Raw genomic sequence first — 53,739 nt, 5'->3', positions numbered from 1 at the left:
GGGGGTGGGGGGGGTGAGCCGCGTGGGGGGGTGGAAGCTGAGCCGCGTGGGGGGTGGGAGCTGAGCCGAGTGGGGGTGGGGGCAGGGACCGCGCGGCGGGCGGCCCCGTGCGGGCGGGTCAGCCCACGGCCTTGGCCGCCGCCCGGCCCGCGGTGCGGCCGGAGAACAGGCAGCCGCCGAGGAAGGTGCCCTCCAGCGAGCGGTATCCGTGCATGCCGCCGCCGCCGAAGCCGGCTGCCTCACCCGCCGCGTAGACGCCCGGCAGCGGGGTGCCGTCCTCGGACAGGACGCGGGAGGACAGGTCGGTCTCCAGCCCGCCGAGCGACTTGCGGGTGAGGATGTTCAGCCGCACGGCCACCAGCGGCCCGGCGGCGGGGTCGAGCAGGCGGTGCGGGGCGGCGACCCGGATGAGCCGGTCCCCGAGGTAGGCGCGGGCTCCGCGCAGCGCCGTCACCTGGAGGTCCTTGGTGAAGGGGTTGGTGATCTCCCGGTCGCGGGCCTCGATCTCGCGGCGCAGCGCCACCGGGTCGATGAGGCCGTCCCCGGTGAGGTCGTTCATCCGGGCGGCCAGCGTGTCGAGGTCGCGCTCGACGATGAAGTCCTTGCCGCGTTCCATGAACGCCCGTACCGGGGCGGGCGCTCCGGAGCGGGCGCGGCCCAGCACCTGGCGGATGCTGCGCCCGGTCAGGTCGGGGTTCTGCTCGGAGCCGGAGAGTGCGAACTCCTTCTCGATGATCTTCTGCGTCAGCACGAACCAGGTGTAGTCGTGGCCGCTGTGCATGATGTGCCGGAGCGTACCGAGCGTGTCGAAGCCGGGGAACAGCGGCACCGGCAGGCGCTTGCCGGTGGCGTCCAGCCACAGTGAGGACGGTCCCGGCAGGATGCGGATGGCGTGGTTGGGCCAGATCGGGTCCCAGTTCTCCACGCCCTCGGTGTAGTGCCACATCCGGTCCCGGTTGATGTGCCGGGCGCCGGCCTGCTCGGCGACGCCGAGCATCGCGCCGTCCACGTGCTCGGGCACGCCGGTGATCATCCGGCGCGGTGGCCTGCCGAGGCTTGCGGGCCAGTTGGCCCGCACCAGTTCGTGGTTGCCGCCGATGCCGCCGGTGGTGACGATCACCGCCTGCGCGCGGAGTTCGAAGCTGCCGGCGGTCTCCCGCGAGGTGGCGGTGCCGCGCGGCGCGGCGGTGGGCACCAGGACGTCGCCGGTGACGGTGTCGACGGAGCCGGCCGAGCGGGAGAGCCCGGTGACGCGGTGCCGGAACCGCAGCTCGACCCGGCCGCGGGCCACGCCCTCGCGCACCCGGCGGGCGAAGGGCTCGACGACACCCGGGCCGGTGCCCCAGGTGATGTGGAAGCGCGGGACGGAGTTTCCGTGGCCGGTCGCGTGGTAGCCGCCCCGTTCGGCCCAGCCGACCACGGGGAACAGGCGCAGCCCCTGCTGGCGCAGCCAGGCGCGCTTCTCGCCCGCTGCGAAGTCGACGTACGCCTCGGCCCAGCGGCGCGGCCAGTGGTCCTCCTCGCGGTCGAACCCGGCGGCGCCCTGCCAGTCCTGCCAGGCGAGGGCGAAGCTGTCGCGGATGCGCAGCCGGCGCTGCTCCGGGGAGCCGACGAAGAACAGGCCGCCGAACGACCAGTGGGCCTGCCCGCCCAGGGACTGCTCCGGTTCCTGGTCGAGCAGGATGACCCTGCGCCCGGCCTCGGCCAGTTCGGCGGTGGCGGCCAGTCCCGCCAGGCCCGCCCCGATCACCACTACGTCCGCGTCATACGCCATGCCCGCAAGGCTTACTCGGCGGTAGTACGCCCGTCAACAGTCGTGCACGCCATTGATCACGGTGTCGCTCGGGAGTCCGCGCAGGGCACCGGGCGGGGTTGTTGAATGGGGGTGTGGACGAGGACGAACTGCTGGACATCGTGGACGCGGACGACCGGGTGGTCGGCCGGGGCAGGCGGGGCGAGGTCACCGCGCGGCGGCTGGCCCACCGGACCGCAGCCGTCCGGGTGCGGGACCGGCACGGCCGGATCTTCGTGCACCGGCGGACGGCGGGGAAGCTGGTCTTCCCCGCCCGTTACGACGTGGTGGTCGGCGGCGTGGTCGGGGCGGGCGAGAGCTACGACGCCGCGGCGCTGCGGGAAGCGCGGGAGGAGCTGGGGGTGAGCGGGCTGCCCCGGCCGGAGCGGCGGCTGAAGTTCCTCTACTCCTCACCGGAGCACCTTTGGTTCGTCCAGGTGTACGAGGTGGTGTGCGGATCGCCGGTGAACCCGCAGGCCTCCGAGGTCGGCTGGTGGGACTTCCTGCCGGAGGAGGAGCTGGAGCGGCGGCTGCCGGAGTGGGACGTGGTGCCGGACGGCCTGGAGTGCCATCGGCGGCTGCGGGAACTGCGGCCCACCCGGCCGGGCGGGCGCGGAGCCCCGGGGCCGTGCCGTGAAGGCCGACCGGCAAGCGCTTAGGGTCGGAGCATGATCGGAAGGGTTGGGGCCCTGGCGGCCACGGTACGGCTGTGGTTCTCCCCGCGGCGGTTGCAGGAGGAGGGCAGTACTCCGGACTACCGCTTCTCGCTCGCCAACGAGCGCACCTTTCTGGCGTGGATCCGCACCGCGCTGGCGCTGGTGGCCGGCGGCATCGCGGTGGACCAGTTCCTCACCGGCCTCGACTGGGCGGTGCGGACCACCATCGCGGTGGCGCTGCTGCTGGGCGGCGCGGTGTGCGCGGTGCGGGCGGTCAACCACTGGACGCGCTGCGAACGGGCGATGCGCAGGGGCGAGGACCTGCCCGTGACCCGCTTCCCCGCCCTGCTCGCCCTGGGCGCGACCGCCGCCGCGGTGCTGGTCGCGGCGGCGGTGCTGCTGGGGCGGACCAGCGGGTGAGCGCCGGGCGCGACCCGGGGGTGCAGCCGGAGCGGACCCGCCTGGCGTGGCGCCGCACCACGCTGGCCGCGTCGGTGGCGGTGCTGCTGTTCGTCCGGCAGGCGCTGGTCTCCGGCAGCGGACCCGAGGGGTGGCTGGCGATCGCCGCGGCCGGCGTGGTGTGGGCGGCGCTGCTGCTGACGGCCCACCGCCGCCTGCGCGGGCTGGCGACGGCACGTCCCGCGCCGGTGGCGCCGGGCACCGTCTGGCTGGTGACCGGGGGCACGCTGGCCCTGGCGGCGCTGGGCTTCGTGCTGCTTCGTTGACCGTTGGCCCGGCACGACCGGCGGGCGGGCGTGACACATCCCGCGCGCCCAGCTCTGGACTCCATACCGACTAGTCGGCATGATCTGTGCTGGCCGGCTGTTCGGTCGTTCCCGTCCCACTCGGTTGGAAGGAGCACGATGACCCAAGGCAACCCGCCGGGGCTCGACCTGTCGCGGCTGCGGGCCCACCTGGACCGGGAGCGGCCCGGCATGGCGGGCGGGCCGCTCAGCGCCGAACTCATCGAGGGCGGGCGGTCGAACCTCACCTACCGGGTGACCGACGGCAGCTCCTCATGGGTGGTGCGCCGCCCGCCGCTGGGCCACGTCCTGGCCACCGCGCACGACATGGCGCGCGAGTACCGGGTGATCAGGGCCCTGGGACCGACCGACGTACCCGTGCCGCGCGCCGACCTGCTGTGCGAGGACCCCGAGGTGATCGGCGCCCCGTTCTACGTGATGGAGCTGGTCGAGGGCACGCCCTACCGCTCGGCCGAGCAGCTCGTGGCGCTCGGACCGCAGCGCACGCGCGAGGTGGTGCTGGGACTGCCCGACACCCTCGTGGCGCTGCACGCCGTCGACCCGCAGGCCGTGGGGCTGGGTGACTTCGGGCGGCCCGAGGGCTTCCTCGAACGCCAGCTGCGCCGCTGGGGCAAGCAGCTCGACGCCTCCCGCAGCCGGGACCTGCCGGGCGTGGACGAGCTGCACGCCGCACTCGGGCAGCAACTGCCCGACTCCCTCGCGGCCACCGTCGTACACGGCGACTTCCGGCTGGACAACGTGCTGGTCACCGGGGACGACCGCATCTCGGCGGTCCTGGACTGGGAGATGTCCACCCTGGGCGACCCGCTCACCGACGTCGGGCTGCTGGTGATGTACAGCGAGCAGCGCCGGGTGGCGGGCGCCCCGATCAGCACCACCCGCGACGCCCCCGGCCACCCCGACCCGGTGGAGCTGGTCGAGCGGTACGCGGCCGGCTCGGGCCGCGACGTGTCCCGTATCGCCTGGTACACCGCCTTCGCCTACTTCAAGCTCGCCGTGATCTGCGAAGGCATCCACTACCGCTTCACCCTCGGGCAGACGGTCGGCGCGGGTTTCGACCGCATCGGCGCGCTCGTCCCGGTACTCACCGACCACGGCCTCACGACCCTGCGGAAAGGCTGACCGCCATGGACTTCTCCCTTGACGACCGGACCGAGGAGCTGCGCAAGCGGCTGCTGGCCTTCATGGACGAGCACGTGCTGCCCGCGGAGGCGGTCGCCGCCGAGCAGCGAGCCGCCCTGGACTCGCCGTGGGACACACCCGCGGTGGTGGAGGAGCTGAAGCAGCGCGCCCGCTCGCTGGGCCTGTGGAACCTCTTCCTGCCGGACGCCGAGCACGGCGCGGGGCTGACCAATCTGCAGTACGCGCCGCTGGCGGAGATCACCGGCCGCAGTCCGCAGCTGGCGCCGACCGCCCTGAACTGCGCCGCGCCGGACACCGGCAACATGGAGGTGCTGGCCGACTTCGGCACCGCGGCCCAGCAGGAGCAGTGGCTCAAGCCGCTGCTGGCCGGGGAGATCCGGTCGGCATTCGCCATGACCGAGCCGGACGTGGCGTCCTCCGACGCGCGCAACATCGAGACGCGCATCGAGCGGGACGGCGACGAGTGGGTGGTCAGCGGCCGCAAGTGGTACATCTCCGGAGCGATGAACCCCGACTGCCGCATCTTCATCGTGATTGGCAAGTCCTCACCCGACGCGGAGGACCCACGCCGCCAGCAGTCGATGGTGCTGGTGCCGCGGGACGCGCCAGGAGTGGAGGTCCGCCGGGCGATGCAGGTCTACGGCTACGAGGACCACTCCCACGGCGGCCACGCCGAGGTCGTCTTCGACCGGGTGCGGGTGCCGGCCGACCACCTCGTCGGGGAGGAGGGCGGCGGCTTCGCCATCGCCCAGGCCAGGTTGGGCCCGGGCCGCATCCACCACTGCATGCGGCTGATCGGCATGGCGGAGCGCGGTGTCGAGCTGATGTGCCGGCGTGCGGTGTCGCGTACCGCCTTCGGCCGGCCACTGGCCGACCAGGGTGTGGTGCAGGAGTGGATCGCCGACGCGCGGGTGGCGATCGAGCAGCTGCGGCTGCTGGTACTGAAGACCGCCTGGCTGATGGACACCGTCGGCAACCGGGGCGCGCACACCGAGATCCAGGCGATCAAGATCGCGGTGCCGCGCACGGTCGTGTCGATCCTGGACCGCGCGGTGCAGCTGCACGGCGCGGGCGGCGTCAGCCAGGACTTCCCGCTGGCCGAGCTGTGGGCGTCCGCGCGCACCCTGCAACTGGCGGACGGCCCGGACGAGGTGCACCAACGCTCGCTGGCCCGCCGCGAACTGGCCCGCTACCGGGCCTGACACGGACGTTCGTCCGCGGACGGCTTCGGCCCCGTCCGCGGACGGCTTCGGCCCGGACCGTGCGGTCCGGGCCGAAGTGCTGTGCCGCGTCGAGGCTCAGGCCGGCAGGACCACCACACGGCCCGTGGTGGTGCCCTCGTACACGCGCTGCACGGCGTCACCCGCGGCGTCCATCGGCACCCGCTCGCTGACCAGCGGGCGGACGGCGCCCCGTTCGGCGAGCGCGGTCAGCTCGGTGTGGCAGTCCCGCACGGCCGCCGGGTCGTGTCTCTGGTAGAGGCCCCAGTGCAGGCCCAGCACCGAGTAGTTCTTCACCAGGGCGTGGTTCAGGCCGGGGGTGGGCACGGCGCCGCTGGCGAAACCGACCACCACCACCCGTCCCTCGAAGGCGATGCACTTGACCGACTTGGCGTAGGCGTCGCCGCCCACCGGGTCGTAGACCACGTCCGCGCCCCGGCCGCCGGTCGCCTCCTTCACAGCTGCCACCAGGTCCTCGGTGCGCCGGTCGATCACCAGGTCGCAGCCCAGCTCGCGGGCCACCCGCGCCTTCTCCGGGCCGCCGACGACACCGATGACGGTGGCGCCGGCCGCCTTGCCGAGCTGCACCGCGGCGCTGCCCACGCCGCCGGCCGCGGCGTGCACCAGCAGCGTCTCGCCCGCCTGGAGTCGGGCCCTGCGGTGCAGGCCGAACCAGCCCGTCTGGTAGCCGATGTGCAGGGCGGCGGCTTCGGCGTCGTCCAGCGCGGCGGGCGCCGGGAGCGCGGTGGCGGCGCTCACCACGGCGCGCTCGGCGAAGCCGCCGCCGGGCAGCACCGGCTGGGCGATGACCCGGCTGCCCGCCTCGGCGCCTTCACCGGCGAGCACCTCGCCGCACACTTCGACGCCGGGAGTGAAGGGCAGCGGCGGCTGCACCTGGTAGCGGCCCATGCAGAGCAGCGCGTCGGGGAAGTTGACGTTGGCCGCCGTGACGCGCACCAGGAGTTCACCCGGCCCGGGTACGGGTTCGGGCACGTCCTCCAGCCGCATCACCTTGCCCGGTTCGCCGTTCTCGTGGACCCGCCATGCCTTCATGTTCTTCCCATCCGGTCGGTCGTCGGTCGTGTCTCTCGTCCGTGCGGTCGGTGCGGCGCTTCAGGGGCGCAGTGCGCGCAGCAGCAGGTCGGCGAGGTGGTCGGCGACCTGCCGCGCGGTCAGCGGCCCGTCGGGCCGGTACCAGGTGCCGAGGTGGTGGATCGAACCGAAGTGGTAGTCCACCACCAGGTCGGCGGGGGTGTCGGAGCGGAACACGCCGCTGCGCTGGCCCTCCTCGATGAGGGCGCGGAAGCGCTCGTGGTAGCGGCGGCGTTCGGCCCGCACCTGCTTCTGCTTCTCGGGGCTGAGCTGGTGCATGGAGCGGAAGAAGATCATCGCGTCGTCGAGGTTCTCGACGGTGGTGACCACCACGTCGGCCGCCGCGTCCCTCAGCCGCTCCTCGACGGGCGCGTCCGCGTCGGCACTGGCGTCGAGCCGCTCCTGCTGGAGCCGCAGCAGCCGGGAGTAGATCTCGTGCAGCAGGTCGTCCTTGGAGCCGAAGTAGTGGTAGAGCGCGCCTTTGGTGACGCCGGCCGCCTCGACGATGTCCTGCACGGACGTCCGGTCGAAGCCGCGGTCGGCGAACAGCCGGGTGGCGGCGGCGAGCAGCCGCTGCGGGACTGGCCCGGGTGCCGCCGGGGTGCCGTCCCCGGTCACGGCGGGGCCGCCGGCGGCGGGGGGCGGGGCGGCTGCGGATGTGTTCACTGTTCCTCCTGCGCCGTCTCCAGCTTCTGCTGGAGTTGGTTCATGCCGAGCAGCCACCGGTCGGGGTCGCCGGCTCGGGCTCGGGCGTACCGGGCGACCTCCGGGTGCGGCAGCACCAGGAAGCGCTCCTCGTCGATGGCGGTGTGTACCGCCTCGGCGACCTCTTCGGGCTCGATGGCGTGCGGGGCGAGCACCAGCGCCCCGGCGCCGCCGGAGCGGCGCAGCATGTCGGTGCGCACGCCCTGCGGACAGACGGCGTGCACGGCGATTCCGCGGTGCCGGTAGGTGACGGAGAGCCACTCCGCGAAGGCGAGTGCGGCGTGCTTGGAGACGCTGTAGGGCGCGGAGCCGACCATGGTGAGCAGCCCGGCGGCGGAGACGGTGGACACGAAGCGGCCCCGTCCGCGGTCGAGCCAGTGCGGCAGCAGGGCCCGGGCGGCCCGCACGTGCGCCATGGTGTTGACGTCCCAGGCCGCCTCCCAGACGGCGTCCTCCGTCTCGGGGCCGCCGGTGGGCGCGATGCCCGCGTTGGCGCAGAACACGTCGACGCGCCCGAGCGCGTCCAGGGCGGCGGGCACCACGTCGGAGGCGTCGCCGGGCAGGGCGGTGCCGCCGATCTCGGCGGCCACCGCACGGGCCCGGTCGGCGTCGAGGTCGTTGACCGCGACGTGCGCGCCCCGGGCCGCGAAGCTGCGCGCCAGCGCGGCGCCGATGCCGCCGCCGGCGCCGGTCACGACGGCGGTCGTACCCTGGTGGTCCACGTGCTGCCTCCTGACGGTGCCCACTGGCGCCCGGACGCAGACTAACCGGTCGGTATGCGGTGCGGAAAGCCTCTGACAAGGGCGGATCCAACCGGCTCCCGGTTACGTCCCATACCCGACGACTCCGGTCGACTCAGTCGGAGGTGGGTTACCTTGGCCGGTTTCAGAGCGCTCGCCGCTCAAGTACGCGACATCAGCCGCACGCCCGCGGAGCGGCGCCAGGCCCTGCGCAAGTGCCTGGAGCGCTTCGCTCCCTACGGGCACCGCGCGACCTGGCACCACCTGTGCGCCCGCGCGGGTCTCAGCCCCGAGGACCGCGAGCCGGACCCGGCGCGGCTGGTCGCGGCGCTGGAGGAGCTGGAGGAGGCCCGGGCGGTGTGGCTTGCGTACGAGGAGGAGTTCGCCCGACGCCGCAAGCGGCAGAAGCACTTCGGCATCCGCCAGCCGACAGCGCCCGACGACTGGCACCGGCGGACCTGGGGCGGCCGGGCGCTGCTGCCCGTGGACACACCCGACGCCGCCCCGCGCAGTCCGCTCGCCGCGGTGCTGCGCCGCCTGATATCGGCGCACCAGGGCATGGAGGGTGAAGCGTTCCGCAGGGTGGTGGTTACTCAGGGGTAGTGCGACGATGCTGCCTGGCACCGCCCCGGGCCGCGGGCGGTGCACGCACCGGACGGAAGGCGGACGGCGATGGCGGAGCTGCACGATCTCAGCGCGACCGAGCAGGCCCGGGAGGTGCGGGAGGGCAGGCTGTCACCGGTCGACCTGACCGAGCACTACCTGTCCCGGATGGACACCCTCGACGGCGAGCTGGGCGCGTTCCTCACGCCGACGCCGGAACTGGCCCGCAAGCAGGCCGCGGAAGCGGAGAGCGAGGCCGCCGCGGCCCGCAGGGAGGGCCGGGCGCTGCCGCCGCTGTTCGGCGTGCCGGTGCCGGTGAAGGACCTGAACATGGTGGCGGGGGTGCGCTGCACGTTCGGTTCCCGCGCCTACGCCGACCACGTGCCGGACGTCGACGACCACCTGGTGACGCGGCTGCGGGCGGGCGGCACGATCATGACGGGCAAGACCAACACGCCCGAGTTCGGTTTGCCCTGCTACACCGAGAACGCGGTGGGCCCGCCCGCCCGCACCCCGTGGGACACCAGCCGCTCGGCGGGCGGTTCGAGCGGCGGCGCCGCGGCGGCCGTGGCCGCCGGCCTGGCGCCCGTCGCGCACGCCAGTGACGGCGGCGGCTCGATCCGCATCCCGGCTTCGGTGTGCGGCCTGTTCGGGATCAAGCCGAGCCGGGGCCGGGTCAGCGGCGGGCCGGTGCTGCACGACATCAGCGGGCTGTCCACGTCGGGGCCGCTGGCCAGGACGGTCGCCGACGCGGCCACGCTGCTGGACGTGCTCGCCGGGCCGATGCCCGGCGACCCGTACGGCGCGCCGTCCCTGCCGCCCGGTGAGACGTTCGCCGGGTACGCCGGGCGGGAGCCGGGCCGGCTGCGGGTGGTGGCGGTCGCCGATCCCCCGGTTCCGGGCGCCGAACTGCACCCGGACTGCCGCGCGGCGCTGGACGGCTCGGTCGCGCTGCTGCGCGAACTGGGCCACGAGGTCGACGAGGTGGCGCTGCCGGCCGACGAGGCGCTGATGGACTCCTTCACCGCGGTGTGGGCGGTGATGGCCAACGCGCATCCGGTGGCCGAGCAGGACGAGGAACTGCTGATGCCGCTGACCCGGCACCTGCGGGAGCTGGGCCGGCAGGTGTCGGGGGTGGCCCTGCAACAGGCGCTGTACGCGTTCCGGGCGCTGGGGCAGATGGTGGCCGACGCGCTGCTCGCCGAGGGCGCCTACGACCTGGTCCTCAGCCCGACGCTCGCCCGCCCGCCGGCCCCGGTGGGCGGGCTGCGCAACGACGCGGACCCGGCGGCGGAGTTCGCCGCGCTGGCCCACTTCACCCCGTTCACGCCGCTGTTCAACGCCACCGGGCAGCCCGCGGTGAACGTGCCGCTGCACTGGAACGCCCAGGGGCTGCCGATCGGTGTGATGCTGGCCGGCCGCTACGGGGAGGACGCCACGCTGGTGTCGCTCTCGGCGCAGCTGGAGGCCGCCCGGCCGTGGGCCCACCGCAGGCCGCCGATGTGGTGAGCCGCTCCCGGGGGCCGAGCGGTGCACGGCCCCCGGGAGCGCTGCGGGTGTTGACGGCGGCCGCCGGGGGGCGTTGACACCGTTCGGGGCGGGCAGCATGCTGAGCAAGCGCTTGGTTACGGATCTCCTGGAGGGCAGTGAAGCATGGCGGAGCCGCGAGTCTTTCCCTCGATCGACGCACTGCGTGCCGCGGTCGGCGAGGTGCTCGGTCCCAGCGACTGGCTGGAGGTGGACCAGAAGCGCATCGACCTGTTCGCCGACGCGACGGGCGACCACCAGTGGATCCACGTCGACCCCGAGCGGGCTGCCGACGGCCCGTTCGGCACCACCATCGCCCACGGCTACCTGACGCTGTCCCTGCTGCCCGTCCTGGTGCCGCAGGTGCTGCGGGTGGAGGGGGTGAGCATGGGCGTCAACTACGGCGTCAACAAGGTGCGTTTCCCCGCCCCCGTACCGGTCGGGTCGCGGCTGCGGGCCACCGTGCGGATCGCGGACGTCACCGAGGCCGGCGGCGGTGTGCAGCTGGCCGCGGAGGTGACGGTGGAACGTGAGGGCGGCGACAAGCCGGTCTGCGTCGCCGAGAGCCTCAGCCGCTTCTACCTCTGAGCCCGCGTGCCCCGGCCCCCGGGACTGTCGCGGCAGCCGGGCCCTCCGGCCCGGCCCGCCTCCCGGCGGCCGGGCCGGTTGCGCGTGCGGCGCCGGGGGCGCATGCCGCTCCCGGCGCGCGGTCCTACTCCCCCACGCCGGGGCGGGCGCCCACCATGCGCAGCACCAGGTCGGCGTAGAACGCGCCGATCTCGTCCGGCGTGCGGCGCCCGCCGGGGCTGTACCAGCGGGCCACGTCGATGCACAGCGACAGCACCGCGAGCGCCGTTCCCCGGCTGTCGGCCACCTCGAAGTCGCCTGCGGCGGCCCCGTCCTCCAGCAGCGTGCGCATGACGTCCTCGGTGCGCCTGCGCATACGGACGATCTCGGCGAGGTGCTCCTCCCCCAGCGCGCTCAGCTCGTACTGCACCACCCGGGCCGTCGTGTGGTGCTCGGCGTGCCAGCGCACGAAGGTGCGCACCGCCGCTGCGAGGCGCTCGGCGTGTGTGCCGCCGCTCTCGGCCGCCTCACTGAGGATGCGCAGCGAACGCTCGTGGCCGACGCGGCTGATCTGGTGGAGGAGTTCCTCCTTGGTCCGGTAGTGGATGTAGAGGGCGGCCGGGCTCATGCCGGCCCGGCCGGCGATGTCGCGGGTGGTCGTCGCGTGGAAGCCGCGTTCGGAGAACGCGGTGATCGCGGCGAGCAGCAGCCGGCGTGCGGCGTCCGGTGCGACGCCGCCCCACGGCTCGCCCGTGGCGGTGCCCTCAGCCCGTGTTCCTGTGCCGGATGCCTCCGCTGCCATGTGGCCGCCCCGCTTCTCCTCGGTGGGGCGAACACCATACAACGAGGGCTGAGCAGCCGCTTAGGGCCATGGGGGCGGGCGCACCGCCGCAGGCGGACTCAGAACGCGGCGACGCCGGTGAGAGCCCGGCCGATCAGCAGCTTGTGGATCTGGCTGGTGCCCTCGTAGAGCGTCATGACCCGGGCGTCCCGCAGCAGCTTGCCGACCGGGAACTCGTCCACGTAGCCGTACCCGCCGAACACCTGGAGCGCGTTGTTGGCAGCGCGGACCGCGGCCTCGGAGGCGAACAGCTTCGCCACCGACGACTCGGTGGCGAACGGCAGCCCGCGGTCGACGTGGTCGGCGACCTGCCAGGTGAGCAGTCGGGCCGCGGAGACGTCGACGGCGATGTCGGACAGCAGCTCCTGGACCAGCTGGTGGCGGGCGATCGGCCCGCCGAACTGCTCCCGCCGGCCCGCGTAGCCGACGGCGGCTTCCAGGCAGGCCTGGGCGATGCCGACGCACCCGGCCGCCACCGACATCCGCCCCTTGGCCAGGGCCGACATGGCGACCTTGAAGCCCTTGCCCTCGGGACCCAGCCGGGCCGAGTCGGGCACCCGTACGCCGTCCAGGGCCAGTTCGGCGGTCGCCTGGCCGCGCAGGCCGAGCTTGCCGTGGATCTCGCGGCGCTCCAGCCCGGGGGTGTCGGCGGGGACGAGGAAGGCGCTGATGCCGCGGTGGCCGGGCTCGTCGCCACTGCGTGCGAAGAGCAGCACCACGTCGGCCCAGGTGCCGTTGGTGATGAAGGTCTTGGCGCCGTCGATGACCCAGTCGCCGCCGTCCCGGCGGGCACGGGTGGCGAGGTTGGCGGCGTCCGAGCCCGTCCCCGGCTCGGTGAGCCCGAAGCAGCCCAGCGCCTCGCCCGCGCACAGCCGCGGCAGCCACTCCTGCCGCTGCTGCTCGCTGCCCCAGGCGGCAATGCTCTTGGCGACCAGGCCCAGCGAGACCGAGAGCACGCCGCGCACGGCCGAGTCGCCGCGCCCCAGCTCCTCGGTGACCAGGCAGTACGCGAGGTGGTCGCCGCCGGAACCGCCGTCAACCTCGTCGATCGTCAGCCCGAGGAAGCCCAGCTTGCCGAGCTGCCGGACCACCGCGAGGTCGATGGACCCCTCCCGGTCCCAGCGGCCCGCGTTGGGGACGATCTCGCGGTCGACGAATTCCCTGGCCACCTGGCGTACGGCAGCCTGCTCCTCGGAGAGTTCCAGATCCACGGCGCACCTCGGCGGGTCCAAGCAGAAATTACCACTGCTAGTTTTATGGGTACGGGGCCTACTATGGGGCGCATGGCCCGTCCCCGCAAGCCCCTGCTGAGTCGAGAACGCATCGTGGTGGCGGCTCTCGCCCTGGTGGACGCCGAGGGGCTGGAGGCCGTCTCGACCCGCCGGCTGGCCGCCGAACTGGGCGTGAGCGGGCCCTCGCTCTACAACCACTTCAGGACCAAGGACGCGATTCTCGACGCGGTGGCCGACCGGGTCTGCGCCGATGTCGACCTTTCGATGTTCGAGGACGCCACCGACTGGCGGACCGCCCTGCTGACCTGGGCGCGCTCCTACCGGGCGGCCCTCGCCGCGCATCCGCACATCGTGCCGCACCTGGCCCGCGGGCCAGGGCGGCGTCCCAGCCAGTTGCGCATGGCGGACGCGGTGTTCGGCGCGATGACGGCCGCGGGCTGGTCCCGGGCCCAGGCCACCCGCATCGGCGCGCTCATGCGCTACTTCGTGGCCGGCTCCGCGCTGGGCTCGTTCGCCCGCGGATTCGTCGACGACGCCGCCGTCTACGCCGGGGACTACCCGCACCTGGATCAGGCCCACCTGCTCGCCGAACACCAGCAGCAGGTGGACGAGGGCGCGTTCGAGACCGGCCTGCGCGCCCTCGTGGACGGCCTCGCCCTCACCTTCCCCGCCGACGGCGCCCGCCCCGAGCAGGCCCCCGCCGCCGGCCGCCCGGCCTGAGCGGACCGGCTGGCGGGCGACGGGTGGCGGGCGACGGGCGACGGGGCTAGAAGACGACCAGGGTCCGGCCTCCCCGGCCCGCCCGCATCGCGTCGAAGGCGTCCGCGATGCCGTCCAGGCCGACCCGCTCGGTGACCAGCGCCCCCAGGTCGAGGCGGCCCTCCCGTACGTGGGCGGCGACGACCGGCAGGTCCCGCGCCGGGTCGCAGTTGCCGTAGACGCAGCCGGACAGCGTGCGGGCGAAGTGGAAGACCTCCAGCGCGGAGAAGCTCACCATGTCCTCCTTGCCGCCGATGCCCACCACCGCCACCCGGCCGCCCCTGCGGGTCGAGGACCAGGCGGCCCGGATGGTCGACGAGCGGCCGACGCACTCCACCGCCACGTCCGCGCCCCAGCCGCCGGTGAGCGCGCGGATCTCCTTCGCGGTCGTCTCCGAGGAGAGCACGAAGTCGGTGGCTCCGGCCGCCGCGGCCAGCTCCGCCTTGTCCTCCGACACGTCGACCGCGACGATGCGCTCCGCGCCCGCGATCCGCGCCGACTGCAGCACCGCCAGCCCGATGCCGCCGACACCGAAGACGGCGACCGACTCCCCGGGCGCCACCCGGGCGCAGTGGTGGACGGCGCCGTACCCGGTGAGCACCGCGCAACCGAGCAGCGCCGCGTCCGTGAGCGGGATGCCGTCCGGCAGCGGCAGCACCGCGCGCTCGGGCACCACGGTCTCCTCCGCGAACGCGGCCGTGCTCAGACCCGGGTACAGCTCGGTGCCGTCGGCACCCCGCGCGTACGGCACGGTGGTGGCGGCGTTGGCGTGCAGGCACAGCCAGGGCTCGCCCAGCTTCGCGCAGAAGTGGCAGGTGCCGCAGGACGGCGCCCAGTTGAGCACCACCCGGTCCCCGGGGGCCACGGCCGTGACGCCCTCCCCGACGGCGGTCACCGTGCCGGCGCCCTCGTGGCCGAGTACCGCGGGGACGGGCTGGCGCAGGACGCCGCGGGACAGCGACAGGTCGGAGTGGCAGACCCCGGCGGCGGCCAGCCGCACCCCCACCTGGCCGGGACCGGGGTCGGGCAGCGAGATCTCGGTGATCTCCAGGGGTGCGTTGACGGCGGACAGGACGGCGGCACGGACCACGTCGGTGGCCTCCTTCAGAACTGCAGGGACTTGGTCTGGAGGTACTCGGCCAGGCCGTGGCGGCCCAGCTCCCGGCCCACGCCGGAGTGCTTGTAACCGCCGAAGGGCGCCAGCGGGTTGAAACGGCCGCCGTTGATGTCGACCTGGCCGGTGTCGAGCCGCCGGGCGAAGGCCACCGCCTCGTCCTCGTCCTGCGACCACACCGCGCCGGCCAGGCCGTACACGGTGCCGTTGGCGATGCGCACGGCGTCGTCGACGTCGCGGTACTCAAGGACCGTCAGCACCGGCCCGAAGATCTCCTCCTGGGCGATGGCCATGTCCGGCGTGACCCCGGCGAAGACCGTGGGGCGGACGAAGTAGCCCCGCTCGCAGCCCTCGGGAGCCGTGGGGCCGCCCGCCACCAGGGTGGCGCCCTCCTTCACGCCCTGCTCGATGTAGCCGGTGACGCGCTCGCGCTGCGCGGCGCTCACCACCGGGCCGATCCGGGTGTCCTCCGCCCGGGGGTCCCCGGGCACGTACCGGGCGACGGCCTCGGCGGCCAGCCGGACCGCCTCCTCGTACTGGTCGGAGTGGACCAGCATGCGGGTCCAGGCGCTGCACGTCTGGCCGGAGTTGGACATGACGTTGGCGACACCGACCTTGACCGCCTTGGCCAGGTCGGCGCCGGGCAGGATGACGTTCGCGGACTTGCCGCCCAGTTCGAGCGCCACCGGCTTGACGGCCTCGCCGGCGAGCGCGCCGATCTTCCGGCCGACCGCGGTGGAGCCGGTGAAGGAGACGAGGTCCACCTCGGGGTGTGCGGCCAGCGCCGCCCCGGCCTCGACCCCCAGGCCGGTGACGAGGTTGAACACGCCGGGCGGGAAGCCGGCCTCGTCCACGGCCTCCGCGAACAGCTGGGCGACCAGCGGGGTGTCCTCCGCCGGCTTGAGCACCACCGTGCAGCCGGCCGCCAGGGCGGGTGCCGCCTTGGCGACCACCTGGTGCAGCGGGTAGTTCCAGGGGGTGATGGCCCCGACCACGCCGACGGGCTCCTGGAAGACGCGGGAGTTGCCGACCCGTTCCTCGAAGTCGTACTCGGCGGCGATGACGGCGTACGAGCCGGCGACCGCGGTCGGCAGGTCGGCGTGCACCGTGCGGGCGAGTTTCAGCGGGGCGCCCAGCTCCACGGTGACGGTCTCGGCGATCTCCTCCCGGCGAGCGGCGAGCCGGTCGCGGAGCGCGCCGAGCCGGGCGGCCCGTTCGGCCGGCGCGGTCGCCGCCCAGCCGGGCAGCGCGGCCCGCGCGGCGTGGACGGCCGCGTCGACGTCGGCGGCGTCGCCGGCCGGTACCCGGCCCACCACGCTCTCGTCGGCGGGATTGCGGACCTCGATGGACGCGGTGCCCCGGGCGGGGCGCCAGGCGCCGTCGATGTACATAGCGTCGTGTGCCTGCATCCCCCCAAACTAGCGCCGCTAGTTTCCGGTGTCAGCACCCTGCCGCGTGCCGTGGCTCACGTGGCCCGCGGGTACCGGGTCCCCGGCCGCCGCCACCGGCTCGACCCGGACCGGGAACCCGTTGAGCACGGCGGTGCCGGAGAGCGGGTCCAGCAGCGAACCGTCCAGCAACTGGTTGACGTTGACACCCGGTTCGACCGCGGCCACCGACATGCGGGTGCCCGGCCGGGTGTGGCCCCAGCCGTGCGGCAGGCTCACCACCCCGGGCGGCATGGTGTCGCTGCACTCCACCACCGCCTCGACGCTGCCGCCTGCCGAGCTGATCCGCGCCGGCTCGCCGTCGGCCAGGCCGTACCGGGCGGCGTCACCGGGGTGGACCTGGAGCGTGCAGCGGTTGCTGCCGCCGCGCAGCGCCGGGACGTTGTGCAGCCAGCTGTTGTTCGACCTCAGGTGCCGGCGGCCGACCAGCACCACGGCCTCATCCCGGTCCGCCAGGGAGGCGCGCAGCCGGGGCACGTCGGCGGCGATCGCCGACGGGCACAGCTCGACCGTGCCGGAGGGCGTGCTCAGCACGCCGGGCAGCCGGGGGCGCAGCGGACCCAGGTCGATGCCGTGCGGGTGGTCCAGCAGGCGTTCCAGCGACAGCCCGCCGGGGTCGGCGCCGAAGCCGTCGCCGTAGGGGCCGAGGCGGAGCATCATGTCGAGGCGGCGCTCGGGGCCGTCGGCACCGGTGAGCGCCCGGGCGAGTGCGTCCGGGTCGCGCCCGTGCACCGGGGAGAGCGGGTCCGCGACGGCCCGGCCCAGTCGGCGCGCGATGACCGCGGTGTCCACCGACTCCGGCGGCGCGTCCGGCTGCCCGGCGGCGCACAGCGCCAGCCGCGCCAGGATCTCCGTCTCCGGCACGCTCTGCTCGCCGCCGTCGCGCGGCTCGACCACCGGCCGGCTGTAGCGGACCTGGTTGCGGACGGCGAGCGTGTTGAACGCGAAGTCGAAGTGCGGGCTGCGGCTCGGGCGGGGCGGCGGCAGCACCACGTGGGCGTGCCGGGACGTCTCGTTGAGATAGGGGTCGACGCTGACCATGAAGTCGAGTCCGGCCAGCGCCCGGTCCAGCCGGTCGCCGTCGGGCGCGGACAGCACCGGGTTGGCGCCCACCGTCAGCACCGCCCGGGTGCGCCCCTCACCCGGGGTGTCGATCTCCTCGGCGAGCGCGGCCATCGGGTACTCGGACTTGACCTCCGGATGCCCGCTGACCCGGCTGCGGCGCCGCCCGGTGCGGAAGCCGCGGCCCGGGCCGGAGGGGCGCGGTGCGCGCTCGGTGGCGGACAGCGGGAACATCAGGCCGCCGGGCCGGTCGAGGTTGCCGGTGAGCGCGGTGAGCACGTCCACCAGCCAGCTGGTCAGGGTGCCGAACTCCACGGTGGTGCTGCCGACCCTGCCGTACACGGCGGCGCGTTCGGCGGCGGCCAGTTCCCTGGCCAGCTCCCGGACGGTGGCGGCGGGCACACCGCAGCGGGCCGCCACCGCCTCCGGCGGGAAGTCGGCGGCCAGCCGCCCGACCTCGGCGATCCCGCTGAGGGACGGGCCCGCGGGGCCGGTGTCCACCAGGTCCTCGTCGAACAGCGTGTGCACCATGGCCATCAGCAGCAGCGCGTCGCCGCCGGGCCGGACGGTGACGTGCCGGTCGGCGAGCGCGGCGGTCCTGGTGCGGCGCGGGTCCACGACGGTGAGTGTGCCGCCGCGCCTGCGCAGCGCCTTCAGCCGGCCGGGAAAGTCGGGCGCGGTGCACAGGCTTCCGTTGGACTCCACCGGGTTGGCGCCGACGACCAGGAGGTGGTCGGCGCGGTCCAGGTCGGGCACCGGGATGGCGTCGGGGTCGCCGTACAGCAGCCCGCTGGAGACGTGCTTGGGCATCTGGTCCAAGGTGCTGGCGGTGTACAGGGCCGCCCCCGGCAGCGAGCCCATGAGCACGCCCGGGTACAGCGCGCCGGCCACGGTGTGCACGTTGGGATTGCCGAGCACCACGGCGACGGACTCCGGTCCGCCGCCGGCCAGCACCGCCCCGAGGCCGGTGGCGACGGCGGCGAACGCCTCGTCCCAGTCCGTCTCACGCAGCACGCCGCCCGACCGCACGAGCGGCCGGGTCAACCGGTCGGGGTCGCCGTCCAACTGCCCGAAGGACGCGCCCTTGGGGCAGATGAAGCCCCGGCTGAAGACGTCGTCGCGGTCGCCGCGCGCCGCGGTGATCCGCCCTTCCTCGACGGTGACGCGCAGGCCGCACGTCGCCTCGCAGAGCGGACAGATCCGCAACGCTCCGGTGTTCTCCCCCATGGGGTCTCCTCGCGGACAGCAGTGGCAGCGGGCTCGGCACTCGGTGCGCCCGACTGTACCGAGGAAGTTCCCCGAGGCAACCATGCATGCGTCAACGAGTTGGTGCGGGAGCCGGTCCGCCGGTGGGCGGTCCGGAAGGAAGTCCGAAAAGCGCCGGTCGCGCAGCCTGGGCGGGAGGCGCCGGCACCGGACACGTGACCGGGAACACATCCCCCGACGAGGAGAAAACGCTGGAAGACGCCACATCGGCATATGCAAAAGGATCATTCATGCCCCGACCGTCCCGCACGACCCGCATCCGCGCCAGCGACAGGCGGCAGTGCGTCCGGATACTCCCCCGTTCGCATGACACCGAGGCAGCGGCGCCGCGCGGCGTGCATCCGTACGCCCTGCCGACCGGCCGCACGGTGTGAGAACAAGGGGGCATGTCCCCTCAGCGCACGCCGAACACCCGGCTCCGGGCGCTGCTCGGCGAGGCGGAGTGGACCCAGGAGGCACTGGCCCGGGCGGTGAACTCCCTGGCCGCCGAGATCGGCACCCGGTTGCGGTACGACCGCACCACCGTGGCCCACTGGCTCGCGGGCACCGAACCGCGCCGACCTGCGGCCCAGTTCGCGGCGGAGGCGCTCTCCCGGCGCCTCGCCCGCCCGGTCACCCCGCTGGACGCCGGCTTCCACGCACCCGCCGCGGGCCCGCCGGCCGCCGACCCGGTGGCGGGGTTCACCGCGCTGTGCCGCTCCGACTCCGACCCCGCACACCGCGGACCGCTGCACCAGCGCCCGTACCGGGTGGCCGAGGCGATCACCGCCCTGTCGCCCCCGCCGCGCCGACCCGGACGGCCCCGGCAGCCGGTGCCGGGCAGGGAGGCCCCCGGATCGCTCGCAGCACTGGAGGACGCGGCCCGCTTCTTCGCCACCTCGATGGACAGCCACGGCGGACGCAACGCCCGTACCGCGCTGTGCGCCTACCTCGCCGACGACGTCAGCCCGATGCTCCGGCACCCGCTGCCGGCCCGCGCCGAAGCACCGCTGCTCTCCGCCGCCGGGCGGCTCACCTTCGTCCTGGGCCGGATGTACGAGGACGGCCGGCTGCACGGCCTGGCGCAGCACTACTACGGCTACGCCCACCGCCTGGCCCACGAGGCCGGCGACCGCGTGACGTGGACCCAGGTGGTCCGTGCGATGAGCGCCCAGGCGCTGCGCCTGGACCACCGGGAGACGGCACTGCGGCTGGCCGAGGCGGCGGTGGGCGCGGCGTCCGCCACGCCGCCGGCCGTGCGGGCGTTCGCCCACTCCCAGGCGGCGGTCGCCCGCGCGACGGCCGGCGACCGGCGCGGCAGCGTCGAGGCGATGGCCACCGCCGAGCGGTTCGCCACCAGGGCCGACTGCGACGGCGGGGACGGGGGCGGCGATCCCTTCACCAGCTACCCGGCGGCGGCGCTGTCCTACCAGGCCTCTGCGGCTCTGGAGGCCCTGGGCGACGTACCCGCTGCGCTGGCCGCCCTGCGGCGCTCGGTCATCGAACGCGCGCCCGGTGACGTGCGGGGCCGGGCGCTGACCCGGGCCCGCTTCGCCGAGGTGCTGCTGCGCGCCGGACGGCTGGAGGAGGCGTTCGGCACCTGGCGCGACTTCGCAGACGACCACCCCTCGCTGCGCTCCGGGGAGGCCGACCGCGCGGCGGAGCGGATGTGCAGGCTGCTGGTGCCGTACCGCGCCGCACATCCGGCGGCGGCGGCACTGCTCGCCAGGGCGCCGGGGGCGGCCCGGGGGCGGGCGCGGAACCCCGCCTGACCGCCGGACGGGTGCCGTGAGCACTTCACCAGGCCCCGGGGGCGTGGGGGCTTGCAGCACCCCGCCCTTATTCCTATGGTCTCCTAAAGGAATTCTTCAGCGGTGGAAGTGGGCGGACATGGGCGTCGGCGGACAGGCACGCAAGACGGCGGAGGCACTGACCTACCGCACCGGCTTCGGCAACGAGCACAGCAGCGAGGCGGTGGCCGGGGCACTGCCGGTCGGACGCAACTCGCCGCAGCGGGCGCCCCTGGGGCTGTACGCCGAGCAGCTGAGCGGCACCGCGTTCACCGAGCCCCGGGCGCACAACCGGCGCTCGTGGCTGTACCGCGTCCGCCCCTCGGCCGCCCACCCGGCGTTCCACCGGGTGCCGCCGCGCGCAGCCGGCGAGACGCTGCACACGGCCCCCTTCGACGAGACGCCGGACCCCAACCGGCTGCGTTGGAACCCGCTCCCCGAGCCCGCCCCCGGCACCGACTTCGTCTCCGGTCTGTGGACGGTGGGAGGCAACGGCGACGCCCGCCGCCGCGAGGGCATGGCGATCCACCTCTACGCCGCGAACGCCTCGATGACCGACCGGGTGTTCAGCGACTCCGACGGCGAGCTGCTGATCGTTCCCGAGCGCGGCGGGCTGCTGCTGCACACCGAGTTCGGCATGCTGGCCGCCGACCCCGGGCACGTGGTGCTGATCCCGCGCGGGGTGCGGTTCCGGGTGGAACTGCTGGACGAGAGCGCCCGCGGTTACGTCTGCGAGAACTACGGCCGCCCCTTCGACCTGCCCGAGCTCGGCCCGATCGGAGCCAACGGGCTGGCCAACGCCCGGGACTTCGAAGCCCCGCAGGCCGCCTACGAGGAGTCCGACGGCCCGGTGGAGGTACTCAACAAGTTCTGCGGCAGCCTCTGGGCGGCGCGCTACGACCACTCGCCGCTGGACGTGGTGGCCTGGCACGGCAGCCACCTGCCCTACCGCTACGACCTGCGGCGCTTCAACGTACTGGGCTCCCTCAGCTACGACCACCCCGACCCGTCCCTGTTCACCGTGCTGACCTCCCCGTCGGAGACCCCGGGGCAGGCCTCGGTGGACTTCGTGGTGTTCGCGCCGCGCTGGCTCGTCGGCGAGGACACCTTCCGGCCGCCGTACTTCCACCGCAACGTGATGAGCGAGTACATGGGGCTGATCGAGGGCGCCTACGACGCCAAGGCCGAGGGCTTCGTGCCCGGCGGCGGCTCCCTGCACAACATGATGTCGGCGCACGGCCCGGACCGGGAGACCTTCGACCGGGCGAGCGCCGCTGACCTGGTGCCGCAGAAGGTGGACGACGGGCTGGCGTTCATGTTCGAGACCCGGTGGCCGGTGACCACGACCGGGCAGGCGCTGGGCGCCGGGCATCTCCAGGACGCCTACGACGATGTGTGGCAGGGTCTGGAGCGGCACTTCACCCATGACCCGACCCCATGACCCGACCAGCAGGAGGCACCGTGGGCGTCTTCGCTCCCGACTCCCTGGAGCTCAACCGCAAGCTGCCGCTGTGGTACCAGGTGTCGCAGTCACTGCGGGCCTCGATCCTGGGCCGCTCCCCCGAGGCGCCACTGCGACTGCCGACCGAGGAGTCCCTGGCGGAGCACTACGGCGTGAGCGTGCTGACCATGCGCCAGGCGCTGAAGGAGCTGGAGACCGAAGGGCTCATCAGCCGGCACCGGCGGCGCGGCACGTTCATCGAGCCGGACGCCCGCCGGGGCCGGACCGTGCGGCTGCTGGGCTCGGTGGACACCATCGTGGCGCAGCAGTCCGGCGACGTCACCACGTTGCTGGAGCACGGGCCGGCCCCGGTGCCGGCCGAGCTGGCCGAGTACTTCCCCGACCTGGACCAGGCGGTGTCCTACCGGCGGCTGCGCCGCGACCCCGCCAGCGGGGAGCCGACGAACTGGGCGGAGAACCTGGTGCGGCCGGAGACGGCCGCGCACATCAGGCCGGCCGACCTCGAGCGCATGCCGATGACCAAGCTGCTGCGGGACGAGGTGGGGGTGCGGATCTCCCGCATCACGGACACCGTCGAGGCCCGCCTGGCCGACCCGGAGACGGCGAAGCTGCTCGACGTGCCACTGCTCAGCCCGATCCTGCACTACACGGGGGTGACGTACGACGCCGCCGGGCGCGCGGTCGACGTGGTGCGCATCCACTACCGGGGGGACCGGTTCTCCTTCTCGGTGACGGTGGAGAACGTGCTCGGGTGAACGACGTACTCGGCTGAACGCCGAAGAGGACGCCCGCCTACGGCCCGTAGGCGGGCGTCCTCTTCCGGTTCCGCCGGGCGGGACGGGATCAGTGCCTTGGTGTCGCGCTGGGTCGGTGGGGACTCACTCCCTCGCCGGAGCGTGGCCGCCTCCGGCGGGCAGGTGGCTAGCCGCGGCCTCCGAAGAGCGAGCGGCGAAGCCGGCGAAGCGGCGCGAACAGGGAGACGCGGGCACCGCGACTCGACCGGGTCCGCACTCTGTCGCGTGTGGTCAGCTCCCGCATCAGCGTCGTCGCCTCATCCGCCTCACCCTGCGGCACCGCGGGCCCACCGAGCACGCTGAGGTGCCGGTCCAGCCGCGAACTCGTCGCCTGTGAACCGCAGTTGATGGCAGGCACGCGAGGCCTGCTACGCACTGTTATCCGCTCCATGTCACTCCCCACCCGTAAGACGGCACCCGGCCCGGGCAGCGTAACCCTACCGCCCGGGAAGGACACGCGTGTATCCCGGTCATGGGATTCACCTTCCCCGCAAGGGGATTGACGAACAGCTTCAGGCCTTGTGAGAAGGGCCGCAAGGGGGCGCGACCAGCGCCAAGGGGCAGCGCACACGGCGCACACCAGTTCATTCTCCCCCTCACTCCCCCGCCGCACCTCCGTACGACCCCGTACGGCCCCGTACCACCCCGACCATCCGGCCACCGACTCCCCGGGTGTGGGGAATCACAGGGGAATCGACTGCGAACGCCTGCGGAACAACGGTGGCGGGCACGTTCCCGACCAGGACCGGGACCGAACCGGGACGATCGCCCCCTTGACTGGCACACGATCACACCGCCACATTGTGAAGCCTGGCATCCGGCGCTTCGGGGGGCAAAGTCGGCCATGCAGGCTATGAGGGAAAAGTACGATGATCACTACGGAACGGCGCATTTCCCGTTACCCAGCGGATCGACGGAACCGGGTGAACCGGCCGGGTTCGGCGAACCGGCGGTGCCCGCGGGCGCGATGAGCGCCGCGGTCCGCCCGGCAGCCGGCGCCGCCGCGGTGGCCCTGGTGGGCGGCGCTCTGCTCCTCGCCCCCGCCGCCCTGCCGTTGCGGGCGCCACTCCTGCTGTTCTTCCTGCTGGCGGCACCCGCGGCGGTGCTCTTCACCGGGCTGCCCGGGCTCGACGCGCTCAGCCGCACAGTGGTCGCGCTGCTCGGTTCGGTGACGGCGAACCTGCTGCTCGCCCAACTGCTGCTGGTCGGCGACCACTGGTCGGCCGAGGCCGGCGTGGCCGTGGTCACCGCCGCCGGCTCAGCGGCCCTGCTGGGCCTGGCCGTGCCGACCGCGTGGGCAGGGCCAGCCGGGCCAGCCGAGCACGGCATACCGCGGCGGGGGAGACGGTGAGATGGACATCCAGGTGTGCAGACCCGGCGAACTGGCCGACGCTGATCGGGCGGCGTGGCGGGCGATGCAGTCCGAGGCCGCGCTCGAGGCGGCGCCGCAGCTGGCCAACCCCTTCCTGGCCCCGGAGTTCACCGTCGCCCTGGCAGGCTGCCGACGCGACGTGCGGGTCGCGGTGGCCCGCGCCGGCCCGGACGACCGCCGCCCCCTGGCCTTTCTGCCCTTCCAGCGCGGACCGCTCGGCGTGGGTCGGGCGGCGGGCCTGGGGCTCTCCGACTGCCAGGGCGCCGTCCACCGCCCCGGCTTCGCCTGGGACGCGGACGTGCTGCTGCGCGGCTGCGGGCTGGCGGTGCTGGAGTTCGACCACGCCGCCGCCGGCCAGCCGGCGTTCACCTCGCACGCCAGCGGCTCCTTCGCCTCACCGGTGATGGACGTCGGGCAGGGCTACGACGCCTACCTGGCCGGGCTCCGCGAGCGGTCCCCGAAGTTCACCCGGACGACGCTCGCCAAAGAGCGCAAGCTGGGCCGCGACGTCGGCGAGGTCCGCTACGTGCACGATGAGCGCGACCCGGAGATGCTGCGCACCCTGATGGCCTGGAAGTCGGCCCAGTACCGGCGCACCGGCCGGTCCGACCGATTCGCCAAGCCGTGGATCGTGGACCTCCTCACCCGGCTCTTCCACACCCGCACTGAGAGCTTCGCCGGGCTGCTCTCGGTCCTCTACGCCGGCGGGCAGCCGGTCGCCGCACACTTCGGTCTGCGGTCCGACCGCGTACTGGCCTGCTGGTTCCCGGTGTACGACCCGCAGTTCGCGAAGCTCTCCCCCGGCCTGGCGCTGCACCTGCGCATGGCCGAGGGCGCCGCGGCGCAGGGTCTCACCCAGCTCGACCTCGGCCGGGGCGACAAGGAGTACAAGGACGCCCTGAAGACCGGCGAGCTCACCGTCCACGAGGGCTGGCTGACCCGGCGGCACCCGGCAGCCGTGGCCCATCGCGCCCGGCGGGCACCCGCCCGGGCCCTGCGCAACGCCGTGGTCACCCGGCCGCGGCTGTTCACCCCGGCCGACCGGCTGCTCAAGCGGATCGGCACACTTCGGACGGAGGTGGCCAGAAAGAGAGAAAAATAGGCTTATCGGGTTCTTTGGCGCTGTACCTGCCCTAGAATCCTCAACGTCCGAAAAATCGCGAACACCAAGCCGCGCCGACGTCCGGCCGCAGGGTTCCAGGGGAGGAACCGAAAGGCCGTCAGGACGCAGGTCGCGGAGCCGCGGTAGGGGGGTGCCGTTCCTGGTGCGAACCAGGACGGGACCGCACGGCTGTCCCACATGCCAGCTCGCCTGGCCTGCGGGGGTCCGGTGTGCCAAGAGGCATGCCCGGCCCCGGGGGCCGGAAGAGAACCCCCCCTTTCGAACCGGACAAACCGCTCGGACCGCCCGCCAGACGGGAGGTCCGCCGGACGAGAGGGCAGTTCACATGACGATCTCCGCACGGCCGGTCCCCGGACCGCCGCCCATCGAGTACCGCCCGGTCTCCTCACACCTGGCCATCACCCCGCCGGTGAGCGTGGTGATCCCGGCCATGAACGAGGCCGAGAACCTCCCGTACGTCTTCAAGACCCTGCCGGACTGGATCCACGAAGTGGTCCTGGTGGACGGCAACTCCACCGACGACACGGTGGCCGTCGCCCGCGGGCTCCGGCCGGACGTGGTGGTCGTCCCCCAACGGGGCAAGGGCAAGGGCGACGCGCTGATCAGCGGGTTCGCCGCCTGCACGGGCGACATCATCGTGATGGTCGACGCCGACGGGTCCGCGGACGGTGAGGAGATCGTCGCCTACGTCTCGGCACTCGTCGGCGGCGCCGACTTCGCCAAGGGCTCCCGCTTCGCCAACGGCGGCGGCACCGACGACATGACGCCGGTCCGCAAGCTCGGGAACCGTGTGCTGACGTCGATGGTCAACGCCAAGTTCGGCGCCCGCTACACCGATCTCTGCTACGGATACAACGCGTTCTGGCGGCACTGCCTGGACCACCTCGACCTGGACTGCGAGGGGTTCGAGGTCGAGACGCTGATGAACATACGGGTGGCCAGGGCCGGACTGCGGGTCCAGGAGATCCCCAGTCACGAGTACGAGCGCATCCACGGCACCAGCAACCTGCGGGCGGTCCGCGACGGGTTCCGGGTGCTGTCGGTGATCCTCAAGGAACGCGGACGCCGCCGCCCGCGCCGCCGCCCGACCCGCGCCGCGCTCATCAGGGAGGGCCGTCGATGAGCACGGCGCGCTTCTCGGTGGTCGTCTGCGCCTACACCCCGGACCGGTGGGACGACATCCTCGCCGCGGTCGCGTCGGTGCGCGCCCAGTCCCTGCCGCCGTGGGAGATCCTGCTGGTCGTCGACCACCACACCGCGCTCCGGGAGCGTCTGGCGGCGCACTACGAGGGGTCGGCCGACGTGCGGGTACTGGCCAACGCCGGTCCGCGCGGGCTGTCGGCCGGGCGCAACACCGGCGTCGCCGCGGCCGGAGGGGAGTTCGTGGCCTTCCTCGACGACGACGCCGTCGCCGACCCCGACTGGCTGCGGCACTTCGCCGCCGCGTACACCTCTCCCGAGGTGTACGCGGTCGGGGGCCGCACCGAACCGCTGTGGGCGTCCGGCCGCCGCCCGCCCTGGTTCCCGGAGGAGTTCGACTGGGCGGTGGGCTGCACCTACCGCGGCCTGCCCCCCGGCCGGACGCGGGTGCGCAACGTACTGGGCGGCAACGCCTCCTTCCGCCGGTCCGCGTTCGGCGCCGTCGGCGGCTTCGCCACCGGTATCGGACGGGACGGCGACCGGTTGCCGCTGGGCTGCGAGGAGACGGAGCTGTGCATCCGCCTCAGCCGGGCGATCCCCGGGGCCGTGCTGCTCATCGACGACCGGGCGGTCATCCACCACAAGGTGCCGCACGCCCGGGAGCGGTTCGGCTACCTCCGCACCCGCGCGTACGCCGAAGGGCTGTCCAAGGCGCTGGTCGCGCGCAGCGTGGGTGCCGGCGCGGGGCTGGAGACCGAGCGCCGCTACACCAGCCGGGTGCTGCCGGCCGGGATCGCCCGCGGCCTGCGGGACTTCGTGCTGGCCCGTCCCGGAGGTGCCGGCCGGGCCGGCACGATCGTGGCGGGTACCGCGGCGGCAGCCGCCGGATACGCGGTGGGCACGTTCCGCGCCCGGCGCGGCACGGCCCGCTTCACGGCGGCTCCAGGCCCCGCTGCCGTCCCGGTCCGCAGCGGTGCGGACCGGCCGGCCGGCCCGGTGGGAAGAGGGACTCCATGAGACCGGTGCCCATCCTGATGTACCACGCGGTCTCCCGGTTCCCGTCCGCGGCGGCCAGCAGGCTGTCGGTGTCACCGGACGCCTTCGCCGGGCAGATGGCCCTGCTCGCCGAAGCCGGCCGCACCCCGCTGACCACCGCCGAACTGGCCCGGCTGTGGCGCACCGGGCGGGCGCTGCCGCGCCGGCCGGTGCTCATCACCTTCGACGACGGATACGAGGGGGTGCACCGGTACGCGCTGCCGGTGCTCGCCCGGCACGGTTTCACCGCGACGGTCTTCGCCTCCACCGGCTGGCTGCGCGGCCCGCACACCGCCGGCACCGCGCCGGACGTGATGCTCGACTGGTCGCAGCTGCGCGAACTCGCCGCGGCCGGGGTGGAGATCGGCGGCCACAGCCACCGCCACCGCCAGCTCGACCAGCTCGACGACCGGGCGCTGCGCCACGAGGTGGTGCACTGCCGGGAACTCCTCAGCCAGGAGCTGGGCGATCCGCCGAGATCCTTCGCCTACCCGTTCGGCTACTCCACCCGGCGGGTGCGCGAGGCGGTACGCTCGGCCGGGTTCGTCCAGTCGGTGGCGGTGGGCAACACGCTCGCCGACCCGCGGCGGCAGAACCCGTACGCGCTGGCCCGGCTCACGGTTCGCCGCTCCACCACACCGGCGGAGTTCACCCGGCTGCTCGGGGAGGACACCGCGGCCCGGACCCTCGTCGCGGACCGGGCGCTCAGCAAGGGGTACGCCGTACTGCGCGGGGCCCGCCGAGCACTCCGGAAGGCGCACCTGGTCCGTGTCTGACACCACCACAGCCCAGCCGGGGGACCTGGGCGCGGACAGCGGGGAGCGCACCGCCGCGCCGGGTCGCGGCAGCCCGCTGTTCCGCAACGCCTACGCGCTGATGCTCAACACCGGCATCAGCGCCGTTCTCGGACTGGGCTACTGGGTGGTCGCCGCCCGGTACTACTCGGACGAGGCGGTCGGCCACGGCTCGGCGGCGATCGCCGCGATGAAGCTGCTCGCCGGCCTGACCGCGCTCACCCTGATCGGGGCGATGGCCCGGTTCATCCCCACCGCCGGCCGTACCACCCGCACGCTGGTCGTGCGGGTGTACGCGCTCAGTTCGGTGCTGGTCGCGGTGGCGGCCGGCGCGTTCCTGCTGACGCTGGACCTGTGGGGTCCCGCGTTCGACCTGCTGCACGGCTGGCTGCCGGGGCTGGTGTTCGTCGCCGCGGTGGTCGGCTGGTCCCTGCTGACCCTCCAGGACGGCGTGCTCACGGGGCTGCGGAGCGCCACCTGGGTGCCGGTCGGCAACACGGTGTTCTCCACCGCCAAGCTGCTGCTGCTGTTCCTGCTGTCCGCCGCCGTTCCCGCGGCCGGGGTCTTCGTGTCCTGGGCGGCGGCGATCGCCCTGTCCGTACTGCCGCTGGGCTGGCTGGTGTTCCGCCGCCTGGTGCCCCGGCACATGGCGGCCACCGCCGAGTCCGCCCGCCCGGCCACGTACCCGCAGATGGGACGGTTCCTCGCCGGGGACTGCACCGGCGCGCTGTTCTCGCTCGCGGTGGTCTTCCTGGTGCCGGTGCTGGTGGCCACGCAGGTGGGCGCCGCCGACAACGCGTACTTCTACATCACGGTGACCATCGCTGGCACGGTCAACCTGCTCGCCCTCAACATGGGCGCGTCGCTGACCGTGGAGGGCGCCCACGACCCGGACCGGCTCGCCGCCAACTGCCGGGCCGCACTGCGCCGCATGGCCCGCATCATGCTGCCGGTCTGCGGGGTCCTCTTCGTCTTCGCGCCGCAGATCCTGGGCATCTTCGGTGCGGGGTACGCGGAGGCCGCGACCCCGCTGCTGCGCTGGTACGCGGTGGGCGCGCTGCTACGGGTGGTGGTCGAGGTGCACTTCGCGGTCCTGCGGGCCCAGAGCCGCACGTCCGGGCTGGCCTACCTCCAGGGTCTGCTGTGCCTGATGGTGCTCAGCCTGACCCTGGTCCTGCTGCCGATGATGGGGCTCACCGGCGCGGGCGTCGCGGAGGTCGCCAGCCTCGGCGTGGTCGCCCTGGTGGCCGGGGTGCGGCTGCGCCGCGTACTCCGGGGCTCGCCCGCCGCTCGGCGGCCGGCCGCCGAGCGGTCCGCACCGGACGGCGACCTGGCCGACCTGCGGCTCACCCCGTCGCTGCCCCGCGTCCGCCGCCTCACCCTGCCCCGACCGTCCGGTGCCCTGCGGCGGCTGCGGACGGCGGGGGCGGTGCCGGTCGCCGCCGGGTGGGTGCTGCTGGCCGTCGCGCTGGCCCTGTACTGGCTGCCGCTGCGCGGCATGGACGACACCTCGCTGGACGCCATGGGCGGCCTCGGCCTGGTGTCTGTGCTGCCCGCCGCCACGCTGCTGGGCGGCGCACTGCTGGCCGTGTGCTTCGGCGGTGCGCTCTTCCTGCGCCGCCCGCCGGCGGCGCTGCTGACGGCAGTGCTGCTGTTGACCGTCGTCTGCCTGCACGCGCTGCCCGCGGTGCTGGAGTCCGAGCCCCGCTTCGCGACCGCCTGGCAGCACCTGGGCTTCGTCGACTACCTGGAGCGCACCGGCGCGACCGCGCCCGACCTCGACGCCCGGTGGAGCTGGCCGGGCTTCTTCGCCGGGCTGGCGCTGCTCGTGCGGGCGGCCGGGGTGCAGGACCTGACCGAGCTGATCCGCTGGTGGCCACTGGCCATCCAGCTGCTGTACCTGGCGCCGCTGGCGGTGCTGCTGCACGCGGTGCGCGCCCAGCCCCGGGCGAAGTGGTGCGCGGCGTGGTTCTTCGTGCTGTGCGGCTGGGTCGGCCAGGACTACCTGTCGCCGCAGGGCTTCACGTACCTGCTGTACCTGTGCTTCGTCGCGGTGCTGCTGGTGTGGTTCCGTCCGGCCGTCCCGGCTGCCGCCCGGCGCACGCCCGGCGAGGAGCCGGTGGCCCGGGTGCCGCGCCGCACCGCGGCGGTGCTGCTGGTGGTGCTGGTGGCCCTGTTCACCGCCGCCGTCGCCGGGCACCAGCTCACCCCGTTCGTGATGCTGGGCGTGCTCACCGTGCTGGTGCTGGTGCGGCGCTCGGTGCTGCGGGGACTGCCGCTGCTGTGCGCGGTGCTGGTGGCGGCGTGGGTGGGGTTTCTCGCGGAGCCCTACTGGTCGGGGCACTTCGACGAGCTGTTCGGCGGACTCGGCGGTCTCACCGGCAACGTCTCCTCCTCGGTGTCGGGCCGGATCGAGGGCGGCGACCCCGTGCACAAGCTGGTGCTCTACGCCCGGGTCGCGCTGGCGGGCGGCGTGCTCGCCCTGGCCGGCTGGGGACTGCTGCGGCGCAGGCGCGCCGGGTACGACGACCGGTGCCTGGTGGCGCTCACCGCGGTGCCGTTCCTCGCCTTCGGCATGCAGTCCTACGGCGGCGAGATGGCCCTGCGGGTCTTCCTGTTCGCCACACCGGGCGCCTGTGTGCTGGCCGCTCTCGCCTTCTTCCCCCGCCTGGAGGGCGACGTCCGCCGCCCGGCCTGGGCGGCGGGGCCCCGGTGGCGGCCCCGCCGGAAACCGGCCGCCGCTCCACCCGTCGCCGCCCCGGCGACGGAACCGGCGGACGCCGGCACGGCGCTGGACCCCGTCACGGCTCGCGACTCCGACACCCCGCGGGACTCACCGCAGGACGCCGGCGCACCGCAGGACGCCCGGGTGCCGAAGCGCCCCAGGCCGGTGGTGCGGGGCCGGTGGCGGCGGTGGACGGCGCCGGGAGCGGCGATGCTGGTCGGGCTGCTGCTGTTCGGCGGGTTCCTGGTCGCCCGCTGGGGCAACGAGCCGTTCGAGCGGGTCCGGCCCGGCGAGGTCGCCGCGATGGAGTACGTCTACGCGCACGACCGCCCGACGGCGAGGCTGCTGTGGATGAGCAGCGACCCCGAGGTCAACGTCACTCCGGCGATGCCGTGGGGCGCCCGCGACATGGAACGGGTCAGCTACGTGCCGATCGCCGCACCGCGCGACCCCGAACGGCTGGACGCGGTGGTCGGCGAGCTGCGCCGGGCGGGCCCGCAGTCGTACCTGGTGGTCAACCGCGGCCAGTCCGCGTTCCTGGAGCTGGACGCCGGCTATCCCGCGGGCTGGGAGGGACGGGTCCGGCAGGCCCTGGACACGCGGCCGGAACTGCGGCGGGTGTTCACCGACGAGCACGCCGCCCTGTACGAGATGCGCGACCCCGTTCCGGGCCTGGTGCCCGAGCCCGCGGCAGCGCCGCCGGGCCCGCGGATCACCTGGACGGACTGGACGGTGACGGGGGCGCTGGGCACCGCGCCGCTGCTGGCGCTGCTGCTGGGCCGGGAGCTGCTGCGGGTCCTGGGCCGGCCCGGTGCGCGGCGGGAGGCGTGGATGCAGGGCACGCTGTGGTTCGCGCTGCCGCTGATGCTGCTGGTCCTGACGTCGCTGGTGCACCGCATGCTGACCCTGTCCTGAGCGCGGCGGCGGGCCGGTTCAGCGGTCGAGCCAGCGCACCTGGTGGGGGTCCAGCTTCACCGGGCTGCCGTCGACGCGCACCGTGATCGCCCGGTCCCGAGTGTTGACCACCAGGGCCGTGCGGTCGTCGGCGAGCACCCGCGCCCCCGGGTCGCCGCCGGTGTCCGGGCGCTCGAAGAGGGTGCCGGGTGGGAACGCGTCGCGGAACCGGCCGAGCAGGTCCAGCATCGGCAGCGCGCCGCCGCCCGCCTCCTCCTCGGTGCCGCGCCACAGGCAGCCCGCGCACCGGCCCGTCCTGGACTGGGGGTTCCAGTACAGCGCCGTGTCGGCGCCGCCCCTGGCCATCGCGATCAGGGCGGCGGCCTGGACGGCGGTGCGGTGCTGCTCGGTCCAGCCCTCGCGGCGGTCGTCCGCGTCTGCGGTCTCGACGTACCACTCGGCCCACCACAGCGGCAGCCCGGTCTCCCGCCGGACCCAACGGCCGACCGCGGTGAACTTCTCCGTGGCGGCGAACTCGTCGGGCAGCAGCTGCCCGTCCTTGGTGTAGCTGGAGCCGTCGACGACGACGAAGTCGGCGCCGTGCCGGTGCTCGTTCCAGTACGTGACGGCGTCCAGCGCCCGCTGGTCGACGCTGCCCCACTCCCCCTTCAGCGCGGAGGCGTGCTCCGGCCGGTCCGCGGGGTGGGAGTCCATCACCACGTAGGGGCCGCCCACCAGGGCGTCCTCGCGGACCCGCTTCACCTCGTCGTGGACGAGGTTGTACAGCTCGGTGTAGCCCTCGTGGTCCCAGCGGCGGCGCTCCTCGTCGAAGAAGCCCTTGAACTCGTTCCACACCAGGAAGTGCCGCACGTCCGGGTAGCGCTGCGCGATCCGGCCGGCCAGGTCGGCGAAGTCCCGGTAGTGCTCGGGGCGGGGCGCGGTCTCCAGTTCGTCCCAGTCGGTGTGCCCGGCGCGCCCGCCCTTCATCCAGTCCGGCGCGCAGCACAGCGTGATGACGGGGGTGGCGCCGGTGCGGCGCATCAGGGCGACGCGGCTGTCGAGCGAGCGGAAGTCGTACCGGCCGGGTGCGGGCTCGGGGTTGTCCGCGCCCCAGCCCATGATGTGCTGGTTCTGCGGCAGCGCCAGCTCGGTGAGGGAGTCCTCGGCGCGTTGCCGTGCGGCCTGCTCGCCTGCGTCGGCGCTGTAGCGGGTGTGGGTCAGTCCCAGTCCGAGCCGCGCGCCGGGCGGGCCGTCCGGGGCCGGTGGTGTGCCGAACACCTCGACGGGCGGCCGGTTGTCGGGCTCCTCGCCCGGCGGCAGGGCGCACAGCGACACCAGCAGCGCGAGTGCCGCCCCGGCCGCGCCGAACAGTCCGGCGCGGCGCCACCGGTCGGCGCGCGGCGCCCGGCGCTGCTGCCCATGGCTTCCCACAGCGACAGGGTAGCCACGCCCTGTCCCGCCCGCCCTGGAAACGCCGTCCGGCCCGGTACCGCCGTCCGGCCGCCCGTGGGAGGCGTCCCCGGCGGCCGGGCTCGCGGGCGTCATCCGGGTGCGTCCCGGAGCCGCACCGACAGGCAGGTGACGCACCCCTCCAGCTTCTCGAACTCGCTGATGTCCACCGGCACGGGTGTGTGGCCGAGCGAGGCCAGCAGGTCCGCGGTGCGCGGCGCCCCGGCCGCCATCAGCAGCCTGCCCTCGCCGAGCAGGACGACATGGGCGCCGGACTCCTCCGGCACGGCCAGGAAGCGCGGGAACAGTTCGCGGTGCTCCACCAGCGGCGGGTGACCGATGACCGTGCCGTCGGGCAGGGCGGTGACCGCCGTCTTCAGGTGCAGGACCAGGCTGACCGGAACGGTGACGACCCGTACCCCCAGCGGCCGGAACACGGCGGCCAGTTGCGCGATGCCCTCGTCGTCGGTGCGCCCGCCCCGGCCGACGTAGAAGGTGTCGCCCACCTTGAGCACGTCGCCGCCGTCGAGCGTGCCCGGGGCCTCCACGTGGTGCAGGGTGTAACCGCGGGCGGCGAGCGCGGCCTCGGTGCCCGCCGTCTCCGGGCGCCGCGGCACGGCGCCGGGCCGGGTGATGAGCGCGGTGTCGCGGTACACCACCGCGGTGTCCTCGACGAAGACGGCGTCGGGGCAGTCCTCGGCGGGCGCGACCTCCTCGGTGTGCCAGCCGTGGGCGCGCAGGGCGGCGGTGTACGCCTCCCACTGCCGCAGCGCCAGTCCGGTGTCCACGGGGACGCGGTCGAGATGCGTGAGCTGGCCTTCGGCGAGACGCGGACCCGGTCGGCGGACCAGTGCGGTCGGGCGGTTCGGTTCGTGCAGCACTGTCAGTCCTCCGGGTAGGCGGCGCGGACAGCGGTCTCGGCGGCGGCCAGCGCGTCCGCACGGCTCAGGCCGAGCCGCGCGGCGTGCCGGGCGTACTCCAGCGCGGCGCCGGCGGCCTGCCGGGCGGCGGCGTCCCCGGCGGCGGCGACGTAGGTGCCGTTGCGGCCCCGGGTCTCCACCACCTCGTCGGCCTCCAGCGCCCGGTAGGCCTTGGCGACGGTGTTCGTGGCCAGACCGAGTTCGGCGGCGAGCCCGCGCACGGTGGGCAGCTTGTAGCCCGCCGGGAGCAGGCCGCCGCGGGCCTGCTCGGCGATCTGGGAGCGGAGCTGCTCGTAGGGCGCGGTGGCGGATTCGGGGTCGACGGTGATGCGCAGCGGCTGCGGCGGCAACGTTCTCTCCTGCGGGGAAGCTGGTGCGGGCGGGCGGTTCCGTCCTACGGGGCCGGGGTGGAAAACCTGTGGTGGGTGCGGTGGGGAGCGGCGTAGCGTGCCGCACCATGACGATAGACGTGCGCACCTTCCGTCCGCAGGACGCGGCAGCGGTGGCGGAGGTCCGCCGTCAGGTGCTGCCCTGCATGGTGGGCCGGCCGGAGAGCGTGCGGTGGGAGGTCGAGCGGGCGCCTGCGGCCCTGCGCGCGACGGTGCTGGTCGCCGAGGTCGACGGCCGGATCGTCGGTGCGACCGAGGCCGGGCTGGCGCACGCGTCGGCCGATCCCGGCGCCTGCACCGCGGTGCCCCTGGTCCTGCCCGGACACCGGCGGCGGGGTGTGGGGGCGGCGCTGCTGGCGGCGGCCGAGCGGCACCTGCGGGCGGCCGGGGGCCGGACCCTGTACGTCTGGGCCTCCGACGGCGGCGACGCGCCGGGCTTCGCCGAGCGGCGCGGTTTCCGCCGGGGCCGCAGCTCGCACTTCCTCCGGCGCGACCTGGGCGTTCCGCTGCCCGCGCCGCCGCGGCTGCCGCCGGGGACCCGGTTGTGCACCGCCGAGGACCTGGCCGCGGACCGGCGCGGGCTGTACGAGGCGGACACCGAGTGCGCGCTGGACGAGCCGGGGGACGTCCCCGGGAGCGCGCTCGGCTTCGAGGAGTGGTGCGCGGCGTACTGGGACCGGCCGGAGTTCGAGCCGGCGCTGAGCGGTGTGGTGCTGGTCGGCGGCGAGGTGGCCGCCTACAGCATCGCGCACACCGACGGCCGGGACCGCTTCTGGTCGGGCATGACGGGAACCCGCCGGGCCCACCGCGGGCAGGGGCTGGCCCGGGCCGCCAAGCACGAGGCGCTGCGTCTCGCCGCGGTGGCCGGCTACCGGTCCGCGTTCACCGGCAACGACGCGGGCAACGCCCCGATGCTGGCGGTGAACCGCTGGTTCGGTTACACCCGGGCGGCCACGGAGTGGCGGTACGTCCGGGAGTTGTGAGCCCGCGTGCCGGGACCGTCCGGCGCGCGGTGCGGGCCGGGGCCGTCCGGCGGCCGCTGGGTTCCGGTGGGGCACGGCGGTCAGCGCAGGCGCTCGCCGACCCGGCCGAGCGCCTTGGCGAGCACGGCCAGTTCGGTGCGGTCGAGCGCGTCGATCAGGACCTCGCGCACGGCGGCGACGTGACCGGGTGCAGCCTTCTCCAGCGCGCGGCGGCCCTCGTCGGTGAGCACCGCGAAGACGCCGCGCACGTCCGTCGGGCAGGACCGCCTGCGGACCAGGCCGCGCTTCTCCAGCCGGCCGATCTGGTAGGTCAGCCCGCTCTTCGAGGTGATCACGGCATGGGCCAGCTCGGACATGCGCAGGGAGTTCTCGGGGGCCTGGGACAGCAGGACCAGTACCTCGTACTGGGTGTGTGAGAGTCCCGCCTCTTCCTTGAGCTGCTGCTCCAGGCGGCGTTCCACACGGTGGCCGGCCTCCAGGAAGCCCTTCCAGGCGGCCATCTCCTGCTCGTCCAGCCAGCGTGTCTCGGTCATGTGCACCAGTCTACGCCCCTCGTTGTTCAAATTCGAACCTCAGGGTAGGCTGCCTCCACCGGGGCGCTTCAAATTTGAACCATATGCTCGAACCAGTTCCTGCCCGCGCCCCGCACCCTCACCTCGTGGAGACCGCATGCCTTCGCTCACCTCCCCCTTCACCACCGACACCCGCACGGCGCTCCCGGCCGCGGACGCGCCCTCGCGCTCGGCGCACGACGTGGGACTGCTGGTCCTGCGGATCGCCCTGGGACTGGTCATGGCGGCGCACGGCGCGCAGAAGCTGTTCGGCTGGTTCGGCGGCGGCGGTCTGGACGGGACCGCCGCGTTCTTCGGCTCCGTCGGCTACCCCGCGGCCGACACCATGGCGCTGGTGGCCGCGGTCACCGAGACCTTCGGCGGCCTGGCGCTGGCCCTCGGACTGCTGACCCCGCTGGCCGGCGCCGCGGTGTTCGGCACCATGCTCAACGCGCTGGCGGTGAAGTGGGGCGGCGGCTTCTTCGCCCCCGAGGGCGTCGAGTACGAACTGCTGCTCGCCGCCGCTGCCGCCGCCCTGGCGATCTCCGGCCCCGGCCGTCTGGCCGTCGACCGCGCCCTCCCCCGCCTGCGCGACCACCGCCTCAGCCACGGCCTCGCCGCCGTGGCCCTCGGCGCGGTGGTCGCCGGCGTCACCCTGCTGATCAGGAGCTGAGGACCCGATGGAACCGACGGCCGCACGCATGCCCGTGCTGTACCTGAGCCACGGCGCTCCGCCGCTCGCCGACGACCCGCTGTGGACCGGCCAACTGGCTTCCTGGGCCGCGGACCTGCCCAGGCCGCGTGCGGTGCTGATGGTCTCGGCACACTGGGAGTCGGCGCCTGTGGCCGTCGGAGCCACCACCGACGTACCGCTCGTGTACGACTTCTACGGCTTCCCCGAGCGGTACTACCGCGTCACCTACCCGGCGCCGGGCGCGCCCTGGCTCGCCGAGCGGGTCCGGCGGCTGCTGGGCGGGCCCGGCGCTCCCGTCCACACCGACGAGGCACGCGGCCTGGACCACGGCGCCTACGTGCCGCTGGCCGAGATGTACCCGCACGCCGACGTGCCGGTACTCCAGCTGTCCCTGCCGACACTGGCGCCCGAGGCACTGCTGCGGCTCGGCCGGCGGCTGGCACCGCTGCGGGACGAGGGCGTGCTGGTCGTCGGCAGCGGCTTCTTCACGCACAACCTCCAGGGCCTCACCTGGGGTTCCGGGGTGGACGAGGCACCGGGCTGGTCCCGGGAGTTCGACCACTGGGGACGGGAGGCGCTGGACCGCGGAGACGTGGACGCGCTGCTCGACTTCGAGCACCGCGCCCCGGCCGGCCGGATCGCGCACCCGCGCACCGAGCACTTCGCGCCGCTGTTCGTGGCGCTCGGCGCGGGCGAGAGCGACCTCACCACGCAGCGTTCCGTCATCGACGGCTACTGGGGCGGCCTCGCCAAGCGCTCAGTCCAGTGGGGCTGACGCCTGCGGATATCAGCGTGCCCCGCGCGGACGAGCGGGGGCCGGCTGCGAGTTCCCACTCACTCCGGGTGGAGGGCCGCCAGGCGCGGCAGTCGGCGGGCCATCTCACCCGGGTCGTCGAAGTCGAAGTCCCAGGCTGGGTCCAGCGGCGGGTACCGGACGGTGAACGCGGGGGCCGGGAGTTGACTGCCGGTCGCGATGACGTGTGCGTCCGAGGCGATGCCCAGCACGTCCTCACCGTCGAGCTCGAAGCCGTCGGACGCTGAAGCCCGCACGAGGGGCACTTCGGCGAGGGCATCGGGGTCAGCGACCGTGCGCTCGAAGACCTCGCGCCCCTGCGCGATCAGCCAGCCGCGGAAGTAGTCGAAGCCGTCGTCGGAGCAACCCCCGTTGACCACGTGGGCAGCGGCCCACAGCGGATTCGTGTAGGACTCGGCCATCAGGTCCCACAGCACCTGCTGAGCGGCGGCGATCTCCTCGGCCGGGTGTGCGGCCAGCAGCGAGGCCGCCCGGCGGGCCACCGCCTCCGCGTCGTCCGGGTCGGACGCCTCCTCGCGCGCTGCCCCGATGAGCTGCCAGAACTGCTGTCTGTCCATGGCCGCAGAGCATGCCACCTGCTACTGACACGCAACTGCATCGAACTGGTCGGGGCGGTCGGGGTATTCGGGGTGGTCGGAGTGATCGAGGTGGTGGAAGTCGGGCCGCGGGTGCATCAGGAAGTCGTGGTGGGAGATGTTCCAGGCGTAGGCACCGGCCAGGGCGAACGCCACCAGGTCGCCCGCCCGCAGCACGTCCACCGGCGCCGGGCCGGCCAGCACGTCCTTCGGCGTGCACAACTGGCCCGCCAGAGTGACCGGTTCACCCTCCACTGCCGGGCGCGGCCACGGATGCGGCCACTCGTCGCGCGGCAGCACGGTGAAGGGCTGACTGTGTCCCTTGGCCGCGGGAGTGCGCAGGTGGTGGGTGCCGCCGCGCAGCACGGCGAACGCCTCGCCGTGGCTGTGCTTGAGGTCGAGCACCTCGGTGACGTACCAGCCGCAGTACGCGCTCAGCGCACGGCCCGGTTCGACCCGGAAGGTGTAGCGCGGGTGCTCGCGCAGCAACCGGGCCAGGCCCGTGCCGTACCGCTCCCAGTCGAAGCGGGAGTCCGGCGCCCGGTAGTCGACGGCCATGCCGCCGCCGACGTTGACCTCGGTGAGGCCGAGCCGGTGCCGGGTGTCGAAGCGGGCCGCCCAGTCGGCGATCCGCGCGGCGGTCGCCACCAGCGTGTCGGCGTCCAGGCCGCTGGCCAGGTGCGCGTGCACACCGCGCAGCCGCAGCGCGGTTCCGTCCAGCAGCGGCAGGCACCGTTCGGCACCGCCTGGGTCCAGTCCGAACGGGCTGGGACGGCCGCCCATGGTCAGTGCCGCGGACGAGGCCGGCTGGGGCAGGTTCACCCGCAGCAGTACGTCCACCGGCCGGTCGGCCAGGTGCGCCAGCATCCGCAGCTCGTGCGCGCTCTCCAGGTGGAACCGCTCGACGCCCAGCTCCAGTGCCCGGCGCAGCTCCGCCTCGGTCTTGCCGGGCGCGCCGAACGCCAGCGGCAGCGCGGGCACCGCCTGCCGGACGTGGGCGAGTTCGGCCCCCGAGGAGACCTCGTAGCCGTTGAGGTGCGGGGCCAGCGCGCGCAGCAGGCGGGGGTCCGGGTTGGCCTTGGCCGCGTAGTACAGCTCCACCGGTCCGGGCAGCGCCTGCCGCACCCGGCGGGCGTGGTCGTCCAGCGCGACGAGGTCGTACACGTACGCCGGGAGGGCGGCCAGTGCGGCGGCGCGGGCGGCTGCCCTGCTGGTGATAATCACGGCTGGCTCCGGGGTCGGGGGGCGGTGGCGGACCGGTCGTCCGGCGCTGTGGCGGTGGGGACGGCGGGGGCGAACGGTGACGGCAGGGGCACGTAGCGGGCCTCCCGGTCGGCGGCGCGGCTCCAGCGGGTCAGCAGGTTGGCCTTCGCCGGCAGCGGCACGCCCGAGGTGAGGGCGCGCAGTTCCGGCGGGTCGCCGTGGGCCGCCCGGCGTTCGCTGAGCACCTTGGCGACGGCCGCCCACAGCGCGTTCTCCTGCTCCGGGTGCAGGTCGGCGAGCGCGGCCACCATCTCGGCCAGATGGTTGACCAGCAGGCAGTACACCACCCGGTCCCAGCCGCGCGCCCGGCGGTAGACGAGCGGACCGGCCACGTCCACGGGCAGTTCGGCGAGAGCGGCGGCGTGGTGCCGGGACAGCAGCTTGGTGCCCTCCAGGTCGCGGAAGAGCACCTGCCGCGGGTGGCCGTCCGGCCCCACACCCACCACCACGTTCTGCAGGTGGGGTTCGAGCACCACCCCGTGGTCGAAGAAGGCCGCGAGCACCGGGGGTACCAGCAGGCGCAGGTAGGTGTTCCACCAGCGCAGTGCCTCCTGCGGCCCGGCGCCCGCCAGCAGCCGTCCCACCTGTGCGTCGGAGCCGGGGTGCTCGTCGGCGACCGCGGCGGCGAGCAGCCCGGTGCTGCCCGGATGCAGCCGCGCGGCCAGGCCTTCGCGGACGATGACTCCCAGCCCTTCGGCGAGTTCACGGCTGCCGACGTCGAGCGTGCGGTAGCCCGGCTCCCGCAGCAGGTCGCAGCCGGGGAACCGGGCGGCCAGCTCGCGGGCGACCGGCTCCAGCACCCGGGTCAGGGCCACCGCCCCGGCCAGTTCGTAGTCGGCGTTCTTGCGGACGCAGTTGGTGATGCGGACGTTGAGGCTGAACTTGAGGAAGTCCCGCCCGTCGTAGAGCGTCCGCACGGAGGCCGTCGGGGCGAACGGCACCCGGCCGGTCCCGAGGTCGATCACGTGCCGCCGCAGCCGGGCGGCGTGCAGTCCGGCGTGGTCGCGCAGCATGGCGTACTGCCAGGGGTGGGTGGGCAGCAGCCGGTAGCCGGGGGGCGCGGCGCCCTGCCGGTCCAGCGCGGCGAGCGCATCGGGCACGGCGGTCTGCTCGCGGACCAGGTCGGCGCGCACCGCGAGCAGCCGCAGCGGAAAGCGCGCACCCGCCTCGGGAGCGTAGCGGGCCCAGTCCTCCTCACTGCCGCCCCTGGCCTTGGGTGTGGGGTGGAAGCGGTGGCCGTGGCGCAGCGACTGCTCGGACGCCAGGTAGGGATCGTCCTGCGGCACCGGCCTTCCTGCCATGGCGGCCGCCTGCCCGGCCCGGCTGGCCGCGACCTGGGCCAGGAACTCGTCGTTGCGGTACCCGGTGGCTAGGTGCAGCTCGCGCTCGATGCGGGAGGCCAGTGCGTGCCAGGGCAGTTCGGTCCACCTCCCGGGCCGCTGCTCGGACACCGGCCCGCGGAAGCGGTGCGCCCCGGTCGGCGAGACGCGCCGCAGTCCGACCGCGAGCCGCACTCCGGTGCGGGGCAGCCGCAGTAGGAGCCGACCGCCGTCCACTCGGTGGTGCTCGGGACCGCAGACCTCCCGCAGCAGGCAGTTCAGCAGGGTGTGGCACACGACGTCGTCCGCGGAGACGGGAGCGGTACGCGGCAGGGCGGAGGGCATCGGGGCTCCTACGGGTGCAAGGAGGATGTGCGAGCGGACCCCGGCCTGACGCGGGGCGGACGGCGGGTCGGTGCGGGGCGCAGGGTACGGCGTACGGGTGCGGTGGTGGACGGTTCGGCGGGCGTACGGGACCGGACGAGCCTATGCACTCGGTGTCGCCCGCCTGTCTGCTCCGCGGTCGTCCGCCACCGTGGCAACCTGCCCGCGCCGGCCTGGGCGGAACGCGCGGCGGGCCGGTGGCGGAGGCGTCAAGGCAGCTTTTCCCGTATGTAGTTGGGGCCGGTGACGTAGTACTTGTTGACGTCGGCGGCGCGGGTGCGGTCCTTGGGCAGCAGCGTGCCCGCGGTGAGCATCGCCTTGACCGGGAGGCGGTCGGCGTCCAGCACCCGGGCGCGCAGGATCGCGGCGCTCCCGCCCGGCTCGCCGTCGAGCCGGTCGACGGCCTCGCTCAGCAGGTCACGCAGCCGGCCCAGCAGGTCGGGCAGCGGTGCGCGGCCGAGCCGGGCCAGTTCGAACAGCGGGGCCGCCGCGCACAGGTGGAGTGTGATGGTGGTGAGTAGGTCGGCGATCGGGAGGTCGGCGCCGGTCAGTACCCGGCGGTCGGCGAACCCGCACAGGTCGGCGGCCGTGCCGCCGCCGAGGCGGGCCGCCAGCCGTCCGGTGTGCACCCGGGGGCTGTCGTTGTCCTTCAGCAGCAGGCGCAACCGGGTACGGCCGGCGGGCGCGTCGAGCACGAGCGAGGTGTTCTGCTGGTGGGACTCCAGTGCCACGCCGTAGCCGAAGAGAGTGGTGTGCAGGTCCAGCAGCAGCCGCAGGTAGGCGTCGAGCAGCGCCGGCAGGTCGCCGCCGTAGTAGCGGGCGGCCAGGTCGTCGGCGACCGTGGCGCCGTCGGGCAGCGGGGCGAGCAGGGCCGCGGCGGACACCACGTGGGCGTCGTCCAGGCCGGCCGGCATGCGCCGCACCAGCACGCCCAGCAGGTCGTGCCCGGCCGACAGGTGGGTGTGCTCGTCGGCGAGCAGCACCCGCGTGGTGAGGCGTGTTTCACGTGCGAGCAGGTGGGTGAGCAGCCGCTGGCCCGCGCTGCCGTCGACGAGGCTGCCGGGGGTGATCGTCCGCCGGTTCCGCATGCCCAGGGTCGCGGTGGCGAGTGGCAGCTTGAGGTGCGTGCGGGGGTCGTCGAGTACGGCGACGGTGCGCATCGACAGGGTGGGACGGACGCGGACGCGTGCCGGGCCCGCCAACCGGGCCCCGCTGAGCGTCGCTTCGCGCAGTGCGGCGGCCAGCGCGGGACCGGCGGTGAGCGGATGCACCGGGAGTGCCAGATGGCCGGGGCCGCAGTCGGGCAGGCCGAGGCTCTGCGGGGTGGGCCACCAGCCGGGCAGCCCCTGCCCGGGGAACAGCTCCGCGGACGGGGTCCGGGAAAGGCCGGGCCGGGTCGCGCACCGCACCGCGCCGGCCGGCAGCACGAGCCAGTTCAGGGCGAACTGCGGATGGAACTCCGGGGCGTAGTCGCGCAGTTGGCTGGTGCTGAGTCCGGTGCGGGCACGGGCCGTCGGGTACACGGGGTGCTCGCGGGCCGCGGCGAGCGCGTCGTGGGTGAGTGAGCCGGGAAGCCCGAGCCGGGGTGCGGTCGCCAGCTGGGCCCGGACGCGGGGGTGTTGGCGCTCGTATGCCCGGGTCGCGGCGAGCGCTTCGGCGCACTCGGCGGCGAAGGCGTCGAAGCCGGGAAGATCCTCGGCTGGCACCACGGTCCGCAGCAGCGCAAGCACCTCGGGCAGGGTGCGGCGGGGGCCGTCCGGCGTCTCCAGCAGGCCCTCCCTGGCGGCGAGCTCGCACTGGTGGCCGTCCGGTCCGACCGGCAGCAGGACCTGGCCACCGGGCAGCGGCAGCCGCAGCAGGTCGCCGTCCGGGCGGTGAACCGGCGTCGCCCGGCTGCGCAGCCGGTAGGCGTCCTCTCGGAGCAGCGCGGAGAGCACCCGGCGCAGCAGGTCGCCCTGCGCGGGGTCGGCGTCGGCGTCGGAGAGGGCGGGTACGGCCTGGGCGGGTCCGGTCTGGGCGGAGTCGGTCCGCGCCGAATCGGCATGAGCGGCGTAGACCTGAGCAGGGCCGGCCTGAGCCGGATCGGTCAGCACGGGGTGATCTCCCAGCGGTGCGCGGCGAGGAAGTCCCGGACGGCTGCCTCGACACGCCGCTGGTCGCTGCCGGTGGCGCGCAGCACCCCGAGGAAGTCCCGGTTGGTGCGGTACACGGGGTGCGTCTCGCCGACGGCCCGCAGCGGGCGGTAGTCGAGCCGCACCCCGCCGGCCTCGGTGCGGGCGGCGGGCGGGGCTGCGGTGAGCCGTCCGGGCCGGTCCGCCAGCACGTACTCCATGACGGCGCGGCCGTCGGTCCGCGCGCCCAGCGACCGGGGCAGCTCATGCCCCAGGTGCACGGAGAGGATGTGCTCGAACAGCGGCACGTCGAGGAGTTCGGCCAGCACCAGGTCGCACTGGTCGCCGATGGCGCGGTAGTTGACCTCGATGATGCGGGCCCGGTCGCCCTGCACGACGTACTCGGTGTGGCAGGCCCCGAGCCCGACGCCCAGGACACGCAGTTGGTCGAGCAGTCGCGCGGTGTGCGGCTCGGGGAGGGCGGGGAGCAGCCGCAGACGTTCCTCGACGAAGTGCGGCGGCGGCGAGAGTTCGGTGCGGAACCCGGCCAGGGCGTGCAGGGTGCGCCCGTCGCCGAGGGTCTCCAGGGTGTGCAGCTCGCCGTCCAGGTACTCCTCCACGATCAGCGCGTCCGCAGGCCGCCGCGCCCGGATCTCCCGGCAGCGGCGCATCAGTTCGGTGCGGTCCGCGCAGCGGAAGACGTCCTCGCTCGCGACGCCCTCCCGCGGCTTGACCACACACGGCCAGGGCGGTTCGGGCAGTTCGGCGGGGTCGTCGCCGGGCAGTAGTTCGTGGTGCGCCACGGTGTCGGCTCCGGCGGCGGCGAGCGCGCGGCGAAGCTGCGCCTTGTTCTTGCAGCGCAGCGCCGCCCGCCAGTCCTTGCCGGGCAGGCCGAGGAAGTCGGCGGCGAGCGCGGCCTGCGTCTGCAGGTGGTCGCTGTTGGTGAAGACCGCGTCGGTGCCGCCGCCCGCCTCGATCCGGTCCAGGACTTGACGGAAGTCCCGCACCTCGCAGTGCACGACGGACAGTTCGGGGTGACGCTCGCGGTGTGCGGCAGGCTGGTCGGTCAGCAGTGTGACGTCCAGGCCGAGCCGCCCGGCGGCGGGCAGAAAACCCTCGGACACCGAGTCGGTGGGATTGAGGGCGAGCAGATGGAGCCTGCGCGGGGGCGCGGCGGAAGCTGCGGACCCCGGCCGACGCGCACCGGACCCGTTCTGCGGAAGATCGTCCATGCTCACGGGGAGACATTAGGTTAGGTAACCCTAATCCTGTCAATTCGGCCTGCTCAGCCCGAGTTTGACGTTCCCTCGGCTGGCGCGTGAATCTCGTGTCCGCCACCCGTAGCGGAGCACTCACCGCCGACCAGCCGACGGCCCGCGTCGGACGGTTTCGATCGTCCGCGTGTAGCGCGCCGCCTCCTCCTCCGTGACCCTGGCGGTGGGGCCGGCGAGCCGCCCGGCCGCGACCAGCCGGAAGAGCAGGGCCCGGACAAGGAGCTGTGTCCAGTCCGGGCATTCGCCCGGGCGGGCCAGGAGCGTACGGGGAGCGTCGAACCACAGCAGGCCGTCCGCCACCACAACCGCCTCGGCGTAGACCGGGGGCCGCCAGTAGGGCGAGAAGTCGATCACCCCGGGCGGCTCCCCCGCAGCCAGCAGAACGTTGCCGGTCAGATCGCCGTGCACGAGCTGGACGGGCAGCCGCACCGGACGTCTCAGCGCCAGCAGGGCCGCGTACGGATCGGCGAGCTGTGCGGGCACATCGGTCTCCTCCTCACCCCACGCCACCCGGTCGGCAACCGCCCAGGGATGCGTCCGCCGGCTGAGGAACGCCGGGCACGGCACGTCACTCAGCGCGGCGTGGAAGGCACGGCCGGCGGCCAGCACCTCGTGCCAGTGCCCCGCCGGGCCCGGTCGCCCGCTCAGCAGTTCGCAGCCGGTCCACCCGTCGACCACGCTCCGCCCGTCGGCGGCCCGAAGCGGCCGCGGGACTCGGAAGCCCCCGGCACCGGCAAGGAGCCTTTCGTATACCGATGCCGCCCACTCAGCCTCCTCCTCCGTACCGTCGACAGGCTTGAGGACGACGTTGCCGACACGCACGCTCAGCCCTCGGCCACCCGGCAGCGGGACGACGGTGCCGCCCACCGCGAAGGCGTCCAGCACGGATGGCGGCGGCAGGGCACGGGCGGCCCGAGGTCCGGTCATGCGGGCATCCTGCCTCCGCGTATGGCGGTCCCGCATCCGGGATTCCTGCCGCACCCGCCTCTCCGGAGGGCTTCCGGGGCGGTGCGCCGGGACAGTTCCGCCCAGTCGGTCGCAGGCGATGGCGGGGTGCCGGGCGGCGGGGTCCTTAACCGGCTTTGAGTGGCTCCTTAAGCGGGTCATAAAGATCGGCCGCCGAGGGCCGGATCGGCCGAAAGGGCTGGTCGGCGGGGCTAGCGTGCTGACTGTCCGAGACCGTCGCGGCATCGCGGCGGCAGCGGACCGCCGACCCGCACCCCGGGTCGACGCCCCGCCGAAGGCCCGGCCCCGGCGGGGCGTCCGCTCTCCCCACGTTGTCTAAGGAGCCACCTCGATGACCGCTCGTCGCAAGGCCGCCGCGATAGCCGCACTGGGCGTCGCCCCGCTCGCCCTCACCGGGCTCACCGCGTCCCCGGCCGCCGCGCACGGCTCGATGTCGGATCCGGTGAGCCGGGTGGCGGCCTGCTTTGCCGAGGGCCCAGAGAGCCCGAAGTCCGCGGCCTGCAAGGCGGCCGTCGCCGCCAGCGGCACCCAGGCGTTCTACGACTGGAACGAGGTCAACATCGGTGACGCCGCCGGGCGGCACCGCCAGATCATCCCGGACGGCAAGCTCTGCTCGGCCGGACGGGACAAGTACAAGGGCCTGGACCTGCCGCGTGCCGACTGGCCCGCCTCCTCGCTCAACAGCGGCGCGCACACGTTCCAGTACAAGGCGACCGCCCCGCACAAGGGGTCCTTCGAGCTCTACATCACCAAGGACGGCTACGACCCGGGCAAGCCGCTCACCTGGGCCGACCTGGAGACGACCCCCTTCGCCAAGGTGGCCGACCCGCAGCTGCAGAACGGCGCCTACGTCTTCCAGGGCACCGTGCCGCAGAAGTCCGGCCGCCACCTGATCTACAGCATCTGGCAGCGCTCGGACAGCCCCGAGGCCTTCTACACCTGCTCCGACGTCACCTTCGGCGGCAGCGGCAGCGGCGGCAGCGGCGGCAGCAACGGGTCGGGCACCGCCGGCTCGACCACCGGCGGCACCACCGGTGGCTCGGCGGAGGGCGGTTCCGGGTCGGGCGGCTCGACGGGTGGCGGCTCCGGCGACTCGACCGGCGGCACCGGCAGCCCGGCGGACGACCAGCCGGCCGCACCCACCGAGGAGCAGGTGGAACAGCACCGCGACAAGTCCACCGTCGACCACGACGGGCACGGCGGCGACCAGCACGGCGGCAAGCAGGACGACGCCGAGGGGGCGAAGCAGAAGGGCGGCGCGGAAGGCGAGGCCGAGGGCGCCGAGCCGCAGGGCGGCGCTGAGCCGACCGGTTCCGCGGACTCCGGCGAGGACCAGGAGAAGGTCTCGGCGGAGCAGGTGAACCTCGCGGAGACCGGCGGCGAGGAGAACACCACGATGATCGCCGCAGGCGGCGCCGCCGCCCTGCTGCTGGGCGCCGGCGTGGTCCTGGCGACCATGCGCCGCCGGGCCCTGGGCCGCCACCGCGGCTGACGAACGTCCGGCCGCCCGCCCCGGCCGGTCGACCGGGCGCCGCCGCCAGGGGGAGGTCATCCCGTGGGCGGCGGCGCCTGCGGTCCGCCGCCGACCGGTGGGGCTCTTGCGCCCCGCCGGTCGGCGGGTGCGGCCGGCTGCCCTTCGGGGCGGCCGGCCGCTTCTGTGTCAGGACAGGCAGGTGGTGCGTCTTGCGGTCGCAGGGTCGAGGGCGTTGGCGGTCTCCTGCCAGGTCATGCGGTCCAGCAGGGCGATGGCCAGGTGCTCGGAGATGTTGAGCGGGCACAGGTCCTGGAGCAGGACGTTGCGCACTCCTGGCTCGTTGAGGAACTGCGTCCGGTAGGGCGTCACCACCTGGTCGTAGCGGGTGGCGATCACCGTGTACCGGACCCCGGGCACGGTGCCTCCGCCCTCGTTGAGCCGGGTGAGGAACGGCGAGCCGGCGATCTGGTCGGACAGCGCGGGGGCGAGCCCGCCGATCGCCTTCTCCGCGCCGGGGAACAGCTTGAGCAGCCGGGTCAGGCCGTGCACGTCGGATCCGTGGTTGCTCGGGGCGATGCCGACCAGGGCGTTGACCTTGTCCGCGCCGCCGAGGAACTTCAGGTAGTGGCGCGGCATCATGCCGCCCTGCGAGTGCCCGACGATGTCGACCTTGCGGGTGCCGGTCGCGGCCAGCACCCGGTCGACGAACGCGGACAGCTGCCCGGCCGACTGCTCCACCGGGCCCAAGCCGTGGAAGAACGGCACGCCGGGCAGCTGCCCGTAGTCGAGGGAGAAGACGCAGTAGTCGCGCCGGACCAGGTAGGGGGCCAGCCCGAGCCAGTTGTCGACGGAGTTGCCGAGGGTGCCGTGGACGAGCACCACCGCGCGGGGATGCTTGGCCGAGGGCTTGCAGGACCAGTTGTTCCAGCCCTTGCTCGTGGTGTAGGTGGTCGATGCTGAGGTCGTGGTGGCCGTGGGGGCGGCAGCGGGCTGCGCGGAAGCCGCAGCCGGCACCAGGGAGATCGTCACCGCGAGCGCGACTGCTCCCAGCAGTCCGCGCGCACGTGCCCAGGACAGCTTCATGGAACTCCTCTGTTGGCCTGAGAGGGGGGTGAGGCGTTCCAGCGCCGCGGGTCCGGACCACGTGTTGCTGAATCTGTGTCAATTTACGCACGGGTAACGTGGTGGGAACAGGATCGTTACCGTGAAGAAAACCGCACACTGCCTTCACCGCCCGGGGCGGTTCGCCCGCTCATCCGGCTGACGCCCGACGGCTGTCCCGCAGCTGCGCGGGAGCCTCTCAGCGGCGTGCGGGGGTTGCGGGCTGTGCGGGCTGTGCTGGGGACTCAGGCCGCGTCGCCGAGCACCGCCGCGGGGTGGGCCGCCGCCGCACCGAACCGGGACCGGGCCCGGTCGGCCGCCGCCTCCGCACGGCGCGCCTTCTCCTCCCCCGGGTCCAGCGAGAGCTGCCGGGCGGCGAGGGCCGCCGCGGTGAGGTCCTCGGCCCGCAGCGACAGGCCCCGCACCCGGGCGCGCTGGAGGCCGAGCGAGTCGTGCAGGGCGTAGGCGGCCGTGGTGAGCGCCGGAGTGTGGGAGGTCGGTTCGGGCAGCGCCCGGGTACGGGTCGTGGTGGAGCGGTCGGCGTAGCGCACGGTCAGCGTGAGCGCCCGTGCCACCTGGCCCTCGTCCCGCATCCGGAACCCCAGCTCGTCGGCGAGTGTGAGCAGCGCGCGGCGCCGCCGGTCGGCGTCCAGTTCCTGGTGCGCGAAGCGGTGCTCGGCCGCGGTGGAGCGGGCGGGCGCACTGGGCACGACGGAGCCCGGGTCCGCCCCTTCGGCGCTCTGCCGCACCCGGCGGGCGGTGGAGGCGCCGAGGATGCGCTGCAGCGTGGCGGGCGGTGCGGCGGCGACCCGGCCGATGGTGTCCAGTCCGTAGTCGCACAGCGCGCGGGCCGTCTTCGGCCCGACGCCGTGCAGCGCGGCCACCGGGCGGTCACGCAGGAAGGCGGCGACGGTGGACGGGTCGGCGGCCACCTCGGTGACCCGTCCCGGCGGTCCGGCCTGCGCGGCCATCCGGGCGAGCAGCGGGTTGCCGGCCACGCCGACGGTGCAGTCCACCCCGTGCCGGGCGAGCGAGCGGACCCGGAGCATCTCCGCCAGTTCCGCGGCCGTCCGGTCGAAGTAGCGCAGCGCGCCTCGCACGTCGGCCAGCGCGGCGTCCGGTGGCAGCGCCTGCACCACCGGCGTGAGGTCGGCCAGCAGTTCCAGCAGTTCGGGGTAGCGCTCCCCGGCGGCCCCCGGCCCGAAGTGCACGTACAGCACGTGCACCGGCCCGCCCTGCCCGCCCGGCACGCCCTCCTGCACGCCTTCCTGCACACGGCCCCGCACACCGGCCGCGTTCTGGACGCCCAGACCGCCCGGCACGCCCTGCCCGCCCGGACCGTCCAGCCCGCCCGGCACGCCCTCTCCCGGTCCGGCGGGCGTCATCCCGCGCTCCCCGGGCTGGCGTGCCACAGCCGCCGGCTCTGCTTCACCGGCTCACCGGGCGGCTGGAGGTCGGCCCAGGGGTGCAGCCGGTAGCCCGTCTCCAGCTCGATGCTGCGCCCCGCGCCGCCCCGGTCGGCCGCCGCGGGGTCCCGCCCGGCCGCCGGTGCGGCCCGGCCCGATCCGCCGCGCTCCTCGCGGAGGGCCTCCCCCTCGGGCTGCTCCGCCAGGCGGGCGGCGACCGCCTCCAGGCCGCCGGTGCGGCGCAGCTCGACCAGTTCGGCGAGGTCCCAGGCGGCGGCGCCGACCACGCTGAAGCTGCGCGGGCCGCGGCGCTGCACCACCCCGCGGACCAGCAGGAGCCAGGAGTGGAAGACGGTGTGCGCGCAGGCGGCGTGGCTGTCCTCGAAGAACGCCAGGTCCGCCAGGCCGGTGCCGTCGTCCAGGGTCACGAAGACGACCCGCCGCCCGGACCGGATGGGGGGCGTCTGGGTGGCGGCCTTGGCGCCGGCGACCAGGACGGTGTCCCCGTGCCGGGCGTCCCGCAGCCGCCGGGCGGAGAGCACGCCCAGCTCCTCCAGGAACTTCCGGTGGTCGCCCATCAGGTGCCGGGAGGCGTCCAGTCCGAGCACTCCCAGCTCGGCGCCCAGCCGCTCGTCGCGGTCCAGGTCGGGCAGGCCGGCGGGCACCGGCGCGCCCGCGTCGGCCAGCGGCAGCTGCGCCGGTCCGGCGGCGGGCCGGCGGCCGCGGTGCAGTTCGGCGATCTGGAGCAGCAGGTCTCGGCGGTTGCCGCCGAAGGCGTCCAGCGCCCCGACCCGGGCCAGGTTCTCGGCGACCGGGCGGGGCGGGCGGGCCCGGTCGAGCAGGTCGGCCAGGCCCGAGTAGGGCCGCCCGTCGGCGATCCGCCGCGCGTCGGTCTCGCGGATGCCGCGCACCTCACCGAGGGCCAGCCGCACTCCCCACACCCCCGACTCGGACTCCAGTTCGATTCGATAGGCGACGTCGGACCGGTTCACGTCCAGCGGCAGCACCGGCACACCGCGCCGGCGGGCGTCGGCGAGCAGCAGCCGCTTGGGGTACATGCCGGGGTCGTGGGTGAGCAGCCCGGCGTAGAAGGCCGCCGGGTGGTGCGCCTTGAGCCAGGCGGACTGGTACGTGGGGACGGCGAAGGCGACGGCGTGCGCCTTGCAGAAGCCGTAGGCGCCGAACGCCTCGACGATCTCCCAGGTCCGGGCCACCACGTCGGGGCGGTAGCCGTTGCGCGCCGCCTCACGTTCGAACCAGGTCCGGATGCGCGGCTTCAGCTCGGCACTGCCCAGCGCCCGCCGGGTCTCGTCGGCGAAGGACAGGCCGCAGCCGGTCAGCACGTCCAGCATGCCGATGACCTGTTCGTGGAAGACCACCACCCCGCAGGTGTCCCTCAGCACCGGCTCCAGGTCCTCGTGGGGGTAGCGGACCGGCGCCCGGCCGTGCCGGGCCTCGATGAACGGGCGCACCATGTCGGCGGAGACGGGGCCGGGACGGAACAGCGAGATGTCCACCACCAGGTCGTGGAACCGGGACGGCTGGAGGCGCCCGATCAGGTCCCGCTGGCCGGGCGACTCGATCTGGAAGCAGCCGAGCGTCTCGGTGGAGCGGATCAGCTCGTACGTCGGTGCGTCGTCGGCGGGTACCGCGTCCAGGTCGAGGGGCCGGCCGGTGACCCGCTGCACCTCCTGCACCGCGTGGGCCATCGAGGACTGCATGCGCACCCCCAGCACGTCCAGTTTGAGCAGTCCCATCCGCTCCACGTCGTCCTTGTCGAACTGGGACATGGCGAAGCCCTCCCCGCTGGTGGGCACCACCGGGGTGCGGCGGCGCAGGGACGCGTCGGACAGCAGCACCCCGCACGGGTGCATGGCGACCCCCCGCACCAGGCCGTCCAGCGCCTCGACCAGCTCCCACATACGCGGTCCGTAGCGGTCGGGGTCGATGCCGCGCAGTTCGGGCAGCTCGGCCAGCGCGGTGCGGGCGTCACCGGCCCGGATGTGCGGGAACGCCTTGGCCAGCCGGTCCACCTCCGCCGGGTCGACCCCCAGGGCCGCGCCGACGTCGCGCACCGCGTGCCGCACCCGGTAGGTCTCCGGCATGGCGACGGTGGCCACCCGCTGCCCCCCGAACCGGTCGAAGACCGCGCGGTAGACCTCCAGCCGGCGCGCCGACTCCACGTCGATGTCGATGTCGGGGAGCGCCTTGCGCCGCTCGGAGAGGAAACGCTCCATCAGCAGACCGTGCTCCATCGGGTCCGCCGTCGCGACGCCCAGCAGGTGGTTGACGAGTGAGCCCGCGCCGGAGCCGCGCGCGGCGACCCGGACGCCCAGGTCGCGCACGTCGTCCACGACCTGCGCGACGGTGAGGAAGTACGAGGCGAAGCCGTGGCCGTCGATCACCCGCAGCTCGTCCTCCAGCCGCCGCCAGCGCCGGGGGTCGCGGTCGTAGCGGCGGACCACCATCGCAGCGGCGCAGCGCGAGCGCAGCACCCGTTCGGCGGTCCGGTCGCCCACCCCGGCGAGGTGCGGCTCGGGGAAGTGCGCCGTGCCCACTCCGAGGTCGTCGCCGGAGTCCACCCGGCACGCGGCGGCCGTCTCCTCGGTCCTGGCCAGCAGCAGGTGCGCGTCCCGCCGCCGGAATCCCGCCGCGGTGGCGATCCGCTCGGCGTCCTCGGCCATCTCCCGGGCGCCCTTCAGCCAGCGCCGGCCCTCATCCAGGCCCCGGCGGGGGTCGATGGGCACCAGCCGGCGGGCCGCGTCGAGCACGTCGGCGACCGGGCCCTGCCCGGAGTCGGCGTAGCGCACGGCGTTGGTCAGCACCGGGGTGACCCGCTGCTCGGCGGCCAACCCCAGCATCCGGGCGGCGTCCCGCAGCGGCGCGGACCCCACCACCTCCAGGCGCAGGGCCGCGCCGAAGACCTCACGCCAGCGGCCCAGCAGCCGGGCGGCCCGGTCCGGGCGGCCGGCGGCCAGCGCCCGGCCGACGTCGGACGCCGGCCCCAGCAGGACCGTCAGCCCTGCGGCGGGGACCTGCTCCCAGCCCAGCCGCGGCTGCGCGGCGTCGTTCGCGTGGGCGTCGGTGACCAGCCTGCACAGCTCGGCCCAGCCCGCCGCGCCGTCGCGGGCGAGGAACACCGCCCGCTGGGCGGGCTCGTCGACGAACGCGCCGCCGCGGACCGGGGTGCGGCGCCGGACCGCCCCGCCGCGGGGCTGCTCGGGCGGCTCAGCCACCGCGAGGTCCACCCCGTACAGCGCACGCAGCCCGGCCCGCTCGCAGGCCGCACCGAAGCGCATGGTGCCGGCGAGGGTGTCCCGGTCGGTCAGCGCGAGGGCGTCCATGCCCCGTTCGGCGGCCCGGTCGACGAGCCGCTCGGGGTGCGAGGCGCCGTACCGCGTCGAGAAGCCGGACACGGCATGCAGGTGCGTAAACCCGCCCATCCGCACCTCCCTGCCACTCGGCCACCCCCAGCCCGTTGCGACTCATCCGTCCTCGTAGCACCACCATAAACCAGTTCTCGAATGTCTGTTCGAGCGAATGTCCGCGGGTCGGCGCAGGTCACCGCCGGGTTCACCCGTTCGGGGCGCGCCCGGACCCCGCTGGATCCCAGGCGCCGCACGGGCGGGCGAACCGGTGCGGGACGGGTGCGCGCGCCTGCTGCACAACGGGGGGAGATACGACACTCTGGGGAGGGGACAGCGGCAGCGGGCAGCGTAGAAGGAGACGCAACATGCGAGGCGCCGACAGCCGACGCACGGAGGAACGCGAAGCCCTCATCGAGCAGGTCTGCCAGCTGCAGCAGGCGCTGGAGTCCCACGCCGTCATCGACCAGGCCACCGGCGTGATCATGACACTGGGGGGATGCGAACGCAAACACGCCTTCACCGTGCTGCGCGAGACCTCCCAGCGCAGCAACACCAAGCTGCGCGTGGTCGCACTGGAACTGACGGGCTGGACGTCCACCGGCGTGATGGACGAGGCGCTGGCCGAGATCCTCGCCGAACGCATGTCCCACCACTGCCCGGGCCGCTGGGGCACCCGCGGCACGGCAGGGCCGTTCTGAGACGGCTGCCCGCCTCCCGTTCCCCGAGGAACACAAGGCCGGGCGGCGGACGACAGCCGCGGCTCCAAGGCCCGGCGGAGCGGGACACCGCGCCGACCGCATCGGCCCGGCGCTCCCGCACAGCGGAGCACCGAGCCGACACCGCAGGGCTGCTGTTCCGAACCCCGCGAGCGAAGGCTTACCTCCAAACCTCCTGTCGAACATCTTCAACCCCCGGGAGCCGCCACGGAGGCATCCACACAAAAAAGTCCGGCAATCCGCCACCCCTCCCCACCCCCCTTCGCAGGAGTTGCGGACCAGAACACCGCTCCGGGCACGACCCCGGCGCCACGGCACTCCGCCACCACCGCCGGCGGCGTGA

General features: G+C 74.4%; 45 protein-coding genes and 1 pseudogene. 23 read left to right on the top strand and 23 right to left on the bottom strand.

Features of this window, described 5'->3' with window-relative positions; genetic code table 11:
- Positions 1 to 118 precede the first annotated feature (118 nt).
- Positions 119 to 1,774 (bottom strand): FAD-binding dehydrogenase, encoded by a 1,656-nt coding sequence (locus tag QNO07_RS20220; RefSeq protein ID WP_283993604.1) that lies wholly within the window; start codon positions 1,772 to 1,774, stop codon positions 119 to 121.
- A gap of 113 nt (positions 1,775 to 1,887) precedes the next feature.
- Here QNO07_RS20220 and QNO07_RS20215 point away from each other — a divergent pair, with 113 nt between their 5' ends.
- From QNO07_RS20215 to QNO07_RS20195, 5 genes are all read left to right on the top strand, one after another.
- Positions 1,888 to 2,451: an NUDIX domain-containing protein gene (locus QNO07_RS20215; RefSeq protein ID WP_283993603.1), complete on the top strand. Its 564-nt coding sequence runs from the start codon at positions 1,888 to 1,890 to the stop codon at positions 2,449 to 2,451.
- Positions 2,452 to 2,460: 9 nt separating this feature from the next.
- Positions 2,461 to 2,868, top strand: coding sequence for a YidH family protein (locus QNO07_RS20210; protein WP_283993602.1), 408 nt, complete (start codon positions 2,461 to 2,463; stop codon positions 2,866 to 2,868).
- Positions 2,865 to 3,173 carry a DUF202 domain-containing protein gene (locus tag QNO07_RS20205; RefSeq protein ID WP_283993600.1) on the top strand — a complete coding sequence of 103 codons (309 nt, stop codon included), beginning with the start codon at positions 2,865 to 2,867 and terminating at the stop codon, positions 3,171 to 3,173. The genes QNO07_RS20210 and QNO07_RS20205 overlap by 4 nt, the downstream gene beginning before the upstream one ends.
- Positions 3,174 to 3,311: 138 nt before the next feature.
- Positions 3,312 to 4,334 carry a phosphotransferase family protein gene (locus QNO07_RS20200; protein WP_283993599.1) on the top strand — a complete coding sequence of 341 codons (1,023 nt, stop codon included), beginning with the start codon at positions 3,312 to 3,314 and terminating at the stop codon, positions 4,332 to 4,334.
- 5 nt (positions 4,335 to 4,339) lie between these two features.
- Positions 4,340 to 5,557, top strand: coding sequence for an acyl-CoA dehydrogenase family protein (locus QNO07_RS20195; RefSeq protein WP_283993597.1), 1,218 nt, complete (start codon positions 4,340 to 4,342; stop codon positions 5,555 to 5,557).
- Between the two features lie 96 nt (positions 5,558 to 5,653).
- Here the strand turns inward: QNO07_RS20195 and QNO07_RS20190 are convergent, their stop codons facing one another.
- Genes QNO07_RS20190 through QNO07_RS20180 form a run of 3 tightly spaced genes read right to left on the bottom strand, consistent with a single transcriptional unit; the run spans position 5,654 to position 8,094 of the window.
- A complete protein-coding gene (locus QNO07_RS20190) occupies positions 5,654 to 6,628 on the bottom strand; it encodes an NADPH:quinone oxidoreductase family protein (protein WP_283993595.1) in 975 nt (324 codons plus the stop codon).
- A gap of 60 nt (positions 6,629 to 6,688) precedes the next feature.
- Positions 6,689 to 7,285, bottom strand: a complete 597-nt coding sequence (locus QNO07_RS20185) for a TetR/AcrR family transcriptional regulator (RefSeq protein WP_283993611.1) — start codon at positions 7,283 to 7,285, stop codon at positions 6,689 to 6,691.
- Positions 7,286 to 7,329: 44 nt separating this feature from the next.
- On the bottom strand, positions 7,330 to 8,094 hold the full coding sequence (locus QNO07_RS20180; RefSeq protein ID WP_283993594.1) for an SDR family oxidoreductase: 765 nt from the start codon (positions 8,092 to 8,094) through the stop codon (positions 7,330 to 7,332).
- 153 nt (positions 8,095 to 8,247) lie between these two features.
- Between QNO07_RS20180 and QNO07_RS20175 the strand changes: the two are divergent.
- From QNO07_RS20175 to QNO07_RS20165, 3 genes and pseudogenes are all read left to right on the top strand, one after another.
- A pseudogene (locus QNO07_RS20175) lies at positions 8,248 to 8,661 on the top strand (hypothetical protein); the annotation flags it as partial.
- Between the two features lie 123 nt (positions 8,662 to 8,784).
- Complete coding sequence (locus QNO07_RS20170; RefSeq protein ID WP_283993593.1) at positions 8,785 to 10,224, top strand: amidase; 1,440 nt, start codon at positions 8,785 to 8,787, stop codon at positions 10,222 to 10,224.
- A gap of 144 nt (positions 10,225 to 10,368) precedes the next feature.
- On the top strand, positions 10,369 to 10,830 hold the full coding sequence (locus QNO07_RS20165; protein ID WP_283993592.1) for a MaoC family dehydratase: 462 nt from the start codon (positions 10,369 to 10,371) through the stop codon (positions 10,828 to 10,830).
- A gap of 124 nt (positions 10,831 to 10,954) precedes the next feature.
- On the opposite strand, the gene QNO07_RS20160 is transcribed toward QNO07_RS20165, so the two are convergent.
- On the bottom strand, positions 10,955 to 11,611 hold the full coding sequence (locus tag QNO07_RS20160) for a TetR-type transcription factor C-terminal domain-containing protein (RefSeq protein WP_283993591.1): 657 nt from the start codon (positions 11,609 to 11,611) through the stop codon (positions 10,955 to 10,957).
- Between the two features lie 98 nt (positions 11,612 to 11,709).
- Positions 11,710 to 12,861 (bottom strand): acyl-CoA dehydrogenase family protein, encoded by a 1,152-nt coding sequence (locus tag QNO07_RS20155; protein WP_283993590.1) that lies wholly within the window; start codon positions 12,859 to 12,861, stop codon positions 11,710 to 11,712.
- 72 nt (positions 12,862 to 12,933) lie between these two features.
- Here QNO07_RS20155 and QNO07_RS20150 point away from each other — a divergent pair, with 72 nt between their 5' ends.
- Positions 12,934 to 13,602, top strand: a complete 669-nt coding sequence (locus QNO07_RS20150; RefSeq protein WP_283993589.1) for a TetR/AcrR family transcriptional regulator — start codon at positions 12,934 to 12,936, stop codon at positions 13,600 to 13,602.
- 46 nt (positions 13,603 to 13,648) lie between these two features.
- On the opposite strand, the gene QNO07_RS20145 is transcribed toward QNO07_RS20150, so the two are convergent.
- The 3 genes from QNO07_RS20145 to QNO07_RS20135 are packed head-to-tail and all read right to left on the bottom strand — an operon-like array spanning position 13,649 to position 18,492.
- Positions 13,649 to 14,731, bottom strand: a complete 1,083-nt coding sequence (locus QNO07_RS20145; RefSeq protein WP_283993588.1) for a Zn-dependent alcohol dehydrogenase — start codon at positions 14,729 to 14,731, stop codon at positions 13,649 to 13,651.
- 14 nt (positions 14,732 to 14,745) lie between these two features.
- A complete protein-coding gene (locus QNO07_RS20140; protein ID WP_283993587.1) occupies positions 14,746 to 16,164 on the bottom strand; it encodes an aldehyde dehydrogenase family protein in 1,419 nt (472 codons plus the stop codon).
- A gap of 18 nt (positions 16,165 to 16,182) precedes the next feature.
- Positions 16,183 to 18,492 carry a molybdopterin oxidoreductase family protein gene (locus QNO07_RS20135; RefSeq protein WP_283993586.1) on the bottom strand — a complete coding sequence of 770 codons (2,310 nt, stop codon included), beginning with the start codon at positions 18,490 to 18,492 and terminating at the stop codon, positions 16,183 to 16,185.
- A 425-nt stretch (positions 18,493 to 18,917) separates the two neighbouring features.
- On the opposite strand from QNO07_RS20135, the gene QNO07_RS20130 reads away from it, so the two are divergent.
- The 3 genes from QNO07_RS20130 (at position 18,918) to QNO07_RS20120 (ending at position 22,517) form a co-directional block, all read left to right on the top strand.
- Positions 18,918 to 20,282 carry an NsdA family TPR-like regulatory protein gene (locus QNO07_RS20130; RefSeq protein ID WP_283993585.1) on the top strand — a complete coding sequence of 455 codons (1,365 nt, stop codon included), beginning with the start codon at positions 18,918 to 18,920 and terminating at the stop codon, positions 20,280 to 20,282.
- Positions 20,283 to 20,400: 118 nt separating this feature from the next.
- Positions 20,401 to 21,741, top strand: coding sequence for a homogentisate 1,2-dioxygenase (gene hmgA / locus QNO07_RS20125; RefSeq protein ID WP_283993584.1), 1,341 nt, complete (start codon positions 20,401 to 20,403; stop codon positions 21,739 to 21,741).
- 20 nt (positions 21,742 to 21,761) lie between these two features.
- Positions 21,762 to 22,517 (top strand): GntR family transcriptional regulator, encoded by a 756-nt coding sequence (locus QNO07_RS20120; RefSeq protein ID WP_283993583.1) that lies wholly within the window; start codon positions 21,762 to 21,764, stop codon positions 22,515 to 22,517.
- A 166-nt stretch (positions 22,518 to 22,683) separates the two neighbouring features.
- On the opposite strand, the gene QNO07_RS20115 is transcribed toward QNO07_RS20120, so the two are convergent.
- The gene (locus QNO07_RS20115; RefSeq protein WP_283993582.1) at positions 22,684 to 22,947 is read right to left on the bottom strand and encodes a hypothetical protein; all 264 of its coding nucleotides are present in this window, start codon (positions 22,945 to 22,947) and stop codon (positions 22,684 to 22,686) included.
- A 576-nt stretch (positions 22,948 to 23,523) separates the two neighbouring features.
- On the opposite strand from QNO07_RS20115, the gene QNO07_RS20110 reads away from it, so the two are divergent.
- From QNO07_RS20110 to QNO07_RS20085, 6 genes are all read left to right on the top strand, one after another.
- A complete protein-coding gene (locus QNO07_RS20110) occupies positions 23,524 to 23,907 on the top strand; it encodes a hypothetical protein (RefSeq protein ID WP_283993581.1) in 384 nt (127 codons plus the stop codon).
- A 1-nt stretch (position 23,908) separates the two neighbouring features.
- On the top strand, positions 23,909 to 25,030 hold the full coding sequence (locus tag QNO07_RS20105) for a GNAT family N-acetyltransferase (protein ID WP_283993580.1): 1,122 nt from the start codon (positions 23,909 to 23,911) through the stop codon (positions 25,028 to 25,030).
- Positions 25,031 to 25,376: 346 nt separating this feature from the next.
- Positions 25,377 to 26,174, top strand: coding sequence for a glycosyltransferase family 2 protein (locus tag QNO07_RS20100; RefSeq protein ID WP_283993579.1), 798 nt, complete (start codon positions 25,377 to 25,379; stop codon positions 26,172 to 26,174).
- Positions 26,171 to 27,208: a glycosyltransferase family 2 protein gene (locus QNO07_RS20095; protein ID WP_283993578.1), complete on the top strand. Its 1,038-nt coding sequence runs from the start codon at positions 26,171 to 26,173 to the stop codon at positions 27,206 to 27,208. The genes QNO07_RS20100 and QNO07_RS20095 overlap by 4 nt, the downstream gene beginning before the upstream one ends.
- Complete coding sequence (locus tag QNO07_RS20090) at positions 27,205 to 28,002, top strand: polysaccharide deacetylase family protein (RefSeq protein WP_283993577.1); 798 nt, start codon at positions 27,205 to 27,207, stop codon at positions 28,000 to 28,002. Before QNO07_RS20095 ends, QNO07_RS20090 begins: the two co-directional genes overlap by 4 nt.
- Complete coding sequence (locus tag QNO07_RS20085; protein ID WP_502961893.1) at positions 27,995 to 31,660, top strand: lipopolysaccharide biosynthesis protein; 3,666 nt, start codon at positions 27,995 to 27,997, stop codon at positions 31,658 to 31,660. Before QNO07_RS20090 ends, QNO07_RS20085 begins: the two co-directional genes overlap by 8 nt.
- Before the next feature lie 18 nt (positions 31,661 to 31,678).
- Here QNO07_RS20085 and QNO07_RS20080 read toward each other — a convergent pair whose 3' ends face one another.
- The 3 genes from QNO07_RS20080 to QNO07_RS20070 form a co-directional block, all read right to left on the bottom strand.
- Positions 31,679 to 33,070: a xylan 1,4-beta-xylosidase gene (locus tag QNO07_RS20080; RefSeq protein ID WP_283993576.1), complete on the bottom strand. Its 1,392-nt coding sequence runs from the start codon at positions 33,068 to 33,070 to the stop codon at positions 31,679 to 31,681.
- Positions 33,071 to 33,180: 110 nt separating this feature from the next.
- Positions 33,181 to 33,966 (bottom strand): dimethylargininase, encoded by a 786-nt coding sequence (gene ddaH / locus QNO07_RS20075; protein WP_349636857.1) that lies wholly within the window; start codon positions 33,964 to 33,966, stop codon positions 33,181 to 33,183.
- Between the two features lie 5 nt (positions 33,967 to 33,971).
- Entirely contained in the window at positions 33,972 to 34,358 is a 387-nt protein-coding gene (locus tag QNO07_RS20070) for a GntR family transcriptional regulator (RefSeq protein ID WP_283993574.1), read from the bottom strand.
- Between the two features lie 107 nt (positions 34,359 to 34,465).
- Here QNO07_RS20070 and QNO07_RS20065 point away from each other — a divergent pair, with 107 nt between their 5' ends.
- On the top strand, positions 34,466 to 35,380 hold the full coding sequence (locus tag QNO07_RS20065; RefSeq protein ID WP_283993573.1) for a GNAT family N-acetyltransferase: 915 nt from the start codon (positions 34,466 to 34,468) through the stop codon (positions 35,378 to 35,380).
- A gap of 80 nt (positions 35,381 to 35,460) precedes the next feature.
- On the opposite strand, the gene QNO07_RS20060 is transcribed toward QNO07_RS20065, so the two are convergent.
- Positions 35,461 to 35,913 (bottom strand): MarR family winged helix-turn-helix transcriptional regulator, encoded by a 453-nt coding sequence (locus QNO07_RS20060; protein WP_283993572.1) that lies wholly within the window; start codon positions 35,911 to 35,913, stop codon positions 35,461 to 35,463.
- Between the two features lie 136 nt (positions 35,914 to 36,049).
- Here QNO07_RS20060 and QNO07_RS20055 point away from each other — a divergent pair, with 136 nt between their 5' ends.
- The gene (locus tag QNO07_RS20055) at positions 36,050 to 36,604 is read left to right on the top strand and encodes a DoxX family protein (RefSeq protein WP_283993571.1); all 555 of its coding nucleotides are present in this window, start codon (positions 36,050 to 36,052) and stop codon (positions 36,602 to 36,604) included.
- Between the two features lie 7 nt (positions 36,605 to 36,611).
- Complete coding sequence (locus QNO07_RS20050) at positions 36,612 to 37,400, top strand: dioxygenase family protein (RefSeq protein WP_283993570.1); 789 nt, start codon at positions 36,612 to 36,614, stop codon at positions 37,398 to 37,400.
- Between the two features lie 59 nt (positions 37,401 to 37,459).
- Here the strand turns inward: QNO07_RS20050 and QNO07_RS20045 are convergent, their stop codons facing one another.
- The 6 genes from QNO07_RS20045 to QNO07_RS20020 form a co-directional block, all read right to left on the bottom strand.
- Positions 37,460 to 37,996, bottom strand: a complete 537-nt coding sequence (locus tag QNO07_RS20045; RefSeq protein ID WP_283993569.1) for a DUF4240 domain-containing protein — start codon at positions 37,994 to 37,996, stop codon at positions 37,460 to 37,462.
- Between the two features lie 21 nt (positions 37,997 to 38,017).
- Positions 38,018 to 39,235, bottom strand: coding sequence for a type III PLP-dependent enzyme (locus tag QNO07_RS20040; RefSeq protein ID WP_283993609.1), 1,218 nt, complete (start codon positions 39,233 to 39,235; stop codon positions 38,018 to 38,020).
- Complete coding sequence (locus QNO07_RS20035) at positions 39,235 to 40,941, bottom strand: IucA/IucC family protein (protein WP_283993568.1); 1,707 nt, start codon at positions 40,939 to 40,941, stop codon at positions 39,235 to 39,237. Before QNO07_RS20035 ends, QNO07_RS20040 begins: the two co-directional genes overlap by 1 nt.
- A gap of 248 nt (positions 40,942 to 41,189) precedes the next feature.
- Entirely contained in the window at positions 41,190 to 43,073 is a 1,884-nt protein-coding gene (locus QNO07_RS20030) for an IucA/IucC family protein (RefSeq protein ID WP_283993567.1), read from the bottom strand.
- A complete protein-coding gene (locus tag QNO07_RS20025; protein ID WP_502961892.1) occupies positions 43,067 to 44,329 on the bottom strand; it encodes an ATP-grasp domain-containing protein in 1,263 nt (420 codons plus the stop codon). The genes QNO07_RS20030 and QNO07_RS20025 overlap by 7 nt, the downstream gene beginning before the upstream one ends.
- Before the next feature lie 114 nt (positions 44,330 to 44,443).
- Entirely contained in the window at positions 44,444 to 45,292 is an 849-nt protein-coding gene (locus QNO07_RS20020) for a phosphotransferase (RefSeq protein ID WP_283993566.1), read from the bottom strand.
- A 370-nt stretch (positions 45,293 to 45,662) separates the two neighbouring features.
- On the opposite strand from QNO07_RS20020, the gene QNO07_RS20015 reads away from it, so the two are divergent.
- Positions 45,663 to 46,823, top strand: a complete 1,161-nt coding sequence (locus QNO07_RS20015; protein ID WP_283993565.1) for a lytic polysaccharide monooxygenase auxiliary activity family 9 protein — start codon at positions 45,663 to 45,665, stop codon at positions 46,821 to 46,823.
- Positions 46,824 to 46,991: 168 nt separating this feature from the next.
- Here the strand turns inward: QNO07_RS20015 and QNO07_RS20010 are convergent, their stop codons facing one another.
- The 3 genes from QNO07_RS20010 to QNO07_RS20000 all read right to left on the bottom strand — a co-directional run bounded on the left by QNO07_RS20010 (position 46,992) and on the right by QNO07_RS20000 (position 52,755).
- Entirely contained in the window at positions 46,992 to 47,888 is an 897-nt protein-coding gene (locus tag QNO07_RS20010) for an esterase/lipase family protein (protein WP_283993564.1), read from the bottom strand.
- A gap of 263 nt (positions 47,889 to 48,151) precedes the next feature.
- The gene (locus QNO07_RS20005; protein ID WP_283993563.1) at positions 48,152 to 49,291 is read right to left on the bottom strand and encodes a DNA polymerase Y family protein; all 1,140 of its coding nucleotides are present in this window, start codon (positions 49,289 to 49,291) and stop codon (positions 48,152 to 48,154) included.
- Positions 49,288 to 52,755, bottom strand: coding sequence for a DNA polymerase III subunit alpha (locus QNO07_RS20000; RefSeq protein WP_283993562.1), 3,468 nt, complete (start codon positions 52,753 to 52,755; stop codon positions 49,288 to 49,290). Before QNO07_RS20000 ends, QNO07_RS20005 begins: the two co-directional genes overlap by 4 nt.
- Before the next feature lie 290 nt (positions 52,756 to 53,045).
- On the opposite strand from QNO07_RS20000, the gene QNO07_RS19995 reads away from it, so the two are divergent.
- Entirely contained in the window at positions 53,046 to 53,378 is a 333-nt protein-coding gene (locus QNO07_RS19995; protein ID WP_283993561.1) for an ANTAR domain-containing protein, read from the top strand.
- Positions 53,379 to 53,739 lie beyond the last annotated feature (361 nt).

Origin of the sequence: Streptomyces sp. 549 (assembly GCF_030124175.1) — a bacterium.
Taxonomy (GTDB): domain Bacteria; phylum Actinomycetota; class Actinomycetes; order Streptomycetales; family Streptomycetaceae; genus Streptomyces.
The sequence above is the reverse complement of the archived record's forward strand: the minus strand, read 5'-3'. Positions and strand labels throughout refer to the sequence as shown.

Coding starts and splice junctions, on each gene's coding strand:
- QNO07_RS20100 (WP_283993579.1), top strand. CDS start 25,377: ATGACGATCTCCGCACGGCCGGTCCCCGGACCGCCGCCCATCGAGTAC.
- QNO07_RS20130 (WP_283993585.1), top strand. CDS start 18,918: ATGTCCCCTCAGCGCACGCCGAACACCCGGCTCCGGGCGCTGCTCGGC.
- QNO07_RS20060 (WP_283993572.1), bottom strand. CDS start 35,913: ATGACCGAGACACGCTGGCTGGACGAGCAGGAGATGGCCGCCTGGAAG.
- QNO07_RS20195 (WP_283993597.1), top strand. CDS start 4,340: ATGGACTTCTCCCTTGACGACCGGACCGAGGAGCTGCGCAAGCGGCTG.
- QNO07_RS20095 (WP_283993578.1), top strand. CDS start 26,171: ATGAGCACGGCGCGCTTCTCGGTGGTCGTCTGCGCCTACACCCCGGAC.
- QNO07_RS20220 (WP_283993604.1), bottom strand. CDS start 1,774: ATGGCGTATGACGCGGACGTAGTGGTGATCGGGGCGGGCCTGGCGGGA.
- QNO07_RS20190 (WP_283993595.1), bottom strand. CDS start 6,628: ATGAAGGCATGGCGGGTCCACGAGAACGGCGAACCGGGCAAGGTGATG.
- QNO07_RS20065 (WP_283993573.1), top strand. CDS start 34,466: ATGACGATAGACGTGCGCACCTTCCGTCCGCAGGACGCGGCAGCGGTG.
- QNO07_RS20010 (WP_283993564.1), bottom strand. CDS start 47,888: ATGAAGCTGTCCTGGGCACGTGCGCGCGGACTGCTGGGAGCAGTCGCG.
- QNO07_RS20005 (WP_283993563.1), bottom strand. CDS start 49,291: ATGACGCCCGCCGGACCGGGAGAGGGCGTGCCGGGCGGGCTGGACGGT.
- QNO07_RS20055 (WP_283993571.1), top strand. CDS start 36,050: ATGCCTTCGCTCACCTCCCCCTTCACCACCGACACCCGCACGGCGCTC.
- QNO07_RS20160 (WP_283993591.1), bottom strand. CDS start 11,611: ATGGCAGCGGAGGCATCCGGCACAGGAACACGGGCTGAGGGCACCGCC.
- QNO07_RS20000 (WP_283993562.1), bottom strand. CDS start 52,755: ATGGGCGGGTTTACGCACCTGCATGCCGTGTCCGGCTTCTCGACGCGG.
- QNO07_RS20050 (WP_283993570.1), top strand. CDS start 36,612: ATGGAACCGACGGCCGCACGCATGCCCGTGCTGTACCTGAGCCACGGC.
- QNO07_RS20045 (WP_283993569.1), bottom strand. CDS start 37,996: ATGGACAGACAGCAGTTCTGGCAGCTCATCGGGGCAGCGCGCGAGGAG.
- QNO07_RS20150 (WP_283993589.1), top strand. CDS start 12,934: ATGGCCCGTCCCCGCAAGCCCCTGCTGAGTCGAGAACGCATCGTGGTG.
- QNO07_RS20140 (WP_283993587.1), bottom strand. CDS start 16,164: ATGCAGGCACACGACGCTATGTACATCGACGGCGCCTGGCGCCCCGCC.
- QNO07_RS20210 (WP_283993602.1), top strand. CDS start 2,461: ATGATCGGAAGGGTTGGGGCCCTGGCGGCCACGGTACGGCTGTGGTTC.
- QNO07_RS20105 (WP_283993580.1), top strand. CDS start 23,909: ATGGACATCCAGGTGTGCAGACCCGGCGAACTGGCCGACGCTGATCGG.
- QNO07_RS19995 (WP_283993561.1), top strand. CDS start 53,046: ATGCGAGGCGCCGACAGCCGACGCACGGAGGAACGCGAAGCCCTCATC.
- QNO07_RS20165 (WP_283993592.1), top strand. CDS start 10,369: ATGGCGGAGCCGCGAGTCTTTCCCTCGATCGACGCACTGCGTGCCGCG.
- QNO07_RS20020 (WP_283993566.1), bottom strand. CDS start 45,292: ATGACCGGACCTCGGGCCGCCCGTGCCCTGCCGCCGCCATCCGTGCTG.
- QNO07_RS20115 (WP_283993582.1), bottom strand. CDS start 22,947: ATGGAGCGGATAACAGTGCGTAGCAGGCCTCGCGTGCCTGCCATCAAC.
- QNO07_RS20035 (WP_283993568.1), bottom strand. CDS start 40,941: ATGCCCTCCGCCCTGCCGCGTACCGCTCCCGTCTCCGCGGACGACGTC.
- QNO07_RS20090 (WP_283993577.1), top strand. CDS start 27,205: ATGAGACCGGTGCCCATCCTGATGTACCACGCGGTCTCCCGGTTCCCG.
- QNO07_RS20015 (WP_283993565.1), top strand. CDS start 45,663: ATGACCGCTCGTCGCAAGGCCGCCGCGATAGCCGCACTGGGCGTCGCC.
- QNO07_RS20200 (WP_283993599.1), top strand. CDS start 3,312: ATGACCCAAGGCAACCCGCCGGGGCTCGACCTGTCGCGGCTGCGGGCC.
- QNO07_RS20135 (WP_283993586.1), bottom strand. CDS start 18,492: ATGGGGGAGAACACCGGAGCGTTGCGGATCTGTCCGCTCTGCGAGGCG.
- hmgA (WP_283993584.1), top strand. CDS start 20,401: ATGGGCGTCGGCGGACAGGCACGCAAGACGGCGGAGGCACTGACCTAC.
- QNO07_RS20170 (WP_283993593.1), top strand. CDS start 8,785: ATGGCGGAGCTGCACGATCTCAGCGCGACCGAGCAGGCCCGGGAGGTG.
- QNO07_RS20110 (WP_283993581.1), top strand. CDS start 23,524: ATGAGCGCCGCGGTCCGCCCGGCAGCCGGCGCCGCCGCGGTGGCCCTG.